The 52,438-nt window shown below is 38.4% G+C and carries 39 protein-coding genes and 3 pseudogenes (1 of these 42 cut by a window edge); 20 read left to right on the top strand and 22 right to left on the bottom strand.

From position 1 onward, the window contains the following. The 10 genes from cyoD to acnA all read right to left on the bottom strand — a co-directional run. Positions 1–783, bottom strand: a 783-nt coding sequence (gene cyoD, locus ACFILZ_RS01090; protein ID WP_375610036.1) for a cytochrome o ubiquinol oxidase subunit IV, incomplete at its 3' end; no start/stop codon positions are given. After that, positions 783–1,451 carry a cytochrome (ubi)quinol oxidase subunit III gene (locus tag ACFILZ_RS01085; RefSeq protein ID WP_375610035.1) on the bottom strand — a complete coding sequence of 223 codons (669 nt, stop codon included), beginning with the start codon at positions 1,449–1,451 and terminating at the stop codon, positions 783–785. The genes ACFILZ_RS01085 and cyoD, both read right to left, overlap by 1 nt. Then, positions 1,448–3,466, bottom strand: coding sequence for a cytochrome o ubiquinol oxidase subunit I (gene cyoB / locus ACFILZ_RS01080; protein ID WP_375607850.1), 2,019 nt, complete (start codon positions 3,464–3,466; stop codon positions 1,448–1,450). Before cyoB ends, ACFILZ_RS01085 begins: the two co-directional genes overlap by 4 nt. Positions 3,467–3,550: 84 nt before the next feature. Further along, positions 3,551–4,522 carry a ubiquinol oxidase subunit II gene (cyoA, locus tag ACFILZ_RS01075; RefSeq protein WP_375606229.1) on the bottom strand — a complete coding sequence of 324 codons (972 nt, stop codon included), beginning with the start codon at positions 4,520–4,522 and terminating at the stop codon, positions 3,551–3,553. 131 nt (positions 4,523–4,653) lie between these two features. Continuing rightward, positions 4,654–5,106, bottom strand: coding sequence for a type II 3-dehydroquinate dehydratase (aroQ, locus tag ACFILZ_RS01070; RefSeq protein WP_375606189.1), 453 nt, complete (start codon positions 5,104–5,106; stop codon positions 4,654–4,656). A gap of 55 nt (positions 5,107–5,161) precedes the next feature. Continuing rightward, entirely contained in the window at positions 5,162–6,295 is a 1,134-nt protein-coding gene (gene recF / locus ACFILZ_RS01065; protein ID WP_375610034.1) for a DNA replication/repair protein RecF, read from the bottom strand. 20 nt (positions 6,296–6,315) lie between these two features. Further along, positions 6,316–7,437 (bottom strand): DNA polymerase III subunit beta, encoded by a 1,122-nt coding sequence (dnaN, locus tag ACFILZ_RS01060; protein WP_375610033.1) that lies wholly within the window; start codon positions 7,435–7,437, stop codon positions 6,316–6,318. Positions 7,438–7,625: 188 nt separating this feature from the next. Then, complete coding sequence (gene dnaA / locus ACFILZ_RS01055; protein ID WP_375606187.1) at positions 7,626–9,197, bottom strand: chromosomal replication initiator protein DnaA; 1,572 nt, start codon at positions 9,195–9,197, stop codon at positions 7,626–7,628. 701 nt (positions 9,198–9,898) lie between these two features. Beyond that, positions 9,899–10,165, bottom strand: coding sequence for a 30S ribosomal protein S20 (gene rpsT, locus ACFILZ_RS01050; RefSeq protein ID WP_273790272.1), 267 nt, complete (start codon positions 10,163–10,165; stop codon positions 9,899–9,901). Between the two features lie 237 nt (positions 10,166–10,402). Continuing rightward, positions 10,403–13,090 carry an aconitate hydratase AcnA gene (gene acnA, locus ACFILZ_RS01045; protein ID WP_375610032.1) on the bottom strand — a complete coding sequence of 896 codons (2,688 nt, stop codon included), beginning with the start codon at positions 13,088–13,090 and terminating at the stop codon, positions 10,403–10,405. 297 nt (positions 13,091–13,387) lie between these two features. On the opposite strand from acnA, the gene ccmA reads away from it, so the two are divergent. The 5 genes and pseudogenes from ccmA to ACFILZ_RS01020 all read left to right on the top strand — a co-directional run bounded on the left by ccmA (position 13,388) and on the right by ACFILZ_RS01020 (position 16,318). Continuing rightward, positions 13,388–13,999 carry a heme ABC exporter ATP-binding protein CcmA gene (ccmA, locus tag ACFILZ_RS01040; RefSeq protein WP_375610031.1) on the top strand — a complete coding sequence of 204 codons (612 nt, stop codon included), beginning with the start codon at positions 13,388–13,390 and terminating at the stop codon, positions 13,997–13,999. A gap of 20 nt (positions 14,000–14,019) precedes the next feature. Beyond that, positions 14,020–14,685, top strand: a complete 666-nt coding sequence (ccmB, locus tag ACFILZ_RS01035; protein WP_375610030.1) for a heme exporter protein CcmB — start codon at positions 14,020–14,022, stop codon at positions 14,683–14,685. A gap of 46 nt (positions 14,686–14,731) precedes the next feature. Next, positions 14,732–15,534: pseudogene (locus tag ACFILZ_RS01030) on the top strand (heme ABC transporter permease). Then, positions 15,498–15,750, top strand: a pseudogene (locus tag ACFILZ_RS01025) (hypothetical protein). The pseudogenes ACFILZ_RS01030 and ACFILZ_RS01025 overlap by 37 nt, the downstream one beginning before the upstream one ends. Next, positions 15,725–16,318: a DsbE family thiol:disulfide interchange protein gene (locus tag ACFILZ_RS01020; protein ID WP_375606183.1), complete on the top strand. Its 594-nt coding sequence runs from the start codon at positions 15,725–15,727 to the stop codon at positions 16,316–16,318. The pseudogene ACFILZ_RS01025 and the gene ACFILZ_RS01020 overlap by 26 nt, the downstream one beginning before the upstream one ends. A 912-nt stretch (positions 16,319–17,230) precedes the next feature. On the opposite strand, the gene ACFILZ_RS01015 is transcribed toward ACFILZ_RS01020, so the two are convergent. The 3 genes from ACFILZ_RS01015 to ACFILZ_RS01005 are packed head-to-tail and all read right to left on the bottom strand — an operon-like array spanning position 17,231 to position 20,415. Beyond that, positions 17,231–18,232, bottom strand: a complete 1,002-nt coding sequence (locus ACFILZ_RS01015) for an Hsp33 family molecular chaperone (protein ID WP_375610029.1) — start codon at positions 18,230–18,232, stop codon at positions 17,231–17,233. 36 nt (positions 18,233–18,268) lie between these two features. Next, positions 18,269–19,204 (bottom strand): ornithine carbamoyltransferase, encoded by a 936-nt coding sequence (gene argF / locus ACFILZ_RS01010; RefSeq protein ID WP_375606181.1) that lies wholly within the window; start codon positions 19,202–19,204, stop codon positions 18,269–18,271. Next, entirely contained in the window at positions 19,201–20,415 is a 1,215-nt protein-coding gene (locus tag ACFILZ_RS01005; RefSeq protein WP_375606227.1) for an aspartate aminotransferase family protein, read from the bottom strand. The genes argF and ACFILZ_RS01005 overlap by 4 nt, the downstream gene beginning before the upstream one ends. Positions 20,416–20,900: 485 nt before the next feature. Here ACFILZ_RS01005 and ACFILZ_RS01000 point away from each other — a divergent pair, with 485 nt between their 5' ends. Further along, positions 20,901–21,437 carry a GcrA family cell cycle regulator gene (locus ACFILZ_RS01000; RefSeq protein WP_375610028.1) on the top strand — a complete coding sequence of 179 codons (537 nt, stop codon included), beginning with the start codon at positions 20,901–20,903 and terminating at the stop codon, positions 21,435–21,437. A gap of 999 nt (positions 21,438–22,436) precedes the next feature. Here the strand turns inward: ACFILZ_RS01000 and ACFILZ_RS00995 are convergent. Both ACFILZ_RS00995 and ACFILZ_RS00990 read right to left on the bottom strand, forming a co-directional pair. Further along, positions 22,437–23,015 (bottom strand): Smr/MutS family protein, encoded by a 579-nt coding sequence (locus ACFILZ_RS00995; RefSeq protein WP_375610027.1) that lies wholly within the window; start codon positions 23,013–23,015, stop codon positions 22,437–22,439. A gap of 52 nt (positions 23,016–23,067) precedes the next feature. Further along, positions 23,068–23,760 carry a Tim44/TimA family putative adaptor protein gene (locus tag ACFILZ_RS00990; protein ID WP_375606178.1) on the bottom strand — a complete coding sequence of 231 codons (693 nt, stop codon included), beginning with the start codon at positions 23,758–23,760 and terminating at the stop codon, positions 23,068–23,070. 174 nt (positions 23,761–23,934) lie between these two features. Here ACFILZ_RS00990 and ACFILZ_RS00985 point away from each other — a divergent pair, with 174 nt between their 5' ends. Continuing rightward, a complete protein-coding gene (locus ACFILZ_RS00985; RefSeq protein WP_375608953.1) occupies positions 23,935–24,429 on the top strand; it encodes an FxsA family protein in 495 nt (164 codons plus the stop codon). A gap of 142 nt (positions 24,430–24,571) precedes the next feature. Further along, entirely contained in the window at positions 24,572–25,048 is a 477-nt protein-coding gene (gene secB / locus ACFILZ_RS00980; RefSeq protein ID WP_375610026.1) for a protein-export chaperone SecB, read from the top strand. A gap of 66 nt (positions 25,049–25,114) precedes the next feature. Here the strand turns inward: secB and ACFILZ_RS00975 are convergent, their stop codons facing one another. After that, positions 25,115–27,415, bottom strand: a complete 2,301-nt coding sequence (locus ACFILZ_RS00975; RefSeq protein ID WP_375610025.1) for an NADP-dependent malic enzyme — start codon at positions 27,413–27,415, stop codon at positions 25,115–25,117. 195 nt (positions 27,416–27,610) lie between these two features. On the opposite strand from ACFILZ_RS00975, the gene mutS reads away from it, so the two are divergent. Both mutS and ACFILZ_RS00965 read left to right on the top strand, forming a co-directional pair. Next, the gene (gene mutS, locus ACFILZ_RS00970; RefSeq protein ID WP_375610024.1) at positions 27,611–30,355 is read left to right on the top strand and encodes a DNA mismatch repair protein MutS; all 2,745 of its coding nucleotides are present in this window, start codon (positions 27,611–27,613) and stop codon (positions 30,353–30,355) included. A gap of 1,253 nt (positions 30,356–31,608) precedes the next feature. After that, complete coding sequence (locus ACFILZ_RS00965; RefSeq protein ID WP_375610023.1) at positions 31,609–31,734, top strand: hypothetical protein; 126 nt, start codon at positions 31,609–31,611, stop codon at positions 31,732–31,734. Positions 31,735–31,752: 18 nt separating this feature from the next. Here ACFILZ_RS00965 and ilvD read toward each other — a convergent pair whose 3' ends face one another. The 4 genes from ilvD to ACFILZ_RS00945 all read right to left on the bottom strand — a co-directional run bounded on the left by ilvD (position 31,753) and on the right by ACFILZ_RS00945 (position 35,267). Beyond that, positions 31,753–33,591, bottom strand: a complete 1,839-nt coding sequence (gene ilvD, locus ACFILZ_RS00960) for a dihydroxy-acid dehydratase (RefSeq protein ID WP_375606173.1) — start codon at positions 33,589–33,591, stop codon at positions 31,753–31,755. 173 nt (positions 33,592–33,764) lie between these two features. Then, positions 33,765–33,944: a hypothetical protein gene (locus ACFILZ_RS00955; protein WP_375682324.1), complete on the bottom strand. Its 180-nt coding sequence runs from the start codon at positions 33,942–33,944 to the stop codon at positions 33,765–33,767. Positions 33,945–34,557: 613 nt separating this feature from the next. Continuing rightward, positions 34,558–34,809, bottom strand: coding sequence for a DUF1150 family protein (locus tag ACFILZ_RS00950; protein ID WP_375606172.1), 252 nt, complete (start codon positions 34,807–34,809; stop codon positions 34,558–34,560). 26 nt (positions 34,810–34,835) lie between these two features. After that, positions 34,836–35,267: an Hsp20 family protein gene (locus tag ACFILZ_RS00945; protein ID WP_375610022.1), complete on the bottom strand. Its 432-nt coding sequence runs from the start codon at positions 35,265–35,267 to the stop codon at positions 34,836–34,838. Between the two features lie 122 nt (positions 35,268–35,389). On the opposite strand from ACFILZ_RS00945, the gene nth reads away from it, so the two are divergent. The 10 genes from nth to ACFILZ_RS00895 all read left to right on the top strand — a co-directional run bounded on the left by nth (position 35,390) and on the right by ACFILZ_RS00895 (position 45,129). Next, a complete protein-coding gene (gene nth, locus ACFILZ_RS00940) occupies positions 35,390–36,130 on the top strand; it encodes an endonuclease III (protein ID WP_375610021.1) in 741 nt (246 codons plus the stop codon). Positions 36,131–36,284: 154 nt separating this feature from the next. Beyond that, the gene (gene rpmI, locus ACFILZ_RS00935; RefSeq protein WP_183193590.1) at positions 36,285–36,488 is read left to right on the top strand and encodes a 50S ribosomal protein L35; all 204 of its coding nucleotides are present in this window, start codon (positions 36,285–36,287) and stop codon (positions 36,486–36,488) included. 33 nt (positions 36,489–36,521) lie between these two features. Continuing rightward, complete coding sequence (rplT, locus tag ACFILZ_RS00930) at positions 36,522–36,923, top strand: 50S ribosomal protein L20 (protein WP_012754515.1); 402 nt, start codon at positions 36,522–36,524, stop codon at positions 36,921–36,923. Positions 36,924–37,017: 94 nt separating this feature from the next. Continuing rightward, positions 37,018–38,100, top strand: coding sequence for a phenylalanine--tRNA ligase subunit alpha (pheS, locus tag ACFILZ_RS00925; protein WP_375606169.1), 1,083 nt, complete (start codon positions 37,018–37,020; stop codon positions 38,098–38,100). A gap of 32 nt (positions 38,101–38,132) precedes the next feature. Then, positions 38,133–40,547, top strand: a complete 2,415-nt coding sequence (gene pheT, locus ACFILZ_RS00920; protein ID WP_375610020.1) for a phenylalanine--tRNA ligase subunit beta — start codon at positions 38,133–38,135, stop codon at positions 40,545–40,547. 290 nt (positions 40,548–40,837) lie between these two features. Next, positions 40,838–41,746 (top strand): metal ABC transporter substrate-binding protein, encoded by a 909-nt coding sequence (locus ACFILZ_RS00915; RefSeq protein ID WP_375610019.1) that lies wholly within the window; start codon positions 40,838–40,840, stop codon positions 41,744–41,746. After that, positions 41,743–42,573 (top strand): manganese/iron ABC transporter ATP-binding protein, encoded by an 831-nt coding sequence (locus ACFILZ_RS00910; protein WP_375607867.1) that lies wholly within the window; start codon positions 41,743–41,745, stop codon positions 42,571–42,573. The genes ACFILZ_RS00915 and ACFILZ_RS00910 overlap by 4 nt, the downstream gene beginning before the upstream one ends. Further along, positions 42,570–43,436, top strand: a complete 867-nt coding sequence (locus tag ACFILZ_RS00905) for a metal ABC transporter permease (RefSeq protein WP_375606165.1) — start codon at positions 42,570–42,572, stop codon at positions 43,434–43,436. Before ACFILZ_RS00910 ends, ACFILZ_RS00905 begins: the two co-directional genes overlap by 4 nt. Next, positions 43,433–44,338, top strand: a complete 906-nt coding sequence (locus ACFILZ_RS00900; RefSeq protein WP_375610018.1) for a metal ABC transporter permease — start codon at positions 43,433–43,435, stop codon at positions 44,336–44,338. Before ACFILZ_RS00905 ends, ACFILZ_RS00900 begins: the two co-directional genes overlap by 4 nt. A gap of 404 nt (positions 44,339–44,742) precedes the next feature. Then, the gene (locus ACFILZ_RS00895; RefSeq protein WP_375606163.1) at positions 44,743–45,129 is read left to right on the top strand and encodes a YbaN family protein; all 387 of its coding nucleotides are present in this window, start codon (positions 44,743–44,745) and stop codon (positions 45,127–45,129) included. Positions 45,130–46,612: 1,483 nt separating this feature from the next. Here ACFILZ_RS00895 and pncB read toward each other — a convergent pair. Continuing rightward, positions 46,613–47,917: a nicotinate phosphoribosyltransferase gene (gene pncB, locus ACFILZ_RS00890; RefSeq protein ID WP_375610017.1), complete on the bottom strand. Its 1,305-nt coding sequence runs from the start codon at positions 47,915–47,917 to the stop codon at positions 46,613–46,615. 131 nt (positions 47,918–48,048) lie between these two features. After that, positions 48,049–52,438 (bottom strand): annotated as a pseudogene (locus ACFILZ_RS00885) (GH36-type glycosyl hydrolase domain-containing protein) (it continues 4,180 nt past the right edge of the window).

The following is a 52,438-nucleotide window of genomic DNA, read 5'->3' as shown; positions in this document are numbered from 1 at the left end:
TACAGGAGTTTGCGTACTTAGACCCTGCCCCATGGGCATTTCTGAACCAGGTGCTTGATCTACAGGAGTTTGCGTACTTAGACCCTGCCCCATGGGCATTTCTGAACCAGGTGCTTGATCTACAGGAGTTTGCGTACCTAGACCCTGCCTCATGGGCATTTCTGAACCAGGTGCTTGATCTACAGGAGTTTGCGTACTTAGACCCTGCCTCATGGGCATTTCTGAACCAGGTGCTTGATCTACAGGAGTTTGCGTACCTAGACCCTGCCTCATGGGCATTTCTGAACCAGGTGCTTGATCTACAGGAGTTTGCGTACTTACACCTTGCTCCATCGAAACCTCTGAGCCCTGTATCTTTTCTGGCTGTTTTCTTACGGATATATCTTTGTTTGATAACGGCTCAGATACTGAAGAACCATCTCTACTTGATATTTCCGGTTCAATAACACGTCCTGAGCCACCCATCATATTATAATTCAAATGAGAAATAGCCCACCATGTACCCCCAATAATAATAAAAACACAAATAGCAGCAAACCATAACGCATTTAAATTCCACTTGGCATCTGGACCAGAACTCAAGTGTAAAAAGAAAACAATTTGTACTACAATCTGAATAATCGCCATCCCAATAAGATATGCAACTTTTGTACTGACTGCCCAACTTTCCATCATTCCATACATCACAGGAATAAAAGAACCCAAGGTGAAAAATACAGCCAGAATAAAACCGACCAAATAGGAACCAGTACTGGGACCATGTGTTTCATTTTGCATGCTCATCACAACGCTCCTAATAGATAAACCATGGTGAAAACACCAACCCATACAATATCAAGTAAATGCCAAAAAATGGAAAGGCACGCTAAACGTGTTTTATTATCCTGATCCAAGCCATTACGACGAAGATGACAAAACATCACGACCATCCAAAGAAGACCAACACTCACGTGAAGACCATGGGTGCCAACCAAAGCAAAAAATGCTGACCAATAAGCAGAAAGTATCTCGCGTCCAAAAAGCTGTAAACCTGTTGCAGAATCAATACCAGCATAAGCATTTGGATCATAATAAAATACTTCACTCAAAAGTTCATGAAATTCATAAAGTTCCATGCCAATAAAGCAACACCCCAATACAAAGGTAATAGCCATCCATAAACGCACACCACTGATGTTATTTTTATGAGCTTGTACCATTGCAAAGCCATAAGTAACGGATGAAAACAATAAAAAAGCCGTCTCAACCAAAACAAATTTTAAATCTATAAACTCACTGCCCGCTTTACCACCACCATAAGAAGCAGAAAAAACAGCAAAACTTGAAAACAGTGTCGAAAACAGGATTAAGTCTGAAAGAATATAGACCCAAAAACCAAACGTCATTACCGAGCTACTATCGTGGTGAAGTTCATCTATAGTACTCGCGTTATTCATTGTTACAGCACTCATACTGTCACTCCTTGTTCTTTAAGAACAGCTGTAAAGGCATCTTCAGTTTTTTGTACTTCTTCAGCTGGAATATAGTAACCATGATGATCACCTGTTAATGAATGACACACAAGCGTTGCAATAAAACCAATCAGTCCAACAGCAGCAAGCCACCAAATATGCCAAACAAGTGCAAAACCAACAACTAATAAGAAGAATCCCGCAATAATTCCAGCCGATGTATTCGACGGCATATGAATTTTTGTGAATCCACTTGTCGGACGTTGATAACCACTTTTCTTCATATTCCAATAAGCATCATCAGACTGTATCTTTGGAAGGAGGGCAAAATTGTAGGCAGGAGGCGGTGAAGAGGTAAACCATTCAAGTGTACGTGCATCACCCCAAGAATCATTCAACGTTACCGGTAGGTGACCTTTATGCTTAATACCATACCAAATCGCCAAAACAACCTGTAACACAAAACAAAGGATACCAAGCAAGATAATAAAAGCACCTAGAGCAGCAATAATAAACATCGGCTGCCAACTAGGTTCCATGTAATGCTGGAGACGACGTGTTGCACCCATTAAACCAAGCGCATAAACAGGGAAAAACGCAAGGTAAAAACCAATAAACCAACACCAGAAAGATGCAATACCTAGTATGCGATTTGGTTTATAACCAAAAGCTTTTGGAAACCAAAAAGCAAGCCCTGCTAAATAAGCGAAAACCACACCTCCAATAATTGTATGATGGAAATGCGCTATCAAAAAGAGCGAATTATGAAACTGCCAATCTGCAGGAACAATAGATAATAAAACACCAGTTAACCCACCACCAACAAACGTAAAGATCATTCCCATGCACCAAAGCATTGGAGGCTCAAAGCGAATCCGACCTTTATACATCGTGAGCAGCCAATTAAAGACTTTTACACCTGTTGGAACTGCGATGATCATCGTAGCAATACTAAAGAAGGTATTTACAGCTTCACCACCACCCATTGTAAAGAAATGATGTCCCCAAACAAGAAGCGAAAGAATCAAAATAACCACCATGGCCCATATCATGGAAGTATAACCAAAGAGGCGTTTTGAAGAAAAAGTTGAGACAACTTCAGACACAATGCCAAAAGCAGGAACAACCAAAACATACACTTCAGGGTGACCAAAAACCCAAACATAATTAATCCACACCATTGGATTTCCACCACCAACGTTAGTAAAGAAATTCATGTTCAAATAACGATCACATGCCAAGAGCGCAAAAGCAACAGTTAAGACAGGATAAATAACTACAATAAGAACATTACTGACAAAAGCGCTCCAACAAAAAATAGGCATTTTCATCATTGTCATTCCAGGAGCACGCATTTTAATCATAGTTGCAATAAAATTCACTGATCCCATTGTTGTTGCAATACCAGAAAGCTGAAGAGACCATAAATAATAATCTACCCCTGTATCTGGACTCGTTTGTAATTCTGTAAAAGGTGGATACATCAACCAACCACCACGACCAAAATTACCAACACCTAGGGATATATTAATCAAAATCGCCCCAGCTGCCGTAATCCAAAAACCCAGATTATTTGCAAAGGGAAAAGCAACATCACGCGCACCAATTTGAAGCGGTATAAGATAATTAAAAAGACCAAATAAAATAGGCGTAGCCATGAAAAAAATCATGATCGTACCATGCGCCGAAAAAATTTGATCAAAATGCTCAGGAGGTAAATAACCTGCTGTTTCACTCCCAAGAGCTAAAGCTTGATGCGTTCGCATCATAAGTGCATCCGCAAAACCGCGAACAAGCATAATAATTCCAAGAACTATATACATTATGCCTATGCGCTTATGGTCAACAGTTGTAATCCAATTTCGCCATAAAATTCCCCACCACCCAAGCGCTGTCAGAGCAACGACAGCAATTAAACCAACCAAAACAATCGCAATACATGTATACAAAACGATCGGTTCATGTGCAAGCGCATGAAAAGCACCTGCCGTAGGATCTGTAAGTCTTCCAAACATTTCTCAACCCATTTCAAATGAAATTTAAGTTTAAAAGAAACCTTATATTAAAAATATTAAAAGGGCTCTTTCTCTATTGACCCTTTAAATAACATCAGGATCAAATACTGAACACAGTGCACCCCATAGCGTCTGAGCAGCAGCACGTTTCATTAAATCTTCATTACACACCGTATTTTCATCGACACATCGATTAACAACACGATAGTAAAGCCGCTTCTCAACAGGTGCAAAATAACGAACTTCAGCATCTTTTTCCTTCGCAGCAATATCACCCATACGAGGCGCAATAGAAAGTTGACGATAAGATGTACGATCAAGTACTCGACCATTAGCCCGAGCTTTTACAATCCAATCCTCAAAATCCCGCGAAGACACAGAATGCCACTTAAACCGCATACCCGAAAAACCATCACCACTGTAATTTGCTGAGGTCCCTTTGAATACCCCTTGTTCTTCAGCGACCAAATGCAACTTAGCATTCATCTGCGGCATAGCGTAAAGAACCGTACCCAATTTGGGAACCCAAAAGGCATTGACAGAATTCTCTGACGTCAATTGCAATAAAACTTGACGTCCTTCAGGCGCGTAAATTTCATTAATCGATGCAACACCATATTCAGGATAAATAAAAAGCCACTTCCAATCAAGAGCTACAGCATCAATCTGCAATGGCTTTCCTTCACCCACCACCTCTACTGGAAGGGGATTTGTAGGCTCAAGCTTATAGGTATAATAAGTTGTTAATGAACCTAAAACCATTATGATTACAATGGGAATACTCCACATCAACGCTTCAATTTTATTTGAATGCGCCCAATCAGGAGAATAGTCCGCTTTCACATTCGATGCACGATATTTTATAGCTAAAAATACCACACTCACCATTACTGGAATGACAACGCAAAGCATAACAGCCACACAAACAACAATCAAAATTAACTGTTGACGTGCAACATAACCTGATGGCTGTATAACATCAATTTTACAACCAGACAAAAGCAGTGCTCCCCCTAAAATCACAAGCATCTCTAATTGTCTAACAAAGCTTTTCATCTTCATTTACCCCCGTCATACGCACTAAAAATTGTCATAATATAACACCTTAATATTGTACAGATTTGAAAATAATTATCAAGTGAATTCAATGCCAATACTACTCTTATCCAACGTTTGCTCTTTACCTATCACAAATTAATTATTTTGCTTAATTGTTTTGCAATATACTCAAGTGCAAACCGATATCCATCACCTCCACACCCAGTTATGATAGCGTCTACACCTGCAGATGTATAAGAATGGTGACGAAAAGCTTCACGCTGATAAATATGAGATAAATGAACTTCTACTTTCGGCCCTGAAAACATTTTTAGGGCATCGAGAAGTGCAACAGATGTATGACTGTAAGCCGCTGGGTTAATGATCAATCCAGAACTTGCCTCTATTGCTTCTTGTATCCATGCTACTAATTGCCCTTCACAGTTACTTTGATAAAAATTTATTATGATATCATTTTTTTTTGCCCATTCTCTGCATCTTTTTTCAATACCTTCTAGAGTTTCAGTTCCATAAATTCCTGGCTCACGTTGACCTAGAAAATTTAAATTAGGACCATTTAAAATCGTTATTATCTCTGACATAGCAAGCCTTTTCTTTCAGAGTCATCACTTATTAGAAAAATATTTAGCATGTTTTTTACAGCAATAAAGCTCCATTCTTAATCTCAAAAAATTCTGCGCGTCCTTTTAAGTCATCAAATAAAACACGATCTGTTCCTGTCATAAATGTTTGTACAGCTAAATCATCAAGAATATCAAATAGAGCAGCACGTCGATGCGAATCAAGATGAGCAGCCATTTCATCAAGAAGAAGAATGGGAGATCTTTCCGACATCATACCTGTTAGACGTGCATGACACAAAACTAAACCTGTTAGCAGCGCTTTTTGTTCACCTGTTGAACACGATGTTGCTGTTCTATTTTTATCAGAATAAAAAACCTGCAAATCTGCACGATGTGGTCCTTCTAACGTCCGACCAGCAGCACGATCCATTGCGCGATTATGCCGTAATCGATCACAAAATTGTTCTTCAACTTCAGTTGCTGATATTTCATTAAGAGCTGTTTCTAAAAAACCATCAATTTGCAAAAAAGCTCGTGGAAAAGGTATATAAGACGGCATTTGTGTAAACATGTCATTTAAAAGCCGAATAACATCAACACGCGCCGCAGAAATAGCTGTCGCCAATTCTGCCATTTGCTTTTCTAAAGCATCAAACCAAACACAATCTTCATTTCCATCTAAAAACAAACGATTTCGTGCGCGCATAGCTCTATCATAATCGGCTATGCGGCGCCTATGCAACGGATCAATCGCCAAAACCATACGGTCCAAAAAATTACGGCGCTCAAGTGAAGGACCTGTAAAAAGACCATCCATAGACGGTGTTAGGACACTAATATGACAATAATCTGTTAAGCAATCACCTGGTTCACTCACACCATTAATATGGACCTTTCGACTGTTATCGCTAACCTCCAAAGCTGTACCAATCTTTACTTCACCATAAAGAGCACATTCAAGACGTGCAAATACAACGAATCCTTCACCTCCGCCCTCTACAAAGCTAACATCAGAATAAGCAGCACGTCGCAAACCACGACCAGGAGAAAGAAAAGATAACGCCTCTAAAAGATTCGTCTTACCAGCACCGTTATGGCCAGTAAAAACCACATGCTGACCCGAAAAATGAATATTAAAAAAAGAATAATTGCGATAACGTAAAAGCTTCAGCTGCCTCACTGCCACTTTGTGCACACGACTCGCCATGCATTGCAAAACAATTGCCCCTAAACGCGAATAGGCATCAGTACATAAAGCACATCCGCATCATCATTATCACGAATCAGAGCTGGTGCTCCAGCCTCAGCCAACATAAAAACCATCTCATCACTTGAAAGCTGCCCAGCAATATCCAAAAGATAACGTGAATTAAATCCTATCTCAAGCGGTTCAGATGCATAAGTTACTGATAACTGATCTTCTGCACTGCCCGAATCTGGGCTATTAACAACAAGCCTTAACTGTCCATGCTCAATCGTTAATTTAACTGCACGCCCCCGATCACTTGAAATCGTTGAAACACGATCAACTGCAGAAGAAAAGTCCTGCCTATTAACAATTAATTCTTTATCATTTCCAAGAGGGATAACACGTTGATAATCTGGAAATGTTCCATCAATTAATTTTGATGTAAAAATCACAGAGCCTATAGAAAAACGAATTTTTGTCTCCGAAAGCTCTATACATACATCGCTATCATTTTCTTCTGAAAGAAGTTTTTGCAATTCTCCTACAGCTTTACGGGGAACAATAACTCCAGGCATTCCCTCAACTCCCGAAGGAGCTTCCATCTCAACTTGTGCCAAACGATGACCATCAGTTGCAACCAAACGCAATTTCAAAACACTATCATTAATAATATGGAAATAAATACCATTAAGATAATAACGGGTTTCTTCAGTAGAAATAGCAAATTGTGTACAATCAAGTAAATGTTTTAAGCCTGATGCCGATAGAGAAAAACGATAACCAAATTGCCCAGGAAGCGACTCTGGAAAGTCTGCCTTCGGAAGACATTGAAGCTGAAAATGTGCACAACCCGAAACAACGGACATTGTACCTGCTTGATTCTCATCGAGGGATAATACAACTTCATTGCTATCAGGAAGTTTTCGAATGATATCATAGAGCAAATGTGCCGGAACAGTTGTTGCTCCAGCTTGTTTAACATTAACTGCAAAAGATTCCATAACCTCTAAATCAATATCTGTTGCCTTTAACTGCACACGACCATTTTCTGCATCAATCAGCACATTCGATAAAATAGGAACAGTATTACGGCGCTCTACCACACGATGAACACGACCTAGAGACTTGAGAAATTGACTGCGATCAACTGTAATGCGCATAAAAGCCTCGTATGATTTACCAAAAACTATAAGAATTCTTTAGAATTAAAACGACAGATCCTCTTTAAAGAATCGCCTAATAGAGTTTATTAAACCTCTCTTAAAATGACAAGCCACTACTGCATAAGAAAAAACAAATCCTTTTATTAAATCCTTTAAAGTTTCTCCAAAGAAAGAAACGATAAACATTATACAGCCTGTTCTCCAATCAACCGCTTAAGCAATTCAAGTTCCTTAGCTAAGGTCTGATCACCACAAACCAAATCTTCAATTTTACGCACAGCGTGTAAAACTGTTGTATGATCACGCCCACCAAAACGGCGTCCAATTTCTGGTAATGAGCGAGGAGTTAATACTTTTGCTAAATACATCGCAACTTGCCGTGGCTTCACAACCGTACGTGTTCGGCGATTAGACAACAAGTCCTGTTTAGAAACATTATAATGGCGCGCTACCGTACGCTGAATTTCTTCAATCCGAATTCGCTTAGGTTCTCCAGGACGTGTCAAGTGACCTAATAACTCATCAATCCGTTCTAAAGATAAATTAGACTCAAAAGATTGACGAAATAACAACTGATTAAATGCTCCTTCAATATCACGTCCCGACCCTAAAACCGTTTTGGCAATATATTCCAAGATATCATCAGAGATTGATATCATGCCATCATCTTGTTGTGCCACCTTTAACCGCTGGCGCAACATTTGTAAACGCATTTCATAATCTGGTGCTTCAATTTCAAGTGCGACCCCTCCTTGAAGACGAGATCGAACGCGAAGATCAAGCGATTCTAATTCTGCTGGTGGACGATCTGCAGCGACAACAACTTGTTTTGCACTATCAAGCAACATATTAAGCAAATGGCAAAACTCATGTTGTATCGACTTTCCCTGCAAAAACTGCATATCATCAATAATCAAAAGGTCGATATCGCGAAGCTGTTCTTTAAAAGAAAGAGCATCATTATCACGAATAGCTGTTGCAAAACGCCACATAAAATATTCAGCAGTTAAATAAATAACGCGCGCAGACGTTAAACGCTTCAATGCAGAAGCAGCAATCGCTTGAAGCAAATGTGTTTTTCCCAAACCAACAGATGCGTGAATAAAAAGAGGATTAAAACGCAAAGCGCTTTTATGCCCCTCCGCAATTGAACGTGCAGCTGCTAAAGCAACACGATTAGAAGCCCCCTCAACAAAACTTTCAAAAGTATAGCGAGAATCAAGTGGGGATCCAAAAACTCCCGTTTGAGAATTCTTAACTGAATGCTCTGCGCAACTTTCAACAAAAGATGAAGTCGCCTGCTCCTCTAGCACAACAGGAGGAACACTTCTTTTACAAACGACATCTCTTGAAACGCGTTCCATACCACGAACAATAACTTCAACACGAATAATTGCTGAATTCTCTTGTTTCCATAAATGAGTCAAAAGAGAACCATAGTGATTATTAATCCATGAACGTAAAAAAGCAGTAGGAACAGAAAGCTTTACAAGAGTATGACTATATTCAGCAAGCTTCACACGTCCAAACCAACTGGTATAAGCCTCAACACCAACCTGCACCTTTAACTGCGCCATAACACGGACAAAAGCCGCCGCACTTTCCTCCTCTGAAACAATAGAATGCCCTATAGAAGCATTTCTACAAACGTTCTCATCACTTTCCGTCATCCTATTCTTTATTATGTTCTCTGCCGACAGGATATTTACCGAAACCCTTTTAAAGGAACTAGCTTTAGAGTTCAATTTATCCACCATCTTCCATCCTGATAAAAATAAAATTTTGTCCTGCCAAACAACTAAAATAAATCTAGCGAAGGCAAAACGCCCTACCCCAAATAAGATTACTCACCCTCCCCTAGGATAGCCTCATCACAACCCCACTAACAAAGATGACCAATAAGATTTATTTGCACTCATGATATGACCCACCCTTCTAAAATGGTAAACATATCCATTAAGAAAACTAAAAAACCGCCAGAAACCTCTCCAACACAAAAGTTTCGAAAAACCTAAATCAAAACATCTTGTATTCAACAAAATACAGAATAATGCGCTGATGTGACCCCTTCATGCTTCTTAGTCTTCATAAGAACCATACAAAACAGCAGAGGTAAAATGCAAGAGGTCAAAATAAAATCAAAAAACCCGAAAAAAATGCTTATATTAATGAGGACTGAAAAAAATATTGATTCAATTCATTTTTTTTCTCTAAATTTACCAATAATTAAAGAATCTCTTCAGATTTAAAAAAAAAAATAAAATGCTTGACAAAAAAGACTCTGTACAAATCCACAAAGCTTGTGGATAACCATACCTCCCCCTATAAACTTTCTCTCCTTTTTCAAGTGGAGAATCATTATCGATTCTTATTTTCAATAGAAACTTTTTGAAATAATAAACAAAAAGCCAGCACCCTCATGGATACTGGCTTTGTTCTCAATTAAAGGAAAAAAAGCTTAAACGCTGAGAGCCTTCAAACGTTTAGCTAAACGTGATACTTTCCTCGCAGCAGCATTTTTATGAAAAACCCCTTTAGAAACTGCACGCATAATTTCAGGCTCAAAATTTTTAAATGCAATCTCTGCAGATGCTTTATCGCCACCCGCTAAAGCATCATCAAACTTACGTATAAAAGTACGAACGCGTGAACGGCGGGCCTTATTAACCTGTGTGCGCGCCGCAACCTTGCGCACCGCTTTTCGAGCAGAAGGTGTATTCGCCATAAATATAATCTCTCTTTCAACACCTTGGTAAAATGAGTCCCAATAACAACTCTACCAATATAAATAAATCCAACCCAAGCAAAACTATAAAGCTGCCTATAACTGTGTGGCTTATAGCGCAATCCCAAAGCTAACGTCAATTAGATTTTCAAAGATAGTCATAAAAAAACGAAGCTAAACTCTTTGATCCGCAACTTTATAGCTTAATAATAGATATTTCTTAACAAACAAAAGAATTTAAACGGCTAACTTACGTAAGACATATTGCAAAATTCCACCATGATGCAAATAATCTAGCTCATCTTCAGTATCAACACGGCACAATAATGGAACGGTTTTTACCGTACCATCAGAAAAAGTAATTTTCGCTACAGTCTTTTGACGAGGTTTCAAGTTATGAATCCCTTCAATTGTCACCTTTTCATCTCCCTTTAAGCCTAAAGATTTCCAACTTAGCCCCTCCTCAAAGACAAAAGGGACAATGCCCATACCAACAAGATTAGAGCGATGTATCCTTTCAAAAGACTGCACAATCACTGCTTTGACACCAAGAAGATTGGTCCCTTTGGCAGCCCAATCGCGTGATGATCCATTGCCATATTCAATACCTGCAAAAACAACGAGCGGAACACCTTCTTGTTTATACGCCATTGCTGCATCGTAAATGGTTTGTTCTACCGCTGACGGATAATGAACCGTATAACCTCCTTCTCGACCATTTTCCCCTAACATGAAATTACGAATGCGAATATTGGCAAAAGTCCCACGCACCATAACTTCATGATTCCCACGACGCGTTCCATACTGATTAAAATCAGCCACTTTAACACCATGATCCATTAAATATTTCCCAGCAGGAGAAGCTGCCTTAATAGAACCAGCAGGAGAAATATGATCCGTCGTGATTTTATCACCAAATAAACCTAAAATCTGTGCATCCTTAATATCTGGTAAGACATCAGGAGTTTTCTGCATAGCATCGAAATAAGGTGGATTGCGTACATAGGTAGATTGTTCATCCCAAGAATAGGTAGAACCCGTAGGGATCTGAACTTTTTGCCAATTTTCATCTCCCTTAAAGACATCTGCATATTTTTCAGCAAAAACCTTACGCGTCACATTTTCTTCGATAAATTCCTGTATTTCTTGAGAAGTTGGCCAAATATCTCTCAAGTAAATCGGTTGACCATCTGAATCTTCACCAAGAGGCTCCTTGGTTAAATCTTTACACACCGTCCCAATGAGCGCATGTGCAACAACTAACGGTGGTGAAGCTAAATAATTCGCTTGCACATCAGGAGAAACGCGCCCTTCAAAATTACGATTTCCTGAAAGAACCGCAGCTGCAATGATACCATTGTCATTAATCGTTTTGGAAATAGCTGGATGCAAAGGGCCAGAATTTCCAATACATGTTGTGCACCCAAATCCTACTAAGTTAAATCCTAACGCATCTAAATCTTTTTGCAGACCTGAATTTTGAAGGTAGGCTTCAACGACTTGTGAACCAGGTGCAAGAGAAGTTTTTACCCATGGTTTACTTTTGAGACCTTTTGCTACAGCATTTCGTGCCAAAAGACCTGCTGCAATGAGAACACTTGGATTTGATGTATTCGTACAAGAAGTAATCGCAGCAATCACCACATCACCGTGACTCAGCGTATATTCTTCACCTTCGACCTGATAGCGCTCACCTTGTCCAGAAGTTTTTTTATAGTCTTCGACCAATGCCTTCTCAAAACCCTGCCCAACATTTTCCAATGCAATACGTCCTTCAGGACGTTTAGGACCAGCCATAGAAGGGACAACGGTTCCCATATCTAATTCAATTGTATCACTAAAAATGGGATGAGCCACCATTTCATCATGCCACATCCCTTGTGCTTTGGTATAAGCCTCCACTAAGGCAATCCGATCTTCATCACGCCCTGTCATATTGAGATAACGCACTGTCTCCTTATCAATTGGAAAAAAACCACACGTTGCTCCATATTCAGGAGCCATATTCCCAATCGTTGCCCGATCAGCAAGCGTCATATGCTCCAAACCAGGACCAAAAAACTCAACAAATTTACCAACAACACCCTTTTGGCGTAACACCTGGGTCACCGTCAACACGAGATCGGTGGCGGTTACACCTTCTTTAAGTTTCCCTGTTAGACGAAAACCAATCACTTCAGGTAACAACATAGAAACAGGTTGGCCTAACATTGCTGCTTCTGCTTCAATACCACCAACCCCCCAACCTAAGACCCCTAAACCATTTACCATAGTCGTATGCGAATCAGTTCCCACACAGGTGTCAGGATAAACCGTCTCACACCCCTCTTCCTTCTTCGTCCACACGCATTGTGCTAAATATTCTAGGTTAACCTGATGACAAATCCCTGTTCCTGGAGGAACAACACGAAAATTTTGAAAAGCTTGCTGCCCCCATTTAAGGAAACGATAGCGCTCACCATTGCGATCATATTCATGCTCAACGTTTTCCTTAAAAGCCATGGAATTGCCAAAAGCATCAACAATAACTGAGTGATCAATGACGAGATCAACGGGAATGAGAGGATTGATTTTTTCAGCGTTACCGCCAAGTTTAACCATAGCATCACGCATTGCAGAAAGATCAACAACTGCTGGAACACCTGTAAAATCCTGCATAAGAACACGTGCAGGACGGTAGGCAATTTCTGCCCCGGCACTTCCTTTGTCACTTAACCACTTAGCAACATTGAGGATATCCTCTTTTTTAACCGTGCGACCATCTTCAAATCGCAATAAATTTTCGAGAATAACTTTCATCGAAAACGGTAAACGAGAAACACCTTCAAGTCCGTTCTTCTCCGCTTCGATCAAGCTATAATAAGTATATTCTTTGCCACCAACATTTAATACTCTGCGACAATTAAAGCTATCAATTTGAGTCATGACTGTCCACCCTCATACTATAACCACCCAATTTCCAGGAATGAACAACACAAACTACGAGTCAAGGTCGCAGCTTGAGCGCAGACGCAATTACCTCCGCTATCCATTTCCCCCTCCACCCGCTCATAGGCAAATGCGGAAATCAGCGCCAGAAACCATTTTACACCAGATATTGATGTAAGGTACCCCTTATAGAACTATTTCTAGAACTATTCTAGGTACAATTGCATAAAAAATGTGTTTTTTATTCTATAATGCACTAAAGAATATGAAAATAAAAACAAAATAGGTAATCACATGGTGTTATCAGGCAAAGATCTAGCTGCTTACAGAAACGAGGAAATTCTGTTTCAAGGTCTTTCTTTTTGTTTATTTTCACAGCAACTTATGACAATCACCGGTCCTAATGGTATCGGAAAGTCTACATTACTCCGAATCATTGTCGGTCTTCTTGAAGCTGCTGAAGGTCATATAATCCTTAAAGACCATAATCAAACATACCCTGTTGCAACTGCCTGTCATTACCTTGGTCCTCAAAACGCTATGAAACCTCTCTTATCTGTCATTGATAATTTGCAATTTTGGGCAGAATTTTATGGTCAACATTTACGCTTTGTGCATGAAGCCCTTGCCGATATTGGTCTTTCTGATCTTGAACATTTACCCTTTAACACTCTGTCAACTGGACAACAAAGACGTGTCGCTATTGCCCGTCTTTTACTCTCCTATCGTCCTATTTGGATTTTGGATGAACCAATATCTGGTCTCGATAATCATGCTCAAAAACTCCTTGCCCGTATTTTCCAACGTCATCTCAATCAAGGTGGTATGATTATTGCAGCGACTCATAATTCCCTAGGTATTCCAGAAAACCATAAAATCGCTCTGGAAAAATTTTTACCTCTCTAGGAGAGAATAAAGAGAATAAAATGAAAGCACTGTTCTGGCGTGATCTTAAACTATTATTAGCGCTACAAGCTACTTCACTAACAGGATTATTGTTTTTCATCGCTGTTGTTGTCATAACCCCCTTTGCCATTGGACCAGATCCCAAAACTCTTGCACAAATAGGACCAGGTATATTGTGGTTTGGAGCCCTTCTTGCAGGGCTCCTCAATCTGAACAAACTTTTCCAAATCGATCGCGATGATGGTAATCTCGACCAATTTATCCTTTCAGAACAAAGACAAAGTTTTACACTAATTGTCTTTACCAAATGTCTTGCCCATTGGGTAGGAACAATGCTTCCTCTTATTTTTGCTACACCTATTTTAGCCCTCATGCTTCATTTAGATGTAGTAATAACTTTTACAACAATACTTACCCTTTTATGCGGAACACCAGCTATTATTTTTATTGGTGCTATAGGCGCTGCACTCGCAACCTCATTGTTGCACAGTACTTTGCTTATTTTTATCATTATCTTGCCGTGGATCATTCCAATTATGATTTTTGGTGTTTCCGCTGCTACAGCTCCAACAAACCCAAATGCCTCTTTTCTTACATCCCTAGCTCTTCTTGGCGCTTTTTCACTTTTTTTGAGTCTTTTTAGCTCTTTTGTGGCCGCTATAACACTTAAGCTGTTATCAGAATAATAAAAGATGATTGCCGCATAGCAAAACTCTGCCTATTATGGATTTTATGAATAAACTATCTCGTACATATAAAATCAGGTCACTCCCTGCAAGTTTCACCCTTTTCATGAAAATAAGCAGTATCGTCTTACCTTGGTTGGCCGGCATAACATTGTGTTTCCTTATCTTAGGGCTTATTCTAGTGATGCATTCCCCTGATGACTATCAACAAGGCATTACTGTTAAGATTATGTACCTTCATGTACCCTTTGCGTGGTTGTCTACATTCTGTTATATAACGATGAGTACCGCGGCATTAGGAAATTTGATTTGGAAATATCATCTTGCTGATGTGGCACTCAAATGTGGGGCGCCCATTGGAGCAATTTTCACCGTCTTGGCTCTTATGACAGGAGCACTTTGGGGACGACCTACATGGGGAACATGGTGGGTCTGGGATGCTCGGTTAACATCAGTTTTAATTCTGCTTTTTATCTATCTTGCTATTATCCTGCTTGGACGAGCTTTCGACAACCCAATAAAAGCCGCGCGCGCTACTGCAATTCTTACACTTGTTGGATTTGTTAATATCCCTATTATTAAATTTTCTGTTAATTGGTGGAATACATTGCATCAACCCGCATCATTGTTACGCGCTGGAGGACCAACAATCGACAATGCTATGTTATGGCCCCTTATAACAATGCTCTTTTGTTTCATCTTTATGTTTATTACGCTCTATTTGATGGCTATGCGAAATGAAATCAATCATCGTTATATCCAAATACTTCAGATAAAAAAATCCCGTCGTGCACAACAATAGGCGCTTCATTATGCTCGACCTCAATGGCATCCACGGCGGACTTTTAGGAAATCTATCTCAGAAAATTGATTTTTTCCTGAGCACCCTTAAACACGAGCAAATTGTTGTTTTAAGCTATGTGCTTTCTGCAATATCCCTCTTATGTCTTATTGGATATATTCTTTGCAAAGCCCTCTACCAAAAAAAAATTCTCCAACAGCTAAACAAAAAAGAGCTGTCACAAAAAGATAAAGTATAATGAAAAACATCCCTCCAAAACTTAAAAAAAATATATCTTTGCCTGTTCTGCTTGTTTTTTTCGGACCATTTGTGCTTTTTCTTCTTCTCATGATGTTTTTTTTCAACTTTATGGATAAAAAACACCTTCAAGATTCTTCTCTTCTCCCAAACGCATTAGCTGAAAAACCTGCTCCCAATATTTATCTTCCTCTTCTTGATAAAGAAAGTTATCTCAATTCAAAACAGTTTAAAGGACGTGTCACATTGGTCAATTTTTGGGGTTCTTGGTGTTTACCCTGTCGCGAAGAGCATCCTCTTCTTATGAAAATTGCACAAGATAAACGTTTTGATCTAATTGGCATTAATTATAAAGATAACAAAGCAAATGCCCTGCGCTTTTTAAACAGTTTTGGTAATCCTTTTAAATTTATTGGCTTTGATGATTCAGGATATACAGCTATTGACTGGGGGGTGTATGGACCACCAGAAACCTTTCTCTTGAATAAAGAGAGTATTATTATTGCCAAACATGTTGGTCCCTTAACATGGCAAATTTATCAAAAAAAAATTCTACCAAAAATTGAACAAGCGATTATGACAGAAGAAAAATAATGCAGGTTTGTAAAAACATAACGTTTTATCATGCTATGTATTGCTATTTTATTTATACGGCCACTTATTCTTCTTAGAAAAATTTGACAAGAGTATTATCATTGTTGATTCAAAAACATATGTAAAGAAATATCTGTAGAACAAACCTCCAAAATATGACAAAAATTTTAAGTAGTTTTCATTTTTCCTTAGCGATTAAATATCTGTTTGGGAGCTTTAGTTTTGATTATTTGGACAAAACAATATTGCTATAGAACCATCGTTAGCTTAGTGACAGAAACAAACTATTGTTTTCAAAATCATATAGTATTTTTTCTCCGCTTTTTTATCTGAAATACACATTGTTATGAGGGGACTTCACCACTATTCTCATCTTTATAAAATAATAAATCTGCTTTTTTGCAGCGTCATTGTTATATTTATTCCCATTACACTTATCTGTTCGTAATAGACTCCATAAAGCCTATATTGAATCTATACATTCTTATTCTCTCGATAATTTCCCTTATGATTATAACTAATAAGCTTTATTGAGTCTTAATAAGATAAATTCGAGTAAGAAAATATGACTACAATCAAAAAGTCTCATTTAACAGAGAAGATAAGTTATGAGTACATAATCAATTTATCAATGAACATTATAAAAGAATTCATTGTAAGAAATAAACTTTTGAGATGTAAAAAGTACAAAAGAAGCTTTTTCGAGAAGAGGAAATATATTTTACAGAGAACTCTTTTTTAAGCACTCTATGACGTAATTACTGATTTCAACAGAAAGATCACTCGTATACACTAAAAAAACTCTAAAACAAGAAATATTCTAGAAGTTCATATGAGCTTATGCGTAAACTTTTATGACGCAAATAAAATAGGCTTTTGTTGCAATCATCATTTTTTATGAAAAATATTTGATTATGTTTTTTCTTCTAGAAATTCTTGCGGTGTAAAACGATACGTTTTTGAGCAAAATTCACATGTGACTGAAATATAGTTATCTTTAACCATTTTATTGCGTTCATCACTAGGAAATCCTTCTAGGATTCCTTTAATTTTTTCGCATGAACAAGAACATTGATCGACAAGAGAAAAAGAATTAAAAACTCTAACACCTTGTTCATGAAAAAGACGAAACAATAACTGTTTACTACCCACTTGGGGATCTGTTAATTCTGAACTTTCAATCGTTTTCATGAGTATTTTAGCTTCCTGCCATTGGTTATTCAATTGGGTGTTGGTTTTCTTTTCTTCTCGCTTTTGATGAGGAGCATCTATTTTATGATGAGACGATTCTTGGGGTAAAAGTTGGGTCAAAATACCTCCAGCTCGCCAGCTTTTCTGGGGTTTTCCTTGTTGGTCACGATTAATTAATATGGCAACAGCCAAACGAATATCGGTAGGAATTTGCTCTGATTGATCAAAATAAATACGAGAAGCTTCTTGTAAATTTGATCCCTCTAATGCAACTATCCCTTGATAGGGTTGCATGTGGGGACCTTGATCAATTGTGAAAGCTAAAGTGCCTTTTCCTAAAAGTATTTCTGAAGAGGTTTGACCATTGTCTATGGCTTGTTTAAGCTGTTCCTTATCAAAACGAGCATATCCACGTAAACTGGAAGGAGGCGAAAAATCGCACACCAACATATTAACCGGTCCATCGGAATGGGTTTGTAGAATAAATTTTCCCGTAAGTTTTAGAGAAGTTCCAATCAGAACCGTTAAAAGTAAAGCTTCTGCTAGAAGATAAGAAACCGGTTCAGGGTATTGATGTCTTGTGAGAATAGAATTTAAAGTTTCCCCAAGTTGTACGGCACGTCCACGGATATCAAGTTCTTCAACTTGAAAGGGAATAACACTATCATCTTCATGCAAGAAGCTGTTGTTGAGAGAGGCTTCATCCTTAGCTTGTTCACTCATAGCTTTACCTTTTTTATATAATTTGTTATAGGGAGGCTATTGTGGAGAGAAAAACGCATCTTGTAAACACCAAGAAAGAATTGCTTTTTGAGCATGAAGACGATTTTCAGCCTCATCGAAGACAACGGAGTGCGGTCCATCAATCACAGAATCAACCACTTCTTCACCACGATGAGCAGGAAGACAATGCATAAAAAGAGCATCCGGTTTTGCTAATTTCATGAGAGCTTCATTTACTTGATAAGGCTGAAAAATAGAATGACTGCGAGCACGAAACTCTTGTCCCATGGAGACCCATGTATCGGTCATAATACAATCAGCATCTTGAGCCGCTTCTTGGGGATTATGGGTTAGCATAAGATGCGCTCCCCGCTCACGTGCCCAATGTACAAATTGTTCTTGTGGTTCACTGCCCTTTGGTGTGGCAACACGCAAATGAAAACCAAAAAGAGCTGCAGCTTCAATTAAGGAATGGAGCACATTATTACCATCTCCCATCCATGCAAATATTTTGCCAGCAATTGACCCTCTATGTTCCTCATAGGTTAAGATATCTGCTAAAATTTGGCAAGGATGTGTATCATCTGTAAGGGCATTAATGACAGGAATTTGTGCATATTGTGCCAATTCGAGCATACGTTGATGTTTTGTTGTTCGTAATATCACGATATCCACAAAACGGGATAAAACTCGAGCCGTGTCAGCTATAGTTTCACTGTGACCAAGCTGCATCTCTGAGCCCGTGAGCATGATTGTATCTCCCCCAAGCTGGCGCATACTGATATCGAATGAAATACGGGTTCGTGTGGATGGTTTTTCAAAAATCATCGCGAGCGTTTTACCTATAAAAGGTTTTGAACCTTTTCCTGCTTTAAAAGATGCTTTAAGGATTTTTGCATAATCGATTAATGCACGTGCCATTGCTGGCGTTAAAATGGATAAATCCGTGAAATGACGAAGAGCATTTGTCATGTGTGTGATATTTGTCTGTCCTTATTTATTTTCGAAAGATAAGAAATTGCTTTTTCAATACGACGCAAACTTTCATCTATTTCTTCTTCCTTGATAATAAGAGGAGGCAATAAGCGCACAACGTTATTGTTGGCAGCAACACTTAAGAGATATTCACTTTCCAAGGCATTAACAACAAGATTTGAAGGCACAACACACTGAATGCCCATCATAAGCCCCATCCCCTGAACAGCGCAGATAATATCAGGATAGATATTGAGAATGTGCAAAAGTCCATTTTTTAATTTATCCCCCATACGCTGAACATGGTTGAGAAAACTTGGCTCTAACAAAATATCAAGAATACTATTTCCTACAGCCATTCCAAGCAAATTGCCTCCAAAGGTTGATCCATGCGTCCCAGGTGTCATACTTTTTGCAACTTTATCCGTTGCAAGGCAAGCACCTAATGGAAATCCACCTCCTAGTCCTTTTGCAAGGGTAAGAATATCAGGCGTGACATCACTCCATTCATAGGCAAAAAGCTTTCCTGTTCGTCCTACACCCGTTTGGACTTCATCTAAAATCAATAACAGACCATTATCATCGCATATTTTGCGCAAAAATCTTAAATATTCATGAGGGACCGTTCGTATTCCTCCTTCTCCTTGAATAGGTTCAATAAGAATAGCGGCGGTATTTTTATTAATAACGTTACGCAAAGCGGTTTCATCACAAAAAGGGACTTGAATAAATCCACCAGCTTTAGGTCCAAAGCCTTCAAGATATTTTTCATGCCCAGTCGCAGCAAGTGCTGCAAGTGTACGTCCATGAAATGCCCCTTCAAAAGTAATTATTTCAATGCGTGTTGAATGACCAGCGGCATAGTAATAATGACGCGCTGTCTTAAATGCGCATTCTAATGCTTCAGTGCCTGAATTGCAGAAAAAAACCTTATCTGCAAAACTATTTGCACAAAGCCGCGTAGCAAGAGCTGCTTGTTCAGGAGATTGAAAAAGATTGGAAACATGCCAAAGCTTTTCAGCTTGTATTTTGAGTGTATCAACCAATTTTGGATGTGAATACCCTAATGCATTAACAGCAATGCCAGATGTGAAATCAAGATAATGTTCTCCTTTATCGGAAATAAGCCATACACCATGCCCTTGTTCAAAATGCAAATTTCGTCGTGCGAAGCATTCATAAAGTGGTTGTACAGAGATGGTGTCCATCATAATTTCCTTTATATTTTAACCTTTTCAATATATATACAAAGCAACACTACAAATAAAACAACATGGTACATTTCGTTACGGTGCTTTCAACTTTCATTGCGATTAATGATTACACCTATGGAATAGATCATTACACCAATTGAAAAAAAGTCAATGAAGGTTCTATAAATAAGCGTTTTGGAAAAAAACCTAAACAAAAGTGAAAGCTTAACCTATGATTGATTGGCAAGTTGGGGAAAACATTCTAAATAAACTCTTCAAAAGGCAAAGACTCTTGTCATAAAGTGAGTGCATATTGTAATTTATGATATAGTGAAAAGAATGATGTGTTTTGATTTGTGAGTTCCATAGGTTGGATGATTTTTTTATGCTCGTTTAGAGTGTAAAGTTCTTTCATTCAGTGCAATGAAAACATTATTGAAACATTTGAAGATGCAAAGGGGGAGAGCATCTTAGTGACGTAATCGGAATGGAGTGCTGGTATGGGTTGGACATGTGAACGCGTTGAGCTTCTTAAAAAGCTTTGGAGTGAAGGATTAAGTGCAAGTCAAATTGCTGCTCAATTAGGTGGGGTCAGCAGAAATGCAGTCATCGGCAAAGTACATCGATTAAAGTTACCAGGTCGTGGTAAGACAGCACAAGGAAGCACGCGTTCGCAAAAAACTCCTGTGGGAAGCAGCAGCTCATCATCTCCACGTGTGCGTCGCAACACATCCACGGTATCGCCAATAAACACATCAGCTGTAAGTATTGAAGAAACCGCTTTAAAGACAGAATTTGTAGTGGAAGATGTAAAAGAAGTTGATATGTCCACAAAATCCAATGTAGTTGTGCCTATATCACGTCAACTTAATCTTCTACAATTGAGTGAAAATACATGTAGATGGCCGGTTGGCGATCCATTATCAGCAGATTTTCATTTTTGTGGTGCAGATTCTGATGAAAATAGCCCTTATTGTGCCTTTCACGCTAAGCTAGCATTTCAACCAATATCTGAAAGACGTCGGATAAGAGTGTAATATCCTCCGATTGAATCTCGTATTCTACGTCTCATTATTTTTAATTATTGAATTATTATGAGAAAGAAATTTGTTCTTTAATGAATGAAAAAATTTCTTCATGAAAGCATTCATCGTAAATTGTATCTTTTGATGCGAGTGTGTGGCTATGTGTTGTAAAATGTCTATTGTTGTTTATTTTTACGATTCTCTTTAATTCAGTTATACAGTTTTTAAAACTATCCATAGTAGCAATATCTTTTGAAGAACGTAGTTTCTTAATTTCTCATGTTTTTATTTTTCATATACTTAATAGATTAATGCATTGATTTATAAAACAATTTATCATTTTACATCCTGAATCAGATCCGCAAATATGATAAGACTCTCTCATTTTAAGTCTTCTTATATTGAATTAATAAAAACCTTTCGTTTGCACATCACAAACGAGATGAGAGCCGTGTAGAGTAAAAACACTTAAAGAAAAGCACACGGCTTATAAACTTTCTCAAGTACTAAGGGGAAATTCAAGGGCTGTCGCCATATTGGGAAGTGGTAAATCACGTTAGAATATCCGACCTTGCACTTTATATGTAAGTGTAAAGATGGTGGTGTACAATGAATTTTGTACACCTCATGGAGATTACTTTTTACACGCCCTTCCATAAAATGAATTTGAAAATATTAGGAGATATTTTTTTAATAAGCATGTGAATATGTAGTATAAGTATGTTCTGCCTGAAACATTCTGTTTTTCGTGAGTGCTGTTATCACATTAAATCTGTAAAAACAAAAGTATGAGGCAATGAGAGAGTGTAAAACAATGGTCTTTATAAGCCTTTATAAGAAAATTAAAAAATAAAGGGATATTGTATTTAAGGCTTTTGCGCAATATATGGAAATAATTAATTATCATTATTAATCAGTATATTATCACGTCTTTTCTATAACCTGTAATATACGATATCTTATAAAATCAATATTGAACCTAAAACGACCACAATAACATCACATTGCTTTTCACAATACGGAACGGCGCAACCAAACATAAAGCGCACCTTCTCCGCCATGTTGACGCGCTGCTTTTTCAAACGCATGGACATAATATCGAAAAGCTGGTGTTGATAACCAATACGGAACAAATCTATACAAAGCTCCATCGCTCCCAACGGATCGTCCTTTTCCTGTAATAACAAGAACATAACGCAATCCTCTCTGCTGAGAGGATTGTAGAAATTTTTTTAAGAAAAAATAAGCTTCTTCCTGCATATAACCGTGGAGATCAAGACGCGCCTCAAGAGGATAACGACCTTGGGAAATTTTACGATGTGCAACATGATCAAAGAAATGAACCTTTTGTGCTTGTGTAACTGCCCTCTTTTCTCTTTTAATAATTGTCGAGGGTTGTTGATTTTCCTGAGACAATAAGGAGATTTGAGTTACAGGCTGTTTTTTATCATTAATATTTGCAATAGTTTCTGAAGTAGAAGAGAGAATCTTACCGTGAAGCGGTGTTATCGTACGACAAACCATCTCCCATAAAAGGCGATCTTGTGAAGCCAATAAATCTCTTTTTTGTCTCCATTTATTTGAGGACATTTTAATTTCTCATAAATCATTGAATGCTTATGGAAGAAAAACAAAAAGTATTTTAATTTTCATTTTCTGTAGCAAAAAGCTTCCAGTTGGGATCTGACGATAAACTATTGCGAACAAAAGTCCAAATATCCCTGATTTCTACAATAGCATCAGGATCACCGTCTATACGCTCGCCCTGTTCATTATAAGTAACAGAAATCATCTCACTGACAATACGTATCGTTAAAAGTTCGTCTTTTTCTTGTATTGCCGCCGAGACAAACTCGATCTTATTAATTCCAACAAAAGTAAACTCTATTCTTTCTTTGTTTTTTTCTCGTTGTTCAATCGCTGTACAAAAGTTTTCAAAAACATTCTGACAAAGCAAGCTTTTTAGTTGACTGCGATCACCTTTGGCAAAAGCTGTTACAATCATTTCATAAGCAATTTGTGCACCTTTTATAAAAAATTGAGGAGAAAAATGCGGGTCAATTTTACGCAGTGCTCGCAAATTTTTATTCAAAATACTTCCCTCTGGTGCAATTTCATCAATTTCACTAAAATTGCCTTTTTCTGAATTTTTCTGATGAGGGAACGAAACAATATTATCTGTCGTTTCTGTCTCATCTTGTTTTTTAGAACGTCGTGAATAAGGATCAAAGGGTGGCTTTTCAAACCCAATTCGTTTCCCTAATACATTACGGAGTTGCACAAAAATAACAACCATAATAACAAGAGCGATGACAAGTATAACGTCAAATTCCATAGGCGCTGTCAATCTCCAAAGATTAAGTCTCTAATAAACATTGCAGTCAATACCATTTATCAATAAATATGTAAAATAAGGAATCTTATCATTCAAATATTTTTATAGATTTTATATTTAAACGGAGTTCTCTTAAGAATTTCTCCCCCTACTCATCCAGAAGGAAATTTTCATGTGATAAAACTTTATTCTATAAATCCTCGTTTTTTTGTTGTTATCTTTCTTTGCATTCTTTTAATCGAGATTGCTGGTTTTATCTTTGTTGGTCAAGAAATTGGTATTTTAGCAACCTTGAGTCTGGTTATTCTCACAACCATAGTTGGGGTTGTTTTATTGCGAATTCAAGGGATTAGCCTTTTAAAAAACATACAAACTGAACTTATCCAAGGACGCACATTAGAAAATAATATTATCAATGATGCTTTCATTATGTTCAGTGCGATTTTACTTATTCTTCCCGGCTTTGTAAGTGATCTCTTGGGAATATTACTTCTTATTAAACCAATTCGCTCTGTTGTTTGGCATTTCTTTTCATCATTAAAAAACAAAATGAATCAAAATACTAAAAGAAAAAATGACTCTGAAAAAATAATTGACCTTAACGCAGAAGATTACACAATTCATGATACGACAGAATCTCCATGGCGCAAAAATGATGATAACCATTGAAATGCCTAAAAAATCTGTAACAAACTAAAAAAATATTCAAGATAAAGAGCGCATTTCTTGCAACCTTTTGCAAGGCGTGATAACCAATCTGGTCTTTAGATCTAAAATAAATATACATATTATAATGAGAGAGGTTCGTCGTATGGCCGAAGGTGAAATGAATAACAGTGGTGGAGAGCCGGTTTTTGCTGTATTAACTCAATATTTAAAAGATTTATCATTCGAAAACCCTGGTGCTCCTCGTTCATTGCGTGCACGTGAAAAGTCACCACAAATTGATATCAACATCAATGTCAATGCTAACCCAATTGGTGATGATAATTATGATGTCGTTTTGTCTCTCTCCGTTAAAGCCAATGATGACACTGAAACCTTATTTCATGTAGAACTGATTTACGGTGGTGTTTTCCACCTTAAAAACATTCCACAAGAACATGTTATGCCACTGGTCTTTATTGAATGTCCCCGTCTTTTATTTCCATTTGCTCGCCAAATTATATCTGATGCTACTCAAAGTGGTGGTTTTCCACCTTTGTGGATTGATCCTATTGATTTTGCAGCACTCTTCCAAAAGCGTCTTGCTGAAGAACAAAAAGACAGTCAAATACAGCCCTCTTAAAAAGTTTATTCTTTTGCTATCAAAAAGCCCCTTGATATATATTGGTATATTAGGGGCTTTTTCCCTTTAGACGGCTTTTGCGGCATGATAAGCCGCAAGCATTGCAATATTGACAACATCTGTATCGCTTCCACTAAATGGTACAATTTGGACAGATTTTTCCAATCCAATTAAAATAGGACCAATGATGGTTGCTTCACCAAGTTCTTGTAACATTTTGCTGGCAATGGAAGACGCGTGATATCCAGGCATAACTAAAATATTAGCAGTCTCTGTTAATCCCATAAATGGGTATTGCTGCATCAATTTGGAATTGAGCGCCACATCAGCGCTTATTTCTCCATCAAACTCAAAATCAACCTTGCGTTCGTGCAAAATATTAATTGCATCCTGAATTTGCTGCGTCGTCTGCCCTTTCATGTAGCCAAACGTAGAAAATGCTAAAAATGCTACCCGTGGTTGATATCCAAATCCACGCACAAACGAAGCTGTTTGTTCCGCTATATCAGCAAATTCTTCAGCATTAGGATTTTCATAAACAGCTGTATCGGCAATAAACACAGTTCGGCCACGGCAAATGGCCATTGAAATACCAATCAATCGTTCTTTTGGTTTTTCATCAATTGCCCGACGTATATCGATCAACGCTGTTTCATAATTGCGTGTCACCCCTGTAACCATTGCATCAGCATCTCCTAGTGCCACCATACACGCAGCAAAATAATTGCGATCATTATTGATACGACGATGACAGTCACGCAACAGCCAGCCTTGACGCTGCATCTTTTTATAAAGATAATTCGCATAAGCATCTGTACGGCAAGAAAGCTTGGCATTTATAATAGAAATACCTTCACGCTCCAAATCAATTCCAGCGATAACAGCTGCTTCTCTTATTTGCTCTTCCCGACCAACCAAAATCGCTTGTCCTAATTTTTGATGAACATAAGAAACGGCTGCCCGCATAACTTGTTCTTCTTCACCTTCTGCAAAAACAATTTGTTTTGGCGCTTGACGAACGTGGTTATAAACCCCACGCATTATCGAAGAAGTAGGATCACGCCTCGCATTTAAATCACGCTCATAGGCCTCTAAATCATCTATGTTCTTTTGTGCAACACCGCTTTCCATTGCTGCTTTTGCTACCGCTATTGAAACAACTGTGAACAAACGCGGATCAAAAGGAACGGGAATGATATAATTAGGACCAAATTTTAATCGCTTTCCACGATAAGCTTCTGCAACGCTGTCAGGTACTTCCTCATGCGCTAAATCAGCAAGAGCTCTTGCCGCAGCAATCTTCATGTCTTCATTAATAACTGTTGCACGCACATCAAGCGCACCACGAAATATATAAGGAAAACAGAGAACATTATTAATCTGATTTGGATAATCGGAACGCCCTGTTGCAACAATAGCATCATGACGCACTTGCATAACCTCTTCCGGCGTAATTTCTGGATCGGGATTGGCCATAGCAAAAATGATCGGCTGCGGCGCCATGGATTTTACCATTTCAGGGGTAAGGGCCCCTTTAGCAGAAACCCCGAAAAATATATCTGCTCCTTCCATTGCTTCCATAAGCGTACGTTTATCCGTTCGAATAGCATGCGCAGATTTCCACTGATTCATTCCCTCTTTACGACCTTCATAGACCACGCCCTTTGTATCACATAATATGATATTTTCAGAACGAAAGCCCATTGCTTTAATCAGTTCAATACAAGCAATCCCAGCAGAACCAGCACCATTACAGACTAACCGCGTGTTTTGCATATCGCGCCCTGTTAAAGTCAAAGCATTGAGAACACCCGCAGCAACAATAATCGCTGTACCATGTTGATCATCGTGAAAAACAGGAATATTCATCACCTCGCGTAGGCGGCTTTCAATCATAAAGCACTCAGGTGCCTTAATGTCTTCAAGATTGATTCCACCAAAAGAAGGTTCTAAATGACGCACCAAATTGATAAAACTTTCCGTATCATTTATATCAATTTCTAAATCAATGGAATCAATATCCGCAAAACGCTTAAACAGCACTGCTTTGCCTTCCATGACCGGCTTAGAGGCAAGGGCACCTAAATTGCCTAACCCTAAAATAGCTGTACCATTTGAAATAACAGCAACAAGATTGCCTTTTGCTGTATAATCGTAAGCGAGTGCTGGATTTTGAGCAATTGCCTTAACTGGAACTGCAACACCTGGTGAATAAGCAAGTGCTAAATCATGCTGTGTTGCCATAGACTTTGTTGCAACAATCTCAAGCTTTCCTGGTCGACCACGACTATGAAAATCTAGAGCTTCTCTTTCGCTCGCACTGTAAACAGTTTGAGACATTTTCTGATCCTGCTCGCTCTTTTTCATCTCACTTTATTTTCTCCAAAAACAGTGTAAATTTTGCTTGATAATGCGTATAGTTATTAAATTTGATTCATATGTTAGAAATCGCTATTCTTGCCTTAGCAAATCTGATGATACGTTGCAATTTAGAGATAAATAAATATCGAAGTAAACAAAAAAGAGTAAAAACTTCACTTAAAGGAAACAGGCCTCGTACAAATGGATAAAAAAAACAATCATAAAAATAATTTAATTCCACAGCCTGCCTCCTCATCTGCTTCCTCTCAAGAACGTCTTACACCTATGATGGAGCAGTACATAGAAATCAAAGCCATCAATCACGATTCCCTTCTCTTTTACAGGATGGGGGATTTCTATGAATTATTTTTTAATGATGCAATTGAAGCGGCTCAGGCTTTAGGAATCACACTCACAGCACGCGGAAAACATTTAGGACAAGATATTCCTATGTGTGGTGTTCCCGTTCATGCGGCAGATGATTATTTGCAAAAACTCATTGCTTGTGGTTATCGCGTTGCTGTTTGTGAACAAATAGAAGATCCTGCTGAAGCAAAAAAACGTGGCTCAAAATCTGTTGTTCGGCGTGATGTTGTTCGTCTTGTAACACCTGGAACAATAACAGAAGAAAAACTCCTTGATCCAACGCGTGCAAATTATTTGATGACGCTTTCCCGTATAAAAACCAGTGATGGAGAAGAGTTTGCTCTTTCTTGGATTGATATCTCAACAGGCATATTTCGTGTAACAGAAAGCCGCCAAGAAAAACTTTTGGCAGATATTATGCGTGTGGATCCACAAGAAATCATTGTTGCTGATTCCTTTTTTCATGATAAATCTCACAAATCGCTTTTTAATGTTCTTGATCGTATCGTTTCACCTCAACCTGCTTGTCTCTTTGATGCACTCACCGCTGAACGCGATATTTGCAATTATTTTAAACTCTCAACTCTTGAGGGTGTTGCCGATTATTCACGTTCCGAACTCTCTGCAATTGTGGCGGCTATTCGTTATATCGAAAAAACACAAATCACGCATCGTCCTCCCCTCATGCAGCCTGAGCGCCAAAATGAAAGTGCGACTCTTTTTATTGATGCTGCAACCAGATTAAGCCTTGAACTTATTCGTACGACATCAGGTCAACGGGATGGAAGTTTATTAAAAGCGATTGATCGCACTGTAACAGGAGGAGGGTCACGCCTTCTTATTGACCGCCTTATTGCTCCCCTCACCACTCCTTCAGCGATTGATACGCGTTTGGATTCTATCGATTTTTTTCTACGTAATCCTTCTTTTGCAGAAGCGATAAAGCTTATTTTAAAAGGGGGACCAGATATGCCCCGCGCCGTTTCACGTTTGGCTCTTGGACGAGGAGGCCCCCGTGATATGGCGACAATCCAACGCGGTTTTGAAATCATTCGTGAACTGCATCAACTCCTTAATAATGAGCTCCTGCCTCAAGAAATAAGTGATGTACAGCAGATATTTTCAAACTTACCCACAGCTTTATACATTCATTTAGAGCAAGCATTAGCTGATGATCTCCCACTGCTTAAACGTGATGGGGGATTTATTCGCTCCAATTATCATAAAGAACTCGATGAAATGCGGGCTTTACGTGACGAATCTCGCCGCGTTATCGCTGAACTTCAAGCGCAATATGCCCAAGAAACAGATATTAAGACGCTTAAAATAAAGCATAATAATATTCTAGGCTATTTCATTGAAGTAACCAGTACACAAGCATCTGCTCTCACAAATAATCCACAGGCTAAAGCACGTTTTATTCATCGCCAAACAATGGCAAACGCTATGCGTTTTACGACAACAGAGCTTGCTGACCTTGAAAGCCGTATTGCCCATGCTGCCAACCATGCATTGACGCTTGAATTAGAAATCTTTGATATTCTCGTTCAGGAAATTACCGAACAAGTTGACTTTATTCGTAAAGCCTCTGAAGCAATTGCAATTTTAGATGTCTCTGTCGCTCTAGCACATCTTGCTGAAGAACAAGGATATTGCCGCCCTAAAATTGATCATTCACTGACCTTTCATATTACAGCAGGACGCCACCCTGTCGTCGAGCAAGCACTCCGCAAACAAGCCGCAGAACCCTTTATTGCCAATAATTGTGATCTCTCTGTACAAAAAAATCAACAGTATGCAGCAATCTGGCTTTTAACTGGACCTAATATGGGAGGAAAATCAACTTTTTTGCGGCAAAATGCTCTCATTGCTATTATGGCACAAATGGGGTCCTTTGTTCCAGCAACTTCAGCGCATATTGGCGTCGTTGATCGTCTGTTTAGCCGTGTTGGTGCTTCCGATGATCTTGCACGAGGGCGCTCAACCTTTATGATGGAAATGGTTGAAACAGCAACGATTCTCAACCATGCAAGTCACCACTCCCTTGTTATTCTTGATGAAATAGGACGTGGAACATCAACCTTTGATGGACTATCTATTGCTTGGGCAGCCGTTGAATATCTCCATGAAGTTAACCATTGTCGTGCTATTCTTGCTACCCATTTTCATGAAATGACTGCGCTTACCGAAAAACTTGATAGACTGCATAATGTAACCATGAAAGTCAAAAATTGGGATGGTGATGTGGTTTTCCTTCATGAAGTCATACCAGGAGCTGCTGACCGTTCCTATGGTGTACAAGTTGCAAAGCTTGCAGGACTTCCCCCAGCCGTTATTACACGAGCGACAGATGTCCTCCATCAACTAGAACAAGGTGAAATGGCTGGAAAAGGGCATAAACTCATTGATGATTTACCCCTCTTTTCTCTTAAAGCAACATCTCCTGTCAATGAAGAAAGAAACAAACATTGTGTTCTTCACGAAGCTTTAAAAAATATCCATCCTGATGAACTCTCTCCTAAGCAAGCTTTAGAAACAATTTACCACCTCAAACAGCTTGAAGAGAGTACCCCCCTATAGAAAACAGATGTTATTTTTTATTAAATAAGCTTTCTTAATAGGAAATAAAGTGTCCTTTTCTGATATGTTTTGGTACAATATTTGTTTACCTTATTCCTATTGCTTTTCTACGCAATATATTTTGATAAGTAGAATGCATCTAGAGGAAAAATCCTATGCATTATATTTCATATTTCCCTAGATCAATCTTGGCGCTTATACAAAAAAATTGATCCACATCGATTCTTTTTACAAGACAATCATTTTTTGCAACGATTATCTTGAATTCTCCTCCACCTTGCCAACATGCATATTTAATGAATTACGCTTTTTCACGCTCAATATTATCTTACTCATAGCAACAGCGTTGGTTTAAAGCTGTCTGTGTGTATCATACTACCCCATTTTGCATGATAAATTCACGTGCAATAGATTACGCTTTTTCTTTATATTTCAAATGATAAAGAACTCTTTTACTGTTTCCACATGAATCATATAATTAAGTATATCAATGATATTCTAATTGCATTTTATTTTCCTAAAAAAGCTTTTGAAATCCTTCCCAACCTTAAACGACGAAGATTTCCACTCGAATTTGATCTGTAAACAGTCCCAATTCTAGCGGCTTCTTCTTAAGCTTCCCACTCATGTAATTAACTTACACAAGGACTTGACAAACAAGCCTAAGAATATTCACAACTCACGTTAAAAACACTTAAATGTTGAAAGCTTTCTTATATCCCACGTCTCAATGACAGTGTTTTATAGCCCAACAAAATAATATCACCAGTACAATAAATATCTTTCATAAGATGAGTAATAAGAGATCATAACCTTGCATAAAACTAGAATATGATATGAAAAGCGCTTGATACGACCTCACCTGTCTTACACAACTACTAAAAAAAATCCGCAGCAGCTTTTATAAATTTTATGCATCGCCTTTTAATCATACTTACGATAACTCAAAATATCCTGATAAGCTCATAAACTTATCCGCTTAGAATATCGTGCAAAAGATACCAAAAATCTCTTAGAGGACTATCTTTCTTTTATAAGTCAATACATTGATTTATAATTAAAGTTTAGCGTTATTGAACTTGAATTAGCCCCCCCAAATATCGTAAGATTCTTTCATTTCAAGCCTGTTTATCTTAAACCAATCAAAATCACTTGCTTGCACATCACAAGCGGGATGAGTGTGTGGGAAAAACTATAATACAAATGCCTCTTATGAACCCCAAGGATTGTAGCAATATCCATGAGCTGGCAAAGTGTGTGATGGTGCCGGCTTGCTTCTTCTCAAGCGTAAAGATGGGGCTGTTCAATGGATTTATCATTATACCATTCATAGGTACCGTCGCAAAATGCGCTTGGGAGCATTGAGAGATGTCTCTTAAAACGCATCCTTTATCTCATCAAATATTACGAACTGCACCCTTTGAAGCAGATGTGGTCATCGCTGCATAAGCTTTGAGAGCCTTTGAAATTTTACGCTGACGCTTCTCAACCGGTTGCCAAGCACCTTTTCCTTTTGCTTCCATCTTAGCACGACGCTGCCTCATTTCAATGTCATCAACCAATATATGAATGCTACGATTTGGAATATCAATTTCTATGATATCCCCCTCTTCTACCAACGCAATTTCTCCTCCTTCAGCAGCTTCTGGTGAAATATGTCCTATCGAGAGCCCTGAGCTCCCCCCTGAAAAACGCCCATCCGTAACAAGTGCACAAACCTTGCCCAATCCTTTAGATTTGAGATAACTCGTTGGATAGAGCATTTCTTGCATTCCAGGTCCACCACGAGGACCTTCATAACGGATTAAAACAATTTCACCTGTTTTAATCTTATCCGTTAATATAGCTGAAACAGCTGAATCTTGGCTTTCAAAAATTCTTGCTGGACCTTTAAAGGTTAAAATTGACTGATCAACACCTGCTGTCTTTACAATACAGCCATCTTTTGCAAGATTTCCATAAAGAACTGCCAATCCTCCATCTTGTGAATAAGCATGTTTCCTATCGCGAATCACACCTTTTTCACGATCAAGATCAAGAGTCTCATAGCGACTAGATTGGCTAAAAGCGGTTTGGGTTGGAATGCCACCTGGAGCAGCACGATAAAATGCACGAACTGTTGGTTCATTGGTTTGTTTTACATCCCAACGGTACAAAGCTTCTTTCATCGTTTTTGCGTGAACCGTATAAGTTGACGTATCAATGAGTCCCGCCGCATCCAATTCGCCTAAAAGCCCCATAATACCACCGGCACGATGAACATCTTCCATATGCACATTCGCAACAGCAGGAGCAACCTTGCATAAAACAGGAACACGACGTGAAAGATGATCAATATCCGTCATGGTAAAATCCACCTCACCTTCTTGCGCCGCTGCTAAAAGATGCAGTACTGTATTGGTTGATCCTCCCATGGCAATATCAACGGTCATTGCATTTTCAAAAGCCTTGCGTGAAGCAATAGAGCGTGGCAAAACTGTTTCATCATCTTCTTCATAATAACGCTTGACCAATGTAACAATCTGTTTTCCAGCTTCTTCAAAAAGCATCCGTCGATCTGCATGTGTTGCTAGCATTGATCCATTTCCGGGAAGCGAAAGCCCCAATGCTTCCGTTAAACAATTCATAGAGTTGGCCGTAAACATTCCTGAACAAGAACCACATGTAGGACAAGCAGCGCGCTCCATTTCAGCAACTTCTTCTTCTGAATTCTGTTCTGAAGCTGCTGCGACCATGGCATCAACCAAATCAACCATTAGATCTTGATCTTTCCATTTAATCTTACCTGCTTCCATAGGACCGCCTGAAACAAAGATTGTTGGAATATTCAACCGTAAAGCAGCCATTAACATACCAGGCGTAATTTTGTCACAATTAGAAATACAGACAAGTGCATCCGCACAATGTGCATTAACCATATACTCTACAGAATCAGCAATAATTTCGCGTGAAGGCAAAGAATAAAGCATTCCATCATGCCCCATCGCAATTCCATCATCTACAGCAATAGTGTTAAACTCTTTCGCAACACCACCAGCAACGGCTATCTGTTGTGCAACCAATTGCCCAAGATCCTTTAAATGGACATGTCCTGGTACAAATTGTGTAAAAGAATTCGCAATCGCAATAATGGGTTTACCAAAATCTGCATCTTTCATCCCTGTTGCACGCCAAAGACCGCGGGCTCCTGCCATATTACGCCCGTGAGTCGATATTCTTGAACGGTAAGAAGGCATTATTTTTTTCCCCTCAAATAATTCCATTTTTCTTGTTGTGCTGTAACTTCATTATAAAAACAAGAGCTTTAATATTCAAAAGAGAAAAATACCTTGGACTGAGGCATTTGAAGCACAAAATTAAAAGATTTGCATAAACTTCCTCATAAAGCTTTTGTTTTTTCTATTCCTTATCAATCAACATCCCATCCCTGCGTAACTCTATGTTTGAGAAAAATGTCAAGACGATTCAGTGTAGTATGAACTGTTCTAGATTTTTGTATGCCAGATTTGATGGCTATATTGCGTATATCTATTTGCGTAATTTCTGAAATTGGAAAGAATATAAAGGCATCGTGGTAAAAATCTATCATCTCCTTACAATTCAGCTTTACACCTTTCAAAAGCTTCCATAGTAATATCTTTTAAATAATGATGAGGCGCTGTCTCATACTTTTGTTTTTCACACTCTTCAATGGAGTTACCCCCTTAGGAAGAACAAAACACACCAAACAAAATACACTTGTATTGCCAATTTACGTATTCGTTTTAAAGAAACATTTCCCACTGCGCTCGAACTCAGTTCATGACAGCGCCCATAAAGGTATAACAGCCCTCGTGAATAATATAAACTTATGAGAAGCATCCTCACCACTTATGAAGAAGAAAACAAACACCATCATACATTTTACTCATCCCCAATGTTGCGAAGTCCTTGGCAATTAAGACAATTAAAAAGAGAGATTTTTATTCCTTTCTTCAAGTGTTTTTATCCACATGGCTCTCCTTGCTTATGACATCAAGCAAGTGACTTTAATTGTTTTAACATAAGAAGATCTCAAATGAGAGAACCTTATGATATTCGGGACTCTCATTCCAGTTGTAAAAAATTAATTATGAATATAAATCAATGTCTTATATCATTATACCCTTTATGAGAAAAACGAATAGAATTTATAAAGAACTCCGTTTTTCTCGTAAGGAAATCTAGTGCAGAGTTACAATTTGTAGTTCATGCTCATTGGCTCCAGCAAGAGCGATAGAGCGTTCATCGGATAAAATGATAGGATAACCTGTTTCACCAAAGAGAGCCCATATGGTAATGCCTGGGGTCATTGGTGGAAGATCTGGAAAGTTTTTAGCCAAGTCATCTGTACAAACTTTTTTTAAATAGGCAATCTGTCCCGCATCAGAGTAGGCTGTGTTCTGAAACGATAAGTTTTGTTTATGTTCTCCCATTTCACGGTTCCTTTACGCCTTAACTTTTATGACTCACCACTACTGACTTTAATTGGAATCTGTTTTATTTCTTTTTTTAATCTTGGTTGATACAGATTAATTGATAAAAGACCATTTTTCAACTCGGCATTTGCGACGTGCATCCCTTCCGCAAGAATAAAGATCCGCTGGAATTGTCGCGCTGCTATACCGCGATATAAATATTGATGATTTTGGTTGTCTGTTTGTTTACCATGAATAACCAATTGATTATCATCGAGCAAAATATTAAGATGATTAATCTTAAATCCAGCAACAGCCAAAGTTATCCGGATATGATTTGCATCATCGTTTTTATGTAAACGTTCAATGTTATAGGCTGGGTAAGCTTCATCAGCTTTACCGATACGTTGCAATGTTTTTTCTACGGTTTCAAATCCTAAAAGAAAAGGATTGGAGAAAGGCGTCACATGTGTCATTCATGAGTATCCTCTTTGAAAAGCGGCGTTACTTGACCAAACTCTATACAAAGTGTTCGCTGCATTCCTCTCATATGGCGAGCGTAAATGATAACTTCAAGAGAGAAGATTAAGAGAGTTCAATGACTCAACGTACCATAAAATTATCAAAAGCGCGAAATTTATCTAGTATATTATATAATAAAGATGAAGTTGCAGAAATATTTCGCCGTTTTTCTGTGCAACGCCCAGCGCCTAAGAGTGATCTTATCTATACAAATATTTTTACGCTTTTGGTGGCAGTTGTACTTTCAGCTCAAGCGACAGATGTAAGCGTTAATAAAGCGACAAAAGAATTATTTCGCCTTGCTGATCAACCGGAAAAAATGGTTGCATTAGGGGAAGAAGAAATAGCACTTCATATCCGTTCAATCGGTCTTTGGCGAGCAAAAGCACGCAATATTTATGCACTTTGCAACTGTTTAATTAATCAATATGGCGGTCAAGTCCCTGATACGCGTGAAGCACTTATGTCCCTCCCTGGAGTGGGACGAAAAACGGCTAATGTTGTTTTGAATGTTGCTTTTGGTCAACCTACATTGGCAGTAGATACACATATTTTTCGCTTAAGCAATCGTCTTGGTTTAGCGCCTGGCAAAACACCAGAGATTGTCGAAAAAAAATTATTAAAGGTTATACCGATCTATTATCTTCGTCATGCGCATCATTGGCTAATTTTACATGGACGCTATATTTGTCAAGCACGTCAAGCAAAATGTGCGCAATGCATTATTGCCGATTTATGTAAAGCCGCAAGCAAAACAAATGCTATTCCGGCACCTCTGGTTGAAATTCAAGGCAATGGAGCGCCCATTTTTTTATAATACGGTCTTGCTATTTTGTGTATACTGGCTTATGAGAACATTTTTGGAGCCGCCCGGCAGGGCATGCCGTGGCTGTTTAAATGCTTGTTCAAGCGTTGGTCCGCTTGATCAAATAAAATGTTTGATTGAATCAATTAATGTATGGAGTAGCAAAATGCCCAAGATGAAGACCAAATCATCCGCTAAAAAGCGGTTTAAAATCACTGCGTCAGGTAAAATTAAAGTAGCAGCTGCTGGTAAGCGCCACGGCATGATTAAGCGTTCGAATAAATTTATTCGCGATGCACGTGGAACAATGGTTTTGTGTGAACAAGATGCTAAAAAAGTCATTCAGCATTATTTGCCGAATGGTATTTAAACCTTACGCTTTTGATTTTGAGGAGATTATAATATGGCTCGTGTGAAAAGAGGTGTGACAGCACACGCTAAGCACAAAAAAGTTCTTAAACAAGCTGAAGGCTTTTATGGTCGACGTAAAAATACCATTCGTGCTGCTAAAGCAGCAGTTGATCGTTCAAAGCAGTATGCTTATCGTGACCGCAAAAATAGAAAGCGTACTTTCCGTGCTTTGTGGATTCAGAGAATTAATGCGGCTGTTCGTGCAGAAGGTTTAACTTATGGACGTTTTATTGATGGCTTATCAAAAGCTGGTATTGAAGTTGATCGTAAGGTTCTTTCAGACATAGCAATCCACGAGGCGGAAGCATTTTCAGCTCTAGTCGCTTCAGCAAAAAAAGCTTTAGAATATTTAAAAGACACAACACCTAATGCTTTTGAAGGCGCTGTCAAGTAAGCCAGTCGTGTTCTCTTAAAGCATTTATTTATTCGAGGTCCCGTGCTGGCTATTGCGAGTGCGGGTTTTTCTTTATTAGAAAATAGGCAAAAATATGAATGATATTGAGCGTCTGGAACAAGAAATTTGTTTAGCTTTAGAGGCAGCAGGTGATGAACAAGCACTTGAAACAGTGCGTATTTCAGCATTGGGTAAAAAAGGTAGTATCTCTGAAAAATTAAAAGAATTAGGAAAAATGGATGCTGGCGAGCGCCATAAAGTTGGACCTGTTCTTAATGGATTAAAAAATCGCATTTTAGAATTATGGGCACAAAAGCGTGATCTTCTGAAAAGACAGGCACTGGATGCCCGTCTTTCTCGTGAAACAGTTGATGTTACCTTGCCTGTTCGCTCTTCACCTATAGAACGGGGGCGTATTCATCCTATTTCACAAGTGATTGAGGAAATTATTGCCATTTATACGAAGTTGGGTTTTTCTCTTGCCGAAGGTCCAGATATTGAAACAGACTATTATAATTTTACAGCATTGAATTTTCCTGAAGGGCATCCAGCGCGTGAAATGCATGATACCTTCTTTTTTGATGTTGATAAAATGGGAGAGAGAAAATTATTGCGAACCCATACATCACCCGTACAAATTCGTACACTAGAAAAACAAAAAGCACCGATACGGATCATTATTCCTGGAAAAACTTACCGCATGGATTCGGATGCAACGCATTCTCCTATGTTCCATCAGGTAGAAGGTCTTGTCATTGATAAAACCTCCACCATTGCCCATATGATGTGGCTACATGAAACCTTTTGTAAAGAATTTTTTGAAGTTCCTTCTGTAAAAATGCGTTTTCGTCCCTCTTTTTTCCCTTTTACCGAACCATCTATGGAAGTGGATATTCAATGTGATCGTTCTGGTTCAGAAATAAAATTTGGTGAAGGACAGGGTTGGTTGGAAATTTTAGGATGCGGAATGGTGCATCCTCATGTGTTGAAAAATGTTGGTTTAGATCCCGATGAATATCAAGGCTTTGCATGGGGAATGGGCATTGATCGTATTGCCATGTTGAAATACGGTATGCCTGATTTGCGGGCTTTTTTTGATGCTGACCTGCGTTGGTTAGACCATTATGGCTTTCGTTGCTTTGATATGCCTGCTTTTTTTCCTAATAGAAATGTGTGATCTTAGTCATCGCTTTCATGTGAGGTTTTAAAATGAAGTTTACATTGTCCTGGTTAAAAGATCACTTAGAGACAAATGCATCTTTGGATGAAATTTGTGAAAAATTAACCGCTATCGGTCTTGAGGTTGATCACGTTGATGATCGGTCTTCTTTAAAAGGTTTTGTGATTGCAAAAGTTTTAACAGCAATAAAACATCCTGATGCAGATAAACTCCAGATTCTGTCCGTCGATACAGGAACTTCCACACCTGTTCAAGTTGTCTGTGGAGCACCAAATGCACGTGCAGGTCTTATTGGTATTCTGGCACTACCAGGCACTTATATTCCAGGACTCGATGTGACATTATCTGTAGGAAAAATCCGCGGGGTTGAAAGTTTTGGGATGATGTGTTCGCAAGCAGAGCTTGAATTATCAAATGAGCATGACGGGATTATCGAACTTCCAGAAGATGCACCTATTGGAAATTCATTTGCAGCTTATGCTGGTTTAGATGATCCGATCATTGATATTGGTTTGACTCCCAATCGCTCTGACTGTACAGGTGTTCGCGGTATTGCCCGTGATCTTGCTGCCGCTGGAATTGGAAAATTAAAAGAATTGTCTTTACCAAAATTTGATACTGCTTTTGAAACACCACTTCATGTTTCTTTAGATTTTTTGCAAGATTCATCGTTATGCTTAGGCTTTGCTTGGCGTGAAGTACGCAATGTTCAAAATGGCGAATCACCACAGTGGATGCAACAACGTTTGAATGCAATTGGTTTGAGACCGATTAATGCGCTTGTTGATATGACCAATTACATCAGTTTTGACCTTGGTCGTCCACTCCATGTTTTTGATGCAGATAAAATTAAAGGTAATTTGTGTGTACGTTGCGCGCGTGAAGGAGAACAGCTTCAAGCACTGAATGGAAAAATCTATCATTTGAGCGCTAAGAATTGTGTCATTGCAGATGACGAGGGAATTGTTTCGATTGCCGGCATCATGGGCGGTGAAAGAACGAGTTGTGATGAAACAACACATCGCGTTATTATTGAATCGGCGCTTTGGGATGCGCAAAGCATTGCACAAACAGGAAGAGCATTAGGTCTTATCAGTGATGCACGTTATCGATTTGAACGAGGTGTTGATCCGGCTTTTATAGAAACAGGGCTTGAAATTGCAACAGAATTGGTCTTACGTCTTTGTGGTGGTGAAGTATCTAAAAAAAGAATCGTTGGCTATCAGCAACAAAAAATCAAACAGATCGCTTTTCCTTTTTCTGAAATTAAACGTTTAACAAATTTGGAAATAGAACCTGAAAAAGTCAGCTCTATTTTAACAAAACTTGGATTTTTCGTTGAAGGAAAAGGAGATGTCGTTACGGTAAAAGTACCATCATGGCGCCCTGATATTATGGGTAAAGCCGATTTGGTGGAAGAGGTCATGAGAATTTATGGGTTAGATAAAATTAAACCTATTCCTTTGGAAAACTTTGCAGAAGGAAAAGATCAAATTTTAACATGCGCACAAATTCGTTCACGTGCTACACGTTTGGCTTTAGTACAACGTGGTATGAAAGAAGCGGTAACATGGTCTTTTATTTCTGAAAATCAAGCTCTTGCTTTTGGAGGAGGTCAAGAAGAGCTTAAATTAGTTAATCCTATTGCTGCTGATATGTCAGTAATGCGTCCTTCCCTTTTACCTGGTTTGATTATGGCGGCACAGAGAAATGCTGATCGTGGTTTTTCCGATCTTGCTTTGTTTGAAATATCCAGTATTTATGAAGGCGACGCCCCTGATAAACAACACAGTGTTGTTAGCGGAATTCGTCGCGGAACAGAGCAATTTAAAGGGGCTGGGCGTTTTTGGAATGGAAATGCAACAGTCGTTGATGTTTTTGATGCCAAAGCAGATGCTTTGGCTGTTTTAGAAGCATGCGATATAGATGTTGGGAAAGTGCAGATTGAAGTTGGGGCACCTGATTGGTATCATCCAGGTCGTTCAGGAGTCATAAAACTTGGATCAAAGATTATTCTTGGTTTTTTTGGTGTTCTTCATCCTGCTACATTAGAAACGTTAGATGTCAGTGGTCCTTTATGCGGCTTTGAAATTTTTCTAGATCGAATTCCAGAATCAAAGAAAAAAACGACCAAAAGCCGTTCTCCTTTGAAACTCTCACCTTTTCAAATGGTGCGGCGTGATTTTGCCTTTATAGCGGATAAAACTGTTGCCTCTTCTCTTATTATTCGTGCGGCAGGTGGAGCTGATAAAAAACTTATTCATTCAGTGCAGGTTTTTGATATTTTTGAAGATTTAAGCTTTGGTGAAGATAAAAAATCTGTCGCAATTGAAGTAACTATTCAGCCCATAGAACGGACTCTAACAGATGAAGATTTAGAAAAGCTTGCCTCAAAAATCGTGGATAATGTTACCAAAATGACAGGTGCATATTTGCGCTACTGAGTATTCTCATTTTTTATGAGATATTTTACATGAAGTGGGAGCTTGTTTGAGTACTCCCTTTTTGTTTAGCACTCAAGAGCTATAGAGCTTCTTGAAAGGGGATCTTATTACCAAAACAAGCTGCTTAAATCATCAGTTTTTTCAATATGAAAAAACTGTTTTTAAACATCTTGAAAAGTTATTTTTTCTCTTAATCCTTCATTGCAAATGTAAAAGATAACTGCTATTGCTAAATGATAATGCAAATTATTTGCAATAAAAAGAAGGCATATAAAGAAAAGAGAGAATCAATGAACGTAAGAACGTTTTTCACCATAGTTTTTGGAAGTGTTATTTTTTTTACACCCAATTTTGCTTTGTGTGCTGGTAAATTTAAAGCTGTTACGACATTTACTATCATTGCTGATATGGCACGCAATGTAGCAGGTGATGCCGCTGATGTTGAATCCATTACAAAACCAGGTGCGGAAATTCATGAATATCAACCCACCCCACGCGATCTTATGCGTGCTCAGGGAGCTAACCTTGTATTGTGGAATGGTTTAGAGTTAGAGCTTTGGTTTGAAAAGTTTTTTCAAAATATCAAGGATGTTCCAAGTGTTGTTGTTTCAAAAGGTATTGTACCCATTAAAATTGGTGAGGGCCCCTTTAGCGGTAAACCCAATCCTCATGCGTGGATGTCACCGACCTCTGCTTTGATTTACGTTGATAATATTCGCGATGCTTTTGTAAAATATGACCCTGAACATTCTGAAATTTATAAACAGAATGCTGAAATTTATAAACAGAAAATTCGTGAAACGATTGATCCAATTAGGGCTGAATTAGAAGCCGTACCGCAAGATAAGCGTTGGCTTGTGACCAGTGAGGGGGCTTTTAGCTATTTGGCGCGTGATTTTGATCTAAAAGAACTTTATTTATGGCCCATCAATGCTGACCAACAAGGAACACCACAGCAAGTCAAGCATGTTATTGATATGGTTCGCAAATACAATATTCATGCAGTTTTTTCTGAAAGCACTATTTCCCCTGCGCCTGCTAAGCAGGTTGCCAGAGAAACAGGGGCTAAATACGGTGGTGTTCTCTATGTTGATTCTCTTAGTGAGAAAAATGGTGAGGTCCCCACTTATATTGATTTATTACGTGTCACGAGTGGGCGTATTAGCAAGGCTCTAGCAGAGGGAGTAAAAAGCCAATGACGGAATGTGGAATATTTGCCCAAGGGGTAACGGTAACTTATCGTAATGGACATACAGCTTTACGCGAAGTGAATTTTGAAAGTCCAAAGGGTTCTATTACGGCATTGGTTGGTGTTAATGGATCCGGTAAGTCAACGTTATTTAAAGCGATCATGGGGTTTGTACGCCCCTCAAAGGGAAAAATTCGCATGTTTGATTTGCCCGTTGATGTAGCTTTGAAAAAAAATCTTATTGCTTATGTTCCTCAAAGTGAAGATGTCGATTGGAATTTTCCTGTCTTGGTTGAAGATGTTGTATTGATGGGGCGGTACGGTCATATGAATTTCTTTCGCTATGCCCGTACACAAGATTATGAAGCCGTTCGTATTGCCTTAGAACGTGTTGATATGCTGGCTTTTGCTAAGCGCCAAATTGGAGAACTTTCTGGTGGACAGAAAAAGCGTGTTTTTCTAGCACGCGCTCTTGCACAAAAAGCAAAAGCTATTTTATTAGATGAGCCGTTTACAGGGGTTGACGTTACAACAGAAGATAAAATCATTGCTTTGTTACAAGATCTTCGTAAAGAAGGAGCTGTGATCTTGGTTTCAACTCACAATTTGGGCTCTGTTCGTGAATTTTGTGATCATACGGTTTTAATAAAAGGAACAGTGTTAGCTTCCGGATTAACTGAAAAAATCTTTACAAAGCAAAATCTGGAAAAAACTTTTGGAGGGTCTTTGCACCACCATATTTTTGATCTTCAAAGCACAAAAAAAAATGATGTTTTCATGGGAAGAAAGCAGTCTGCAGTTTGTGAAGATATTGAAAGAGTGGAGCACGTTGCATGATTTCTTGGTTGCTTGAGCCACTGAGCTATCAATATATGGTGAATGCAATGTGGGTTTCTGGGTTAGTTGGGTGTGTTTGTGCCTTTCTTTCGGCTTTTTTGATGTTAAAAGGTTGGTCATTGATTGGTGATGCACTTTCCCATTCGATTGTTCCTGGTGTAGCAGGAGCTTACCTTTTAGGGTTACCTTTTTCACTCGGCGCTTTTTTTTCTGGTGGTCTTGCAGCAGCAGCAATGCTCTTTTTTAACCATCGAACAAAACTTAAAGAAGATACCATTATTGGGCTCATTTTTTCTTCCTTTTTTGCCTTTGGGTTATTTCTCAAATCATTAAAACCAATGGCTGTTAATATTGATACGATTGTTTTGGGAAATATTTTAGCAGTTAGTTCAACAGATATTCTACAATTGGCTTTTATCGGATTTTTTTCTTTGCTTATATTGCTTTTGAAATGGAAAGATCTTCTTGTTTCATTATTTGATGAAACGCATGCGCACGCCATTGGATTAAACGTAAAGTTTTTAAAGATTCTCTTTTTCACATTGCTGGCCGCTTGTACGGTTGCTGCCATGCAAACCGTTGGAGCGTTCTTAGTCATTTGTCTTGTTGTGACACCTGGGGCAACAGCCTATCTTTTAAGTGATCGTTTCGTAAATGTCTTGATTATTGCAGTTATAATTGGAACATTCACAAGTGTCTTGGGTGTTTATGTAAGTTATTTTTTGAATGCGCAAACAGGCGGGGTCGTAGTACTTTTTCAAGCATTTTTATTTATTTTGGCTTTTATTTTTGCTCCTAAACACGGGTTTATTGCTGCACGCTTACGTATAAATGCGGCAAAAAAGGGTGTGATATTATCATGATTGATCAATTACTGCTTCCGTTTCAATTTTCTTTTATGCTTAAGGGTATGTTTATTGTCATGATTCTTTCTGTTCCAATGGCAATGCTTTCCTGCTTTCTTATCTTAAAAGGATGGGCACTGTTAGGCGATGCCATTTCCCATGCAGTTTTTCCCGGTGTTGTTGTTGGTTATATGACAACACCATGGGTAATTGCATTTTTAACTTCTTTGCCATTTGCTTGGATTCAGCATATGCGTCCCGAGAATATTACAATGACTTTGATTACTTGCGGTGCTTTTGTTGCAGGAATGGTGTGTGCACTATTAACGGGTTTTTTAGGAAGCAATAGCCGTATCAAACAGGACACGGTGATGGGTGTGGTCTTTTCTTCAATGTTTGGTTTGGGGCTTGTTTTAGCCACATCTATTTATAGTAGCTTAGATTTAAATCATATTCTATTTGGTAATCTCTTGGGTGTTAACTGGCTTGATATTACGCAGACAGCAATCATTTCTGCTATTGTCACTTTTATTTTAGCAGCAAAATGGCGCGACTTTATGCTGTATATTTTTGATACAGTTCAAGGACGTGCAATGGGTTTACCAATATCTCTACTCCACTATACCCTTCTAACAATGATTTCTCTTACAATTGTTGCGGCCTTGAAAGCTGTAGGTATCGTGCTCGTTATTTCTTTACTGATAGCACCAGGAGCAATTGCCTATCTTGTCACAAAGCGGTTTTCTTTTATGTTAATGATCGCAATACTTGTTGCAGCTTTTTCTGGTTTTTTAGGGATTTATCTCAGCTTATTTATCGGCTCTGACTCTGCTTCCACAATTGTGTTGATCTTGACGTTGATTTTTATGGCTACTTTCATGATGATTTTCTTTCGTCGAAGCACAGTTCAAGAGACTTGAAAGTGTTAAAATTCATGCATATCAGCCATGCATTTTTATGTATTGTTTCTCGTGCCTATTTTAGTTAGAGATTGGGTTGTTAGGTTATTTTTCCTCCTAATGCCTAGCAACTGAATGCAGTGTATATTCTCCCCCCCCCCAAGACTGCATTTTAATTAAGAGGCTGCATTGATTTATTCTGCAGCCTTTTTATTTTTTTCTGAAACTTTTTCTCATTTCTTGAAATCATTTAAAATGATTATAATATTGTGTAAGCTATTCGGTATTTTCAAGGAACTTATAACAGCAAAGACACTTACGCATGAAGGGATAGAGCGTAATTGTACACTCAGACATGTAAACAGAAAAAAACAGATACAATGTTTTTGTATAGGGTTTTGCGTAGAGGAAAATAGTACGAGAAAATGAAAAAAGATTTGAAGATATCGCACCCTTTACGTATCTGCTATTATATAGCAGGGTGGGCGATGGTTATATTAGGTATTATCGGTGTCGTATTACCTATTATGCCAACTGTGCCTTTTTTATTGGTTTCCTCATGGTGTTTTACGCGTTCTTCTCCACGTTTTCATCAATGGTTGAATAATCATCGTATTTTTGGTCCCCCTATTAAGCGATGGGAAGAAAAAAAAGCAATCTCTCCATTCGTTAAAGTTTTTGCAATGATGAGTATGACAGGAGGATTTTTATCCTTTTTTGTAATGCTACACCCTCCTTTATGGATTTCTTTACTTGTTGCGGTTATATTATTGCTGATTGCCATTTATATTGTAACACGTCCATCTTATTAATGATAAAAAAGACTTTATGGGATACTCTTTTTAGCTTCGACTTATTTGTAAAAACTATGAGAACTTTTAAGTTTTGAATATAAGCTCTCCATTCCCAAAATGCATATGAAATAGCAAGCTTTTTGAACGCAATTAATTAATAATATGTCTGTGAAATAATTTTTATGAACAAAGAAAGTTGTTTATGAATACTCAAAATGTTCTTACTTGGTAAACAATGATAAATCACATTCATGGAAGAGAGTCATTATTTTTGTAAAGCATGTTTGTATGAATCTCTACATATACATCATTGAAAAGTCATTGATATGATAGTCATTTCTTTCTAAAAGACATTTCGTTTTTTTTCATATCTCTTAATGAGGATATAATACAAAGCTTACTAAACACCATCATTTTATACTTATACAGTTAAGAAGCCGGTCCATTATATCAATCTTTAATGTTACATCTGTTATTAACTGAAGAATAATTCATAAGAAACAACAGAGCTTTTCAAATTGTTTTATACATACACGCATTCTTATTATAATATGCGAATAAATAATTTCTCTGTCTTTGTATAAAGCTTATTCGAAATAAAAATATTATTGCATTCTCTGTTTTTTAATGAAGTCATGCCCATCACGTAAAACAAAAGGTCTCCCAAATCATGTTATTTACACATTTATTTTAATGAAACATCTCTCAACGCTTTACTCATTTCATAATAGCAGACCATACATGGATAAAGTAAAATCTCCTGTAAAGTGTATAAAATCTATTTGAGCACCATCATCCTTGCCTTTCAAAATGCACACCAATAGTCACCATGCTATTTGTCATCCTCCAATGTTGCCTTAGTAATTCCTAATGCTACAATTATAGCTTGTCATCTGGTTTTGTATATTTTGGCACTAGATTTTGTACCAATTTATTTTTTTCAAAGAGTTTAAAGGTGTTCTCAAAGGGTTTTGAAAGTCTTTTCTTATTTTTACTTATGGAAACGCACTTTTTTCTGATTTTCGGTCATTTTTGCAATTTTAGGTGCCAAAATCTATTTTGATAAAACGCGCATTTAATGTCTAAAATTGTACATAAAAACAACAAATTACCACGTATTCCTACTTAATCCAACCTCTTCCCACTTAGTATAAAACCTACTGTCAAACTACAACAATAACCCTTAGAACTTGAAAACCTTCATACATGCAAGGAGATGAGTGTGCTTGATTTAACAGGGTTAAAATGAGAAAATCTCCTTGGCTAAACTTCCTTGGCACGTTAAGTATTTTTTTAATGCGTCGTAAATACTTTTAAGTCTTATCTATCGCGCCTTATGTAAGTGAAGCGTATGCGTGGTAGGCCAAGTAGAATCTGCTCAAAAACAGCCGAACTGTTTACAGACCAGCAAAGGTTAAGAATCCTCATCCTTAGGGGAGGACAAAAATCAATCTTATAAACAATATGATGAGTCAATATACTTGTTTTAAAGAACCGGAAACTATGTCTTTATAGGTCCAGCAATTCGCTTTTTATTACCAAAAAAATTGAGATAACGTTGTACTTCTTTTGAATCACCGATCGTTTTTTTAGGATTATCTGAAAGTTTTACGGCTGGTCGACCATTGGCATAGGTCACCTTACAAACAAGGGAAAGAGCATCAAGTGTTGCAATTTCTTGAGGTGCACAACCCGCAAAGTCGTTGGTAAGATCAGTTCCCCATCCAAAACTCATGCGCACTCTTCCATGAAAATGATGATAGGTTTTTTCGATTGTATTGACATCAAGAGCATCAGAAAAAATTAAAAGTTTTTCGCGTGGATCTTTTCCTTTTTCTTTCCACCATTGAATAATACGTTCGCCACCTTCAATAGGGGGTGCACTATCAGGTCTAAACCCCGTCCAATCTGCTACCCAATCTGGAGCATCGCGTAAAAATGCTTCTGTACCAAAGGTATCTGGTAAAACAATGAGAAGATTTCCACCATAATAACGGTTCCAATCTTGCAAAACTTGATACGGAGCTCTGCGTAATTCATCATCGTTGTTGCTAAGAGCAGCAATAACCATGGGCAATTCGTGAGCATTGGTTCCAAGAGCTTCTAAATCTGTATCCATGGCGAGAAGGACATTAGACGTTCCAGTAAAAGAATTACCAATGCCTTCTTTTAATGCTTCCACACACCAGCGCTGCCATAAAAAAGAATGGCGGCGCCTTGTCCCAAAGTCAGATATTTTAATATCAGGCAATTTTTTGAGACGTTCAACTTTACTCCACATTTTTGCTTTAGCACGCGCATAAAGTACATCAAGAGCAAAACGATCTAGTTTTTTGAGAGCAGCACGTGAACGTAATTCACTAATAATAGCAAGGGCAGGAATTTCCCACATGGAACTATGGGCCCAGGGTCCATGAAAATGAAGGATATATTGGCCATCTTTGCGGGTGAGTTCATATTCTGGAAGTTGAAAATTCTCAAGCCACTGAAGAAAATCCGGTTCAAAAATTTGTTTGCGTCCATAAAATGTATTACCAGAAAGCCAAATCATTTCTTTTTTTGTAAAGCGCAAACTAAGAGCATGATCAAGTTGGGCACGCAATTCACTCTCATCAATATTATCGGCAAGACGTATTGTTTTAGAGCGATTTATGAGGGAAAAAGTAACATTAACATTAGGATATAACCCCCAAATCATCTGCACCATTAGAAGCTTATAAAAATCCGTATCAAGAAGTGACCGAATAATGGGATCAAGTTTCCAAGTATGATTGTAAACACGTCTAGCAATATCCGGATGATTCATAACCTTTTTCTTTCAGTCTCATCGAATCTAAAATTATTATGCACCAACACGGTTAATATAGGCGACGCAAGGACTATAACAACTCTACAATTTTGGGCAAGAATAAAAAAGCCTGTTCTCTTTTTTCGTTTTTAAGATTTAATAATACGTAAAATTTCATGCTGACCTGTTTTTTGTAACTTTATCCCTGTATGAACTTCAGTATATTCTTTGCCATTAACATAGAGCATATTTTCAGATCCCCATTTTACTTTAATAGTATAAATGGCATCACAAAATTTCATTTTTGCTTCATATTTTGGCCAAATAGAAGGTAAATGTGGCTGTAAAAATAACAAGTCTCCCTGACGTTGTATTCCAAGAATCGCTTGTGTTGCGGCACGATAAAACCAACCAGCTGAACCTGTATACCAAGTCCAACCGCCTTGACCACATCGTGGTTCAACAGCATAAATATCTGCCGCCATCACATAAGGTTCAACACGATAAGTTTCAGGATCTTGTCCATGATTAATAGGGTTAATCGCAGAAAATAAAGCATAAGCTTCATCGTTTTGTCCCATTTCAGCCAATGCTAAAATACTCCAAATGGCACCATGCGTATATTGACCACCATTTTCTCGAATTCCTGGAGGATAACCTTTTATATAACCAGGCTCGAGTGTACTTTTATCAAAAGGCGGCCAAAAAAGGCGAATGAGTCCACCTTTTTTATCATAGAGATGTTTTAGCATTGATGTCATTGCTTGTTTTTGACGTTCAAGCGATGCCATTTGAGAAATGACAGCCCAAGATTGAGCAATGGTATCAATTTGACATTCATCATTGATTTTAGAGCCAAGAGGTGTTCCATCATCAAAATAACCACGTCGATACCAAGCACCATCCCAACCGTTTTTCTCTAGGGATTTTGTTAAATGTTCAAGATACGTATTCCATATTTGCATATGGTCATTGTCACCACGTTTTTTTGCTAAAGAGATAAATGCTTGTAATGTGTACCCAAGAAACCATCCTAACCAAATGCTTTCGCCTTTTCCTTCCGCACCTACCAAATTCATGCCATCATTCCAATCCCCACCTAAAATAAGAGGGAGACCATGTGGTCCGCAGCGTTTAATGGCAAGGTCTAAAGCTAAAACACAATGTTCATAAACTGTTGTAACCTTTGAGGATTGGGTGGGTTGAAAATAAGCATCCTGTTGCCCACTTTTGAGAACATCACCTTCAATAAAAGGAATGAGCGTATCAAGAAAGGCATCATCGCCAGTGGTATTGACATAAAGAGCTGTTGCATATGCAAGCCAAACGATATCATCAGAAATCCGTGTACGAACACCAGCATTTGTATCAGGCAACCACCAATGTTGCACATCCCCTTCAAGAAATTGGTGCGCTGCAGCATTTAACAATTGGTCATGGGCCAATTGTGGTTCCAGCAATAACAAAGACAAGCTATCTTGTAGCTGATCACGAAAGCCAAATGCACCACTCGCTTGGTAAAAGCCTGCGCGTGCCATGATGCGGCATGCATAAATTTGATAGGGAAGCCAGTGGTTGACCATAAGATTAAAAGAAGAGTCAGGTGTTTTGACTTGGAAAGGAGAAACAAAATCACTCCATTGTTGTTTTTGTTTTATGAGCAGAATTTCAAAATCGCTTGCACGTGCTTGATCAAGTAGTTTTTCAGCTTCTTGCCTATTTTCAGCACTGCCAAGATAGAAGATGATTTCTTTTGTTTGCCCTGGTAAAAGATCAATATCATAGGCAAATGCTGAACAAGGATCACATCCTGCTGCAATGATATTCGAAAGAGCACCAGCTTTACGGATCGCATTTGGATGTGTTACGGTTCCCGTTGCACCGATAAATTCAGCGCGATTGGTAGTCGTACTGGTTGGCATTTCGGAGGCTGATAAAAATGTGACTTGTTGAGATTTTTCGATGTGATAGGGATTTTGAATAAAATGCGCCCCCCATCTAGCCTCATAAGAAAAAACAATAAAGGGGGCATATTTGGTACGAACATTTCCCAAAACCCATTCAACATAATTATAAAGGCGTAAACTGCGTGGTTTTTCCCCTTTATTCGTGAGAATAAGACGTGAAAAGCGAATAGGTTTTTCAGGATCAAGTGTATGGGTCAGTTCTAATGCAATTTCTGAATGTGTCGATTTAAAAGTTGAGAATCCAAAACCATGACAAGCATCATAGACAACATTTTCATCACATTCTACGGTAGAAACGGGTGAAAAACGTTTTAAAGACTGGTGATCAACCAAATAAAGTGCTTCTCCTGGCCGGTTAGACGTTGGATCATTCGCCCAAGGAGTTAATTGATAATCGCGACTATTATTAACCCAAGTAAAAATTGCACCTTCAGCAGAAACATGAAAACCAAACCTGTGATTAGCAATAACATTAATCCACGGATGCGGGGTGGTGGTATGCCCATGAAGACGTATTACATAATGATTATGCTGATTAAAACCACCGTAACCATTCCAATATCTTAGATCTTCTCCATTCGTAGGGAAAGAAGATGGTTTTTGTTGGCTAACAAGACCAATGGAAGCAAAAAGATTTTGTTCCGTTTGTGGTGTAACTTGCCTTCTTTCATTATATTTCGAAGAGTCTAATTGTTCATAAGATCCTTGATAATTTTTACGGATTGCGAGATCAAAATCATTCTCATCAAGCCGTTTAAGCTGTTCAGATAAAGAGCCATTTTGGGCATCAAGAACAATACGCGCTGATGCAAGAAGCGTTTTAAAACTCTTTTCACTTATTTGATCGCGCCGAAGCGTGAAAATATGTTGGCATCCATCTGCTTCTTGCGTGTGGCGACGATAAGATTCACAGACCCATTCAAGAGCACGTTGTGTATTTTGTATATAGGAAAATGCTTGTTCATTGAGAATGACCAAATCAACAATAAGACCGCGCATACGCCAATATTCGTGTGCTTTAAGAAGCTCACGCAGTACAGTTATATTTCCCTCGTTATTTAATCTAAGAAGACAGAGTGGATTGTCTCCTGAAATGGACATGGGCCAAAGATCAGACTGTTTTCCAAGCATTTTTTCTAATATTTCAGAAGGAAGACGCCATGTGCGGTCTGGATAGATAAGCGGTGTTGCATATTTTTGATAAACAATAGCTTCTTTAAGCTGGGTTCCACTCTGATACAGTGTAACTTGTGAGCGCGTCCATGCCATTGAAAGTTCTTTTTGAAACATATCAGGTTGTCGATAATGTTTAATATGATTATGCAACGCTTCTTTTGTATGAGCAGCAAAAGTCCAAAAAATAAGTTCTGCTTTGCCATGGGCTGGAATTTGTACACAGCAGCGCAATGACATAATAGGATCTAGAACACAACCTTGACTGTTACTAAAACGAGTATTTTGGTCAAATGCAGCGGGACGATGAATAGATCGCCCCCGACCAATAAACAGAGAGCGATCTGTTTCAGCTTCGGTCTCTTGGAGAGTATCTGTTGTACTAGAAACAAAATGAGCAATATAAATATCAGGGTCGCTAGGTGAGCGTTTACGCCTTTTGGCAAAAATTGTTTTGCCTTCCTCAGCAATTTCTGTCTCTATAAACATACGAGAAAAAACAGGATGAGCACTATCTACGTCCATTGTTGCGAGTGCCAGTTCACCATAAGAGGTAACTTCAATGAGTCGATCTTTATTTGTCGTATTCATCAGTTGAAGACGTCTCCCTTCACCACATCCTTCAGATGTAATAAGACATTCAAGTGTTGATTTAATACCATCAACTATTTTTGTATATTCAGCCTTTTCATCTGTAAAAATGCTGATAGCTTCTTCTTCAATAACGCGTGTTGGTTCACCAGTAACAGACCACCAGCGTCCACTATGCGTATCACGTAAGAAGAATAAAGTACCTTGTTGATCTTCTGTTGCATCAGGAATAAAGCGCGTAATCGCATAATCGTGCCAACGGCTGTAACCAGAACCATTAGCTGTTAACATGGTAGAATAAGAGCCATTAGACAAAAGCAAAGTTGCTCGTGGTTTGAGCAACGGATTTTTAATAATACGCAAAGGGGCAGCGTCAAATGCTTGAGACTTATTGCGCATACTATTAACAGCTTTGGTATGAATAATAGGAATAAAATGGGGTGCTCTTTCTTGTAAGAGCAATTGAGTTGCTTCAATAACGGGATTACGGTGAAAACGATCACGCATTCGCCCTTGAAAAATAACATTGTTAAGAGCAAGGATAGACATGCCATGATGGTGCGCATAATAATTGCGTACAACAGCATATTTTTCCCCTATCTTCACGCGTGAAGGGGTAAAATCGACAGAATCATAATAACCATATGTTCCTAAAGCTCCAAGATCACGGAGTCGTTTTAAATTAGCGACAGCGCAAGAAGGTGCATATTGTGCCGCTAGAAGACTGGCATAGGGAGCAATGACAGCATTGCGTGAGAGTCCACGTTGGAGGCCGAGACTTGGAACACCAAAATGAGCATATTGATAG

Origin of the sequence: Bartonella sp. AP40SXNS (assembly GCF_042195825.1) — a bacterium.
Classification (GTDB): Bacteria; Pseudomonadota; Alphaproteobacteria; order Rhizobiales; family Rhizobiaceae; genus Bartonella.
The sequence above is the reverse complement of the archived record's forward strand: the minus strand, read 5'-3'. Positions and strand labels throughout refer to the sequence as shown.

What these genes read in the sequence shown, in the direction of transcription:
- ACFILZ_RS01085 (WP_375610035.1), bottom strand. Translation starts at nt 1,451, where the DNA reads ATGAGTGCTGTAACAATGAATAACGCGAGTACTATAGATGAACTTCAC.
- cyoB (WP_375607850.1), bottom strand. Translation starts at nt 3,466, where the DNA reads ATGTTTGGAAGACTTACAGATCCTACGGCAGGTGCTTTTCATGCGCTT.
- cyoA (WP_375606229.1), bottom strand. Translation starts at nt 4,522, where the DNA reads ATGAAAAGCTTTGTTAGACAATTAGAGATGCTTGTGATTTTAGGGGGA.
- aroQ (WP_375606189.1), bottom strand. Translation starts at nt 5,106, where the DNA reads ATGTCAGAGATAATAACGATTTTAAATGGTCCTAATTTAAATTTTCTA.
- recF (WP_375610034.1), bottom strand. Translation starts at nt 6,295, where the DNA reads ATGGCGAGTCGTGTGCACAAAGTGGCAGTGAGGCAGCTGAAGCTTTTA.
- dnaN (WP_375610033.1), bottom strand. Translation starts at nt 7,437, where the DNA reads ATGCGCATTACAGTTGATCGCAGTCAATTTCTCAAGTCTCTAGGTCGT.
- dnaA (WP_375606187.1), bottom strand. Translation starts at nt 9,197, where the DNA reads ATGGTGGATAAATTGAACTCTAAAGCTAGTTCCTTTAAAAGGGTTTCG.
- rpsT (WP_273790272.1), bottom strand. Translation starts at nt 10,165, where the DNA reads ATGGCGAATACACCTTCTGCTCGAAAAGCGGTGCGCAAGGTTGCGGCG.
- acnA (WP_375610032.1), bottom strand. Translation starts at nt 13,090, where the DNA reads ATGACTCAAATTGATAGCTTTAATTGTCGCAGAGTATTAAATGTTGGT.
- ccmA (WP_375610031.1), top strand. Translation starts at nt 13,388, where the DNA reads ATGGTGTTATCAGGCAAAGATCTAGCTGCTTACAGAAACGAGGAAATT.
- ccmB (WP_375610030.1), top strand. Translation starts at nt 14,020, where the DNA reads ATGAAAGCACTGTTCTGGCGTGATCTTAAACTATTATTAGCGCTACAA.
- ACFILZ_RS01020 (WP_375606183.1), top strand. Translation starts at nt 15,725, where the DNA reads ATGAAAAACATCCCTCCAAAACTTAAAAAAAATATATCTTTGCCTGTT.
- ACFILZ_RS01015 (WP_375610029.1), bottom strand. Translation starts at nt 18,232, where the DNA reads ATGAGTGAACAAGCTAAGGATGAAGCCTCTCTCAACAACAGCTTCTTG.
- argF (WP_375606181.1), bottom strand. Translation starts at nt 19,204, where the DNA reads ATGACAAATGCTCTTCGTCATTTCACGGATTTATCCATTTTAACGCCA.
- ACFILZ_RS01005 (WP_375606227.1), bottom strand. Translation starts at nt 20,415, where the DNA reads ATGGACACCATCTCTGTACAACCACTTTATGAATGCTTCGCACGACGA.
- ACFILZ_RS01000 (WP_375610028.1), top strand. Translation starts at nt 20,901, where the DNA reads ATGGGTTGGACATGTGAACGCGTTGAGCTTCTTAAAAAGCTTTGGAGT.
- ACFILZ_RS00995 (WP_375610027.1), bottom strand. Translation starts at nt 23,015, where the DNA reads ATGTCCTCAAATAAATGGAGACAAAAAAGAGATTTATTGGCTTCACAA.
- ACFILZ_RS00990 (WP_375606178.1), bottom strand. Translation starts at nt 23,760, where the DNA reads ATGGAATTTGACGTTATACTTGTCATCGCTCTTGTTATTATGGTTGTT.
- secB (WP_375610026.1), top strand. Translation starts at nt 24,572, where the DNA reads ATGGCCGAAGGTGAAATGAATAACAGTGGTGGAGAGCCGGTTTTTGCT.
- ACFILZ_RS00975 (WP_375610025.1), bottom strand. Translation starts at nt 27,415, where the DNA reads ATGAAAAAGAGCGAGCAGGATCAGAAAATGTCTCAAACTGTTTACAGT.
- mutS (WP_375610024.1), top strand. Translation starts at nt 27,611, where the DNA reads ATGGATAAAAAAAACAATCATAAAAATAATTTAATTCCACAGCCTGCC.
- ilvD (WP_375606173.1), bottom strand. Translation starts at nt 33,591, where the DNA reads ATGCCTTCTTACCGTTCAAGAATATCGACTCACGGGCGTAATATGGCA.
- ACFILZ_RS00955 (WP_375682324.1), bottom strand. Translation starts at nt 33,944, where the DNA reads ATGATAGATTTTTACCACGATGCCTTTATATTCTTTCCAATTTCAGAA.
- ACFILZ_RS00950 (WP_375606172.1), bottom strand. Translation starts at nt 34,809, where the DNA reads ATGGGAGAACATAAACAAAACTTATCGTTTCAGAACACAGCCTACTCT.
- ACFILZ_RS00945 (WP_375610022.1), bottom strand. Translation starts at nt 35,267, where the DNA reads ATGACACATGTGACGCCTTTCTCCAATCCTTTTCTTTTAGGATTTGAA.
- nth (WP_375610021.1), top strand. Translation starts at nt 35,390, where the DNA reads ATGACTCAACGTACCATAAAATTATCAAAAGCGCGAAATTTATCTAGT.
- rpmI (WP_183193590.1), top strand. Translation starts at nt 36,285, where the DNA reads ATGCCCAAGATGAAGACCAAATCATCCGCTAAAAAGCGGTTTAAAATC.
- rplT (WP_012754515.1), top strand. Translation starts at nt 36,522, where the DNA reads ATGGCTCGTGTGAAAAGAGGTGTGACAGCACACGCTAAGCACAAAAAA.
- pheS (WP_375606169.1), top strand. Translation starts at nt 37,018, where the DNA reads ATGAATGATATTGAGCGTCTGGAACAAGAAATTTGTTTAGCTTTAGAG.
- pheT (WP_375610020.1), top strand. Translation starts at nt 38,133, where the DNA reads ATGAAGTTTACATTGTCCTGGTTAAAAGATCACTTAGAGACAAATGCA.
- ACFILZ_RS00915 (WP_375610019.1), top strand. Translation starts at nt 40,838, where the DNA reads ATGAACGTAAGAACGTTTTTCACCATAGTTTTTGGAAGTGTTATTTTT.
- ACFILZ_RS00910 (WP_375607867.1), top strand. Translation starts at nt 41,743, where the DNA reads ATGACGGAATGTGGAATATTTGCCCAAGGGGTAACGGTAACTTATCGT.
- ACFILZ_RS00905 (WP_375606165.1), top strand. Translation starts at nt 42,570, where the DNA reads ATGATTTCTTGGTTGCTTGAGCCACTGAGCTATCAATATATGGTGAAT.
- ACFILZ_RS00900 (WP_375610018.1), top strand. Translation starts at nt 43,433, where the DNA reads ATGATTGATCAATTACTGCTTCCGTTTCAATTTTCTTTTATGCTTAAG.
- ACFILZ_RS00895 (WP_375606163.1), top strand. Translation starts at nt 44,743, where the DNA reads ATGAAAAAAGATTTGAAGATATCGCACCCTTTACGTATCTGCTATTAT.
- pncB (WP_375610017.1), bottom strand. Translation starts at nt 47,917, where the DNA reads ATGAATCATCCGGATATTGCTAGACGTGTTTACAATCATACTTGGAAA.